We start from the raw sequence: 53,547 nt of genomic DNA, 5'->3' as shown, positions 1-53,547 counted from the left end.
CCCCAGTAGCCGGTGCCGCGGCTGATGTACACCCACATGTCGCGTACCCGGTGCAGGCCGGCGACGAAGGGCTGTTGCAGGGGCACGAACAGGTTCCACGGGAAGAACTGGCCGCCATGGGTATGGCCCGACAGCTGCAGGTGGAAGCCGGCCTCGGCAGCCTCGGGCGCGCTGCGCGGCTGGTGCGCCAGCAGGATGCGCACGTCGGCCGCATCGCGGGCGCCGCCGGCCGCGGCGCGCGGGTCGCTCTTGTGCGCCGGGTGGAAATGGTGGGCCGTGTAGTCGGCCACGCCGGCAATCATCAGGGTCGCATCGTCGTGGCGCCGCAGCACGTGCTGGTTCAGCAGCACGGTGACGCCCAGGCGGCGCAGCTCGGCGATCCACTCTTCCGCGCCAGAATAATATTCGTGGTTGCCGGTCACGAAGAACACGCCGTCCGGGGCCGCCAGGCGCGCCAGCGGCTGGGTGTGCAGGCTGAGCCGGTGCACGCTGCCGTCCACCAGGTCGCCGGTGATGGCGATCGCGTCCGCGCCCAAGCGGTTGACCCGGTTGACGATGGCGTTCAGGTATGGCCGCTTGATGGTGGGCCCCACATGGATGTCCGACAGCTGGGCGATCGCGTAGCCGTGCAGGCTGGGCGGCAGTCCGGCGATCGGCACCTCGACCCTGACCACGCGGGCCAGGCGGCGCGCGTTCACGAAACCGAGCGCGCTGACGCCCAGGGCCAGCAGCGGCACCGCCACCGCGCTGCCGCGCACGAATCCGGGATCCGCCGGGCCGGCCAGGCGCAGCGCCAGCAGCACCAGGTCGCGCGCCAGCGCGGTCACCAGCAGCGTGGAAAAGAAGCCCATCGAGAGCAGGCCCAGCCAGGCCACCAGCTCGGACCAGCGACGCCGCCGCAGCGACGCCGACATCAGCCCCACAGGCACCAGCACGGTCAAGGCGGCCAGCAGCAGCACGCCGGCGACCGTGAACAGCGTGCCCATCGCCATGTCGGGCAACAGGCGCAGGCCGATATAGGTTTGCAACAGGACCAGCAGGAACAGGATGGTGGCGAAAGAACGGTTCACGAAGGGCCCGGACCAGAAAAACGGTAACAATTGTTAGATGGGGCAGGCCCGCCCCTCTGCAAGGGCCGCTTCCGATGTTACCGGTGCATGTCCGTTTGTAATAATCTGTATTAACGAGTGGCAGCATCAGACACGCGGTCTATAGTGCATTCATGCCTGGCGTCGACCTGATCATCCTGATCCCCGCAGAGGCAAAAGGAAAAGCCATGTTGAAATCTAAAATTGTTGGTGCGGTGGTCCTGGCCGCGGTTGCCGTCTCCCCGGCGGCAATGGCGGACGACCGTGGCGTGAACACTGCAATCGGCGCCGTGGTCGGCGCGGCCATCGGCCACAGCGCCGGCGGCTCGGGCGGCGCCCTGGTGGGCGGCGTGCTGGGCGCGGCGGTGGGCAACTCGATCTCGACCCGCGACGACCGCCGCCATTACGACAACCGATATTACGACAACCGCGGCTATGGCTACGGCTATGTCCAGCCGCGCCCGGTGTACGTGCAGCCGCGTCCGGTCTACGTCGAACCACGTCCGGTGTACGTGCAGCCGCGTCCCGTGTACGTCCAGCCGCGTCCGGTCTATGTCGAGCGCCGCGACTGGGACCGCCACGACCGCCGCGACTGGGATCGCCGCGACTGGGATCGCCACGATCGCCGCGACTGGGACCGTGGTGACCGCTGGGGCCGCTAATCCCGCCGCCTGTACTACCGAGCCGCGCACTGCGCGGCTTTTTTTCGCCTTTCCCCCTCCCCCCGCTTGCGCTCTGCGAGGACGCACCGCGTCGGTCGTGAGAGGCAAGCATGGTCCAGCAAGGCACAATCGTTTCCCTGGCGCGCGGCCAGTACCGCCTGCGCGAGCAGCTGGGCGGCTCGGCCTACGGCACGGTATGGCGCGCCGATGCGAGCGGCGGCGGCGTCGCCATCAAGCTGGTGAATACCGCGCAGATGGCGCGCGCCCCCGCCGAACTGCGCCGCCACTGGATCGACGCCGCCCGCGCCGAACAGGGCTTCCTGGCCCGGCTGGCGCCGTGGGACGGCCGCCACATCGTGCGCCTGCTCGACAGCGGCGGCCATGACGGATTGCCGGCGATGGCGCTGGAACTGCTGGACGGCGACCTGGCCGGCCACCTGGAGGCCGAACGCGCCGCCGGACGGGCGCCCGGCGCCCTGCAGGCGCTCGACTGGATCGCCCAGGTCAACCAGGCGCTGGCCAAGGTGCACGCGGCCGGATTCCGCTACCTCGACCTCAAGCCCGCCAACCTGCTGCTCGAACGCCGCACGGCCAGCCTGAAGCTGGCCGACTTCGGCACCAGCCGCGCGCTGCAGGAGCCACCCACCCATTCCTACGCCGGCACCGCCGCCTGGCAGGCCCCCGAACAGTTCTTTCCCGACGCGCATGGCGGCTACCTGAGCGATCCGCGCAGCGACTATTTTTCGCTCGGCGCCCTGCTCTACTGGCTGGTGTGCGGCCGCAAGCTGCGCTATGGCGCCGCCTGCGGCCAGGCCTACGCCGCCCATGGCCGCGCCGGCGCCGGCGTGCTGCGCCACGCGCACGGGGGCGTCCCGCCGACCCTGCACCCGGACGAAGCGGCCGGCTTCGCACAAGCCTTCGGCAGCACGGGCGCGCAGGCAAGCGCCCTGCTGCAGGCCATGCTCGCCCCCACGGCGCAAGGACGGCCCGCGCACGCACTGGAGATCAGCCGCAGGCTGGCGTCGCTGCGCGCCGGCATCGAGCGGGACCGCTGGCGGAGGGACGCATGAGGCCACGTCTTGCCTTGGCCGCTGCGGGGCTGGCGCTGTTGTGCGCGCTGCAGCTGCTGGCGCTGCTGCTGGCGCCGGCGCGCTACCTGCCGGCGGCGATCAGCCTGCGCCTGGCGCCGGGCGCGGCACTCTCGCTCGGACGCGCCGAGCTGGCGGCGCCGCGCGCAGGGGACCAGCAGTTTTCCCTCAGGCGCGATGCGGCCGGACGCTGGTGGCTGCGCAACACCGACCCGGCCCAGGGCGCCGTGCTGATGCGCGACGACGCGCGCCTGGCGACCGGCAGCGTGGAGCTGGCCGCAGGCCAGCGCCTGCAGGCCGGGACCACGCTGTTCGAGGTCGCCGCCGCCGGCGCCGACCGGGTCGTCCTGCGCGACGGCCGCCACAGCTGGGACTACGACGGCGCCCTGCTGCTGCGCGACGGCAGGCCCCAGCCGCCCTGCCCGGAGCTTGGCGCGGCGGCGCGCCTGGGCGGCCTGTGGAACCGCTTCGCCCCCGGCCTGCTCGCCTTGCGCCGTCCGCTTGCCTTCGGCGGGCATCTCCATTGCGGCAACCGGCTGGCGGTGCCGCGCCTCGATACCGGCAAGCTGACACTGGCGCGCGCGGCCTCCGGCGCGCTGGCGCTGAGCGTGCGCGGGACCCAGCCGGTGCTGCTGGACGCGGGCGGAGGCTGGGCCGATGTCGCCCGCCGCGAACATCCGCTCGACGCCGTGGAGGCGATCGCCGTCGGCCGCACCCGCCTTGCGGTCTCCACCGAAGGCGGCGCGCTGCGCCTGCAGCCGGCCGGCCAGGTGGCACTGTACCCCGAGCCCAAGGCCGAGCTGCCGGCCGCCGTGCACTGGACCTGGACCCAACGCGCGCTGTGGCGCCTGCCCGCACCTTCGCTGCCGGCCTGGTGCGCGGCGCTGGGCTGCTTGCTGGTCGCCGGCGCCGCCGGCCTGCGCCTGGCCGGGCCGGTGCGCGATCTGCGCGCCATGGCGCGGCTGGCCGCATCCATCGTCCTGCCCGCGCTGGCGCTGATGCTGCTGGCGATGCAGCGCGGCGCTTCGGCGCCCGGCACCGGCTGGGCGCTGCTGCTGGCCTGGGCCGCGCTCTGGCATGCCCTGCTGTGGCCAAGGCGCCCGGCCTGGCTCGGCGTGGCCGCGGTGCTGCTGCTCGGCGCCGGCCTGCTGGTGCAGCTCGAACTGGGCCTGGGCGCGCCCGACAGCGCCTGGCTGCGCCACGTCGACACCAGTTGCGCCCTGCTGGCCGCCGGCCTGCCGCTTGGCCTGTTGCTGCTGGACGGCGTGGCGCGCGGCCTGCTGTCGCGGCCCGCCACCGAATGGCTGCTGGTGGCGCTGGCGCTGTGTGCGCTGGCTGGCCTGCTGCTGCAGGTGGTGTTCGGCAACGAGACCGGCGTGTTCGAGATCCAGCCGGTGGAATTCGCCAAGTTCGCCCTCGCCGCCCTGAGCGCCCACTGCCTGGCGCTGGCGACCGGTGCCGACGTGGGCGCCGGCGGCGCGCGCGGCTGGCGCCACTGGCTGCGCATGCTGGCGCCGGCGCTGCTGTTCGTGCTGCTGCTGGCGGTGGCGCTGGTGCAGGTCGACGATTACTCGCCCCTGATCCTGCTGCTGGCCTGGGCCGCGGTCACCCTGCTGGCCTGGTGCCTGGCCACCGGGCGGCGCCGGCAGGCGGCCGTGGGCGCCGCCCTGTGCTGCGCGCTGCTGGGAGGCGCCGCCGCGCTGCAGTCGGCCGGCCCGGCCCTGGCGGGCGGCTTCTACGCCGAGCGCTTCCAGGTCTGGTCCGATCCGGAGGCGCACCCGCACACCGGCCAGCAAATGCTGCTCGGGGCGCGCGCCGTCGCCGCCGGCGGCTGGTTCGGCGCCGACCGCCGGCTGGGCGCGGCCTCGCTCGGCGGCCCGGTTGGCGACGCCCTGCGCATCCCGGCGGTGCAGGACGACTTCGCGCCGTCGTTCCTGATCAACCGCCACGGCCTGCTCGCCGCCCTGCTGCTGTGGGCGCTGCAGGCGGCCCTGGTGGCGGCCCTGCTGCATGCGGCCGCCGGCGCCTGGCGCGCGGCCTGCGGCGCCGGCGACTTCCGGCGCGCCTGGCTCGGGCGCTTCCAGTGTTTTTTCCTGTGCGGCGGCGCCGCCTTTCTCGCCGGGCACTTCCTGCTGTCCTGGGGCACCAACCTGGCGCTGTTCCCGATCATGGGCCAGCCGATGAGCTTCCTGTCGGCGGGCGGCTCGCACCTGCTGTTTTTCATCTGCCCCCTGCTAGCGTTCGGCATGGCGAGCGTTCAATCTTTCGAGGAGAATCCATCATGCCGGTCTACGTCCAACACGAAATCCTGGCCAAGGTAGATGACGTGTTCAATGCCGAGGCGCTGTGGCAGGCGCCCGGCCTGGCCCTGTTCTCGCGCCGGCCGCTGCTGCGCGACCTGCTGGAGCGCTCGCCGCGCGAACAGCGCGGCCGCGCCGCCACCCGCTGCTTCTCCCACGTCACCCTGATGCTGCCCCAGGACGAGGTCGACGACGACCGCCACCTGACCCGCGGCGCGCGCGTGCGCGACCTGGCGCAGGCGCTGGCGGCGCTGCACCAGAAGGACTTCGGCGACCTGCTGGGCGGCGACGAGGTGCGCTACCACGTGGAGGGCGCGGAGACCGTGGCGCCGGGCGAAGTGAAGGTGAAGTTCGGCCACGCGGTCTACCTGCCGGCGCCGGGCGAGCAGGTGCTGTACACGGTCACGGCATCGCGCGACAGCGCGGTCTGGCAGCCGGTGTGCGCGATCTACCCGCACCAGCGCCTGACCCTGGTCGGACAGGACCAGGCCGGCGCCACCTTCGCGGTGCCGGGCTGGCCCTTCAGCGTCGACGGCGGCATCCTGCTGGTCAACGACGGCCCGGATGCGCCGCTGGAAGTGCAGGTGCGTCCCAAGGACGCGCTCGACTGCCGGTTCGACGACGCCGGCGGCTACTATGTGATCCGCGGCAAGCGCGCCAGCGGCGATGCCGGCGCCCAGCGCCTGCTGCTCAAGATCAGCCGTGCCGGCGCCCCGGCGCGGGCCCTTGCGCCCGGCGCGCCGGCGCCCGAACTGCCGTCGGCGCGCCCGCCGGCGGTATGGAAACCGCGCGCCGCGCAGGCCGATGGCGAGATGACCGCGATGCCGCTCGCGGCCGCGCCCACGCCGGCTGCGCTGGGGGCAGCACAGGAAATCGGCGACGCCACCTATGCGCCGGTCGCGCGCCACCGCATCACGCTGGCCGCGCTCGCGCTGCCGCGCCTGAGCCGCTACCGCGAGACCGGGGCCGCCGCGCTCGAGATCGCGCTCGGGGCCGGGCTTGACGCGGGCCTGGCGCCGGTGGCGCCGGGCAAGGACAGCGTGATCCGCTTCCTGGTGGACGACGCCGACGAACTGCACGCGATCACCGCGGCGGGCCGCCAGCGGGTGAGCGTGCCGGCGCGCTTCGCGCCGCTGGACGGCGCCGGCATCGCCCTGCACGCGGTGCCATTGCCGATGGCGGACCGCTACGCCGCGCTGCTCGCGCTGCCGCACGGGCCGGAACAGCCGGCGGCGGCCGGCACGCGCCTGGTGTTCGGACGCGGCATGCCGGCGCTGGCGGCCCTGCGCGTGCTGGACGCGCCGCACTGCCTGCGCCATGCCGACGGCAGCGCCGCGGCCAGCGCCGACCGCCTCGGCCTGTCGCGCAATGCCTTCAGCTGGGAAGCGAGCGCCGAGGGCCTGCGCGTGGTGCGCCTGTCCGAGACCCAGGCCCTGTTCCACCTCGACGCCGAATTGCGGCTGGTGGCGCAGGTGGACAGCGCCACCCAGGAGCAGCCCTACCTGGTCCCGCCCGGCCAGCACCTGGTCGCCGGCCACTACGTGCTGCGCTTCGACGCCTGAGGCCACGATGCCCGCCATGCCCGCCTTGACCACGATCGCGGCCTACGGCGCCGGGTTGCTGCTGACCCTGTGCCTGGCGGCCTGGCTGAGCCCGCGCACCTGGTGGCGCCGGGCCAACGCGCGCGCCGGCGCCGTGCTGGTGGGAGGTACCGTGCTGCTGGGAGGATCGCTGGCCGCGCTGTTCGCGCCGATCGCAACGGAAGCGCGTGTAACGAGGCCGGTGCAGGCATTCGCGCCGGCCCTGGCCGAGGCGCCGGTGGCGGGCGCGCAATACCGCGTGCGCGACCACCTGAACCTGCGCGCCGATACCGGCATCGGTGCGCGGCGCCTCGCGGTGGTCCCGGCCGGCACGCGGGTGACCGCCACCGGACAACGCCGCGGCGACTGGTGGCAGGTCAGCGCCGTGGTGGACGGCCGCCGCCTGGATGGCTGGGCCAGCAGCCTGTGGCTGCGCCGCGCCGACGAAGCGAGCGCAGCCCGCAGCTCAAGCGTCTTCTGAGGCGGACTCCGAAGCGTCGTCCGGACCGGCCAGGCGCATCGGGTTGAAGTACAGGCCCTTGGCGAACTGGGTCGGGCCGACCCGCACGAAGCCGAAGGCCTCGTACACCGGCACCGCGAAATTCGAGGAGTTCACCGTGAAGGCGCCGTCGCCGCCCGCGGCCAGGGTCGCGTCGCGCGCCGCCAGCCACAGCGCGCGCGCCACGCCGCGCCGGTGCCAGCGCTTGCCGACGAACAGGTGGAACAGGTGGCTGCGGTCGCGCACCGCGACGAAGCCGGCGACCGCGCCGTCGATCACGGCCACGTGGTAGACATGCCCGCGCGCGAGGAAACCGCGTACCCCCATCTCGTCGTTCTCGGCGAGGAAGGTCGACGCGCCCTCCGGCGGCGACTCGTGCACGATGTATTCGCGCGCCAGTTCGCGCAACAAGGCAGCCACGGCTGGAATGTCCGCAGGCACCAGCGGTCGGATCAGCATGTCGTTTTGGGCAAACGTGTTATGGGAACGCCACAATATCACAGAAAACACTTTCCACACGGCAATTTAATTGACCGTGGGAAGCGGAGCCCCCTACACTGTCCAGACCATGGCAGACTCCAGCACAAGCGCCGGCGCAGGCACGGTTTTGACCCACGGCGCGACCCTCGGCCAGCGCGCCGGCGCCGCGCCGTCGCGCCGCTGCAAGGTGTCCGTGGCCCGGCCGCTGCGGCACGCACGCTATCGCAACATCTGGCTGGCCAACATGGTCTCGAACATGGGCACCTGGATCCAGGCCTTCGCCTCGGCCTGGCTGGTGGCCTCGCTGTCGCAGTCGGCCGCGATCACCTCGCTGGTGCAGACCGCGACCTATGTGCCGATCTTCGTGTTCGCCCTGCTGGCCGGCGTCGTCGCCGACGCCGTGCACCGCCCCAAGTTCCTGTTCTTCTGCAACCTGTACATGGCGCTGTACGCAGCCGTCATGGCGCTGCTGGTGGGCACCGGACGGGTGGCGCCCACCCCGGTGCTGATCCTCACCTTCTGCATCGGCATCGGCACCGCCTTCATCTGGCCGGCCTGGCAGGCGGCGATGTCCAGCCTGGTCGAACCGGACGAAGTGGAAGCGGCGGCCACCCTCAACAACCTCTCGTACAACCTGTCCGCGATCGTCGGCCCGGCGCTGGGCGGCCTGCTGTTCGGCTGGATCGGACCGGGCGCGCTGTTCCTCGCCAATGCCCTGTCCTTCGCCGGCCTGCTCGGCGTCTACTGGGCCTGGTGGCGCGAAGGCAAGCCCCAGGCGCCGGTGGAACAAGGCTTCCGCCAGCGCTTCGCGCTCGGCATCCGGACCGCCTTCGGCTGCCCGCGCTACCGCCGCATCCTGCGCAACGTGTGCTCGGTGTTTTTCTCGACCATCGCTTTTGCCGGCCTGCTGCCGGTGTTCGTGCGCGACGTGCTGCAGCTGCGCTCCAGCACCTACGGCACCCTGATGGGCTGCCTGGGCGGCGGCTGCGTGCTGGCCGCCTTCTTGTTGCCCCAGTTGCGGGCGCGCTTCGACAAGACCGGGGTGCTGGCCGGCGCGCTGGCCGTGTACGGCGTCATGCTGGTGGCGATGTCGGCCAGCCGCTCGCTGTGGGTGCTGGCGCCCCTGATCGTGTGCGGCGGCATGGCCTGGTCGGCCACCGTCTCGACCCTGAACGCGGCGGCCCAGCTGTCCTTCCCGGCCGAGCTGCGGGCCCGGACCCTGTCGATCTACCTGTTCGTGATGTCCGGCGCTTACGTGGCCGGCAGTCTGGTCTGGGGCCAGGTGGCGCAGCGCTGGGGCGTGCCCTGCGCCTTCGCCGCGGCCGGTGCCTGCGTCCTGGCGAACGCGCTGGTGCTGGCGCTAGGAAACCGCAAGAACCCGCTGTAGTCGGCGCCTAATCGGACCTTCGGGCTGGCTTGTTCAGGTGTAAAGTAACAGGATCGTCACCACCATCCTGCCCATGCCTGCCGCCGTGTCCGCTTCCTTGACCGCTGCCTTGTCCGCTGCCATGCCCGAGATTCTGTCGGGCTTCCAGTTTGCCCCCTCCTACGACGTGGCGGTCGCGAGCCGCCGCGGCAGCGGCCTGCTGCAGCGCGCCGAGAACCAGGACAATTTCGTCGTCATCGACTTCGCCGGCCAGGCCTGCCGCCTGCTCGGCCAGGCGACGCACCGCGCCATCCTGGCCGGATGGCCGCCGGGCCACGGCCGACTGGCGGTGCTCGACGGGATGGGCGGGCATGGCCATGGGCGCGAGGCGGCCGAGGCGGTGGCCGCCGGCCTGCTCGCGATTCCCCCCTGCCGCACGGCGGCCGAACTGGAGCGCCACCTCGACCTGCTGCACGCCGAACTGCAGCGCCGCTTCGCCGGCGAGCCGGGTGCGCGTCCCGGCACCACGCTGACCATGCTGGAGCTGCCGGAAGGCGGCGCGCCGCTGCTCTACCACGTGGGCGATTCGCGCCTGTACGAGATCGGCCCCCAGGGTGCCGTGCCGCTCACCGTCGACCACGTGCCGGCCACCGCGGCGGCCCTCGCCGGCCGCCTCGACGAGCGCAGCTGGTGGCGCCAGGTGCACGGCGCGCATGCGCCGCAGATCAGCCAGGCCTTCATCCTCGGGAATGCCTTCGCCGACCCGGCCCGGCTGTCCGACCCGCTGTTCGCACTGACGCCGCTGAACCTGCCGTCCTGGCTGTCCGCCCTGCCCGACCGGCGCGTCCTGCAGTTGCGCGCGGATGCCGCCTACCTGCTGGCCACCGACGGCTTCTGGTCGTGCACGGCGCCGGACCGTGTCGTTGCCGGCTGGCCCAGTGTCGTGGCCGGCGCCCCCGACGCGCGCAGCATGGTGGAGCGCCTGTTCGGCGCGCTGGAAGACGCCCCGCCGGCCGGACTGCATGCCGACAACCTGACCGCGCTGGTGCTGCGCCCGCTGGGCGGACGGCCCGCCCACGCCGACGAGACCGCGCTGCCGGGCCAGCCCAGGTCTTGAAAAATTCCTAACAGAAAATAATGTTGCCAATCAATGAATGCAGCGCGCCGCTGGGCTGCGAAAAAGCGTAAGCTTGCAATGTTGTCGAATTCCATGAAACCCGCCACCGCGCCATGAACCGCTGCCGCAACCCCGAGCATCCGCATTGCACCGTCTGGGTCATGCCCGGCGAGGAGCGCTGCGCGCACGGACACGCCCAGCCGCCGCAGGTGGACGCGGCGCCTGCCGCCACGGGCGGGCTGCCGGCCAGCTTCGAGGTGATCGGCGCCCTGCGCGCGCAGCGCGCCCAGGGACCCGCGTCGGCGCACGCGCCCGCCGCCACTGGCGGCCTGGGCCGCCCGCAACTGCACATCAGCGGCTTCGATCCGCGCGCGGCCGGCGGACGCCAGGCCATCAAGCTCGAACTGCGCGGCATGCCCATCGAGTGCGCCGCCGAGCTGGACATGCTGGTGCGCTCCGGCCTGCGCCTGCGCGACGGCGAGCGCTATGCCTTCCGGCGCAGCGCGCGCGGCGACTGGCGCCCGGTGTTCCTGGAGTTTTCCTCGCGCGGCCTGGAGCACGGCCAGTACCGCGTCGACATCGAGCTGCACAGCCGGCTTCCAGGACAGCCGGCGGCGGCCCGCACCTGGACCTGCTCGCCGGTGATCCTGGTGCCGCGCCCCGACGCCAGCCTGGGCGAGATCCACCAGACCTTCCTGGCCACCCACAAGAACGTGCGCGTGAGCGCCGACGATGCCGGCATCGCACGGGTGCAGGCGCCGGGCGGCGGACGCCTCGACATCGACGTGGTGGCCCGCAATGCCTCGATCGCCCACCTGGACCTGCGCGACCCGGCCGGCTCCGCCGGCAAGCATGACCTCGGCATGGCGAGCATCGCCTGGGACGAAGACCTGATCGAGATCGACGTCCCGTTCGCCGCCGCCATCCACCCCTGTCCGGCCAGTACCGCCTGCCTGGTGCATGCCGAGCCCGATTCGGCGACGCAGCGCCACCTGCGCCTGTTCGCGCTGGACGAATGCGTGCTGGGGCGCTTCGAGGAGGTCGAGTCGGAAGCCGACCTGCTGCTGGCCCACCACGGCGAGCACGGCGAAGACCGCGGCGGCCTGACGCGCCGCCTGTCCGGCCGCCATGCCGTCATCCGCCCGGGCCGGCAGGGCTTCGAGATCGAGGACGTGTCGCGCTACGGATTGCTGCTCGACGGCGTGTGGCCGGGCAAGCATGCGCCGGCGCCGCTGCGGCCGGGCATGCGCATCGCCCTGACGGCCAGCATCCGCGGCGTGGTCGAACTCGAAGTGACGGCCCTGCTGCCGCACGGCCTGGTCCTGCACCGGGTCGACGCCGGCGCGCGCGCCGAGGCATTCTATGTGCTGGCGCCGGAAACCCATCCCGGGCGGCGCGCCATGGCGGCCCGGCCGCGCGGCGCCGGCGTGCCGCTGCTGTTCCATCGCGACGGCGGTTTCTGGCACCTGGATCCGGCCAGCGGCGTCGAGACGCCGCTGGCGCCGGGCGCCGCGCTGGACCGCCTGCCCGGCATGGGCCGGCAACTGCGCTTCACCGCCCATCCGTATCCCGAGACGTGTGCACAAGCGCGCACGCACGCCCTCCGCGCCGGCGAGCGCCGGCGCGTCCATCCCGCGGCCTGGCTCGACGCCTGAGCGTCAGGAACCCGGCGGACGCAGCATCAAGAAGATCAGCGAGGTGCCCGCCAACAGCGCCGCCTGCAGGGCGAAGACGATGACGGGAATCCTCAGGTGCTCAGGAATTTTCATGGCGCATCCTTTCGTGTGCGTGACATAGAAAACCCGTTCGGGACCACCAGTCTACGCCTGCCGCCGGCGCACGTGCGTCCTGTAGCAGCGATATGAAGCGGATCGTCCATCTGGCAGATAAATAAACATTTCCGTTTACTTATCTGCCGAGCTTGCCTACACTCCCCGCATCCACTCAATGCCACGCCAGGGGTCGTATGCAACATCGTCTGCTGATCGCCAGTACCTGCCTGCTCGCCCTGCTGTCGACCATCGGGGCCTCGCTGGCCTATCCGCTGTTGCCGCCGCTGTTCTCCGGCGCGCAGGCGAATGCGCTCAACAGCTTCCTCGGCCTGCCGCCCAAGCTGCTGTTCGGGATCGCGCTGATGGCCAACCCGATCGGCATGCTGCTCGGCAGCGCCGTGCTCGGCTCCCTGTCGGACACGCTTGGCCGGCGCCGCATGCTGCTGCTGACCACGCTCGGCGCGGCCGCCGGTCACCTGCTGACCGCCTATGCGCTGCTGGCCCAGTCATATGCGCTGCTGGTCGCGGCGCGCTTCGTCACCGGCATCCTGGAAGGCAACAGCGCCATCCTGCGCGCGCTGCTGGCCGACCGTCTGCAAGGCCCCTTGCGCAACCACGCCCTATCCTGGCTGAACGGCGCCTTCCACCTGGGCTGGCTGGCCGGACCGCTGCTGTCCGGCCTGAGCGCCGCCTACAGCCTCACCCTGCCCTTTTATGTCGCCGCCGGCGGCCTGCTGCTGGGCGCGATCCTGACGCTGGCGGTGCTCGAGCCGGGCGTACCCGATGCACCGGCCGGCGCGGGGCGCGGCTGGTGGTCGCTGGCCCGCGAACGCCATGCTTTCACCCTGCTGCGCCACGGCCCGCTGCGGACCCTGTTCCTGATCTACCTGGCCTATTCCTGCGGCGTGGCCGGCTTCTATGCATTTTTCCCGATGTGGCTGGTCGAGGTGGGCGGCTACGACGCCGCCGGGATCGCCCTGGTGAACATGGCCATGTGCGGCGTGATGACCCTGACCGCCGTGTTCGCGGGCCGCGCCCACGCCATGGACGCGCGCCTGCGCGCGAGCGGCCAGGCCGGCGCGGTGGCGCTGGCGATCCTGGGCGTCGGGATCGGGAACCTGTGGGTCGGCATGGCCGCCATCGTCGTGTTCGGCCTGCCGCATGCCTTCTATAATGCGACCTTGCAGGCCTGGGTGGCCGAGCATTTCGCCAGCCACGGCCAGGGGGCCGTGATGGGGCTGCTGTCCACCACCTTCTGCCTCGCCCATGTCGTGATGGCCTTCGGCGGCGGCTTGCTGGCGCTGGCCGACACCCGGCTGGTGCTGGTCGCGGGCGGCCTGCTGGCCGCCTGGGCGGCATTCTCGATGCGGCGCTGGAGCCGCCAGGCCGCACCGACACGACAGGAATTCGCATGAGTACCCACATGAGCACGGCGGAACAGACCCTGTTGCTGCTGAAGACGCGCGGACCGCAGACCGCCCAGGCCCTCGCCGAGGTCCTGCACCTGACCTCGATGGGCGTGCGCCGCCAGCTCGAAGCGGCCGAGGAAAAAGGCCTGGTCAGCTACGCCGACAGGCCGGGCAAGGTCGGCCGCCCGGTGCGCCTGTGGCAGCTGACCGACCTGGGGCATGCGCGCTTCCCCGACCGCCACGCCGCGCTCACCGTGGACCTGATCGGCCAGGTGCGCGCGCTGTTCGGCGACGCCGCCATCGACCGGCTGATCGACGCCCGCGAAAGCGCCAGCGAAGCCGCCTACCGGGCGGCGATCGATCCCGCCGCGCCGCTGCCCCAGCGCGCCGCCACGCTGGCGCTGTTGCGCGAGGCCGAGGGCTACATGGCCGAAACGGAGAGCGCCGCCGACGGCAGCGTGCTGCTGGTCGAGAACCACTGCCCGATCTGCGCCGCCGCGCGCAGCTGCCAGAATTTCTGCCGCTCGGAGCTCGACGTGTTCCGGCGCGTGCTGGGGCCAGGCGTGCAGGTCGAGCGGGTGGAACACCAGCTGGCCGGGGCGCGGCGCTGTGCCTACCGGATCGTGCCGGTAGACTGATCCAGCCCGAACCTCCGCGCGCCGCGCCTCAGGAAAGCGCCGGGGCGGCCGCCAGCAGCGGCAGCCGGATCGTGAAGCTGCTGCCCTGCCCGGCCCCGTCACTGTGCGCCTCGACGGCGCCGCCGTGCAGTTCCACCAGTTTCTTCACCAGCGCCAGGCCCAGCCCGAGTCCGCCCTGGGCGCGGTCGGGGGTGCGCTCGGCCTGGGTGAACAGGTCGAACACCACCGGCAACAGGTCAGGCCCGATGCCGATGCCGTTGTCCGCTACCCGCAGCACCGCCCAGTCCTTGTCTTCGTGCAGCGAGACGCGCAGTTCGCCGCCTTCCGGCGTGTACTTGGCCGCATTGTTGAGCAGGTTGGCGGCTACCTGGATCAGCCTGGTCCGGTCGCCGCTCACCGGCAGCGGGCGGGGCGCGGCGTCGAGCACCAGCCGGTGCCGGCGGGCTTCGATCACGGGAACCACCTGCTCGACGGCCTCGCGCAGCACGGCGCCGAGGTCGACGTCGGCCTTGTTGATCGTGACCAGGCCGCGCGTGACGCGCGAGACATCCAGCAGGTCGTCGACCAGGTGGGTCATGTGGGCCACCTGGCGCGCGATCACCTCGCTCGCCTGCCGCACCCGCGCTTCGTTCGCGAACAGCATGCGCAGCAGCTGCGCGGCGCTGCTGATCGGCGCCAGCGGATTGCGCAGTTCGTGCGCCAGCATGGCCAAGAACTCGTCCTTGCGCTGGTGCTCGCGCTGCAGGTGCTCCTGCTGCCGCTGCAGGCGGTCGAGCATCTGGTTGATCGATTTCGCCAGGGTGATGGTCTCGCTGCTGCCCACCAGCTCGGCGCGGTGCGCGGTGATGCCTTCTTCGCCGAGCCTGCCGGCGAACTGCTCGAGCTTGCGCAGGTCCTGGGTCAGGCCGAGCGAAAGCCGTGTGCCCAGCAGGAACACCCCCAGCGCCAGCAAGACCGCGATCCCGCCGATCAGCGCGTATTGCGACGCCGGCTCATGCAGGATGTCGCCAAGCGCGGAGGTGTCCATGCGCAGCGCCAGGCCCAGGTGCTGCAGCTGGGCCGGCACCTTGACCGGCATGTCCAGGTAGGCGCCGGCCGATGCGGGCCGGGCCTGGTCCTTCCAGCTGAGGGTGACCGCCGGTCCGGGGTGGAGGTCGCGGATCCTGAGCTTGTAGACCAGGGCGCCTTCCGGGGTGTTCGTGCGCGAGTAGTGCAGCAGGCTGACGCCGACCAGTTCCGCGCCCTCGGGCCGATCGAAGATGGCGGTTTTCTCCAGGCCCTGCTCGATGCGCGCGCGCAGCCAGGCCAGCTGTTCCTCGTCGAAGCGCTCCAGGCCGTTGCCTGCGACCGCCTTGCCTTCGAAATCGGTAAACAACACCTGGACCGGGATGCCGTTGATCTGGCGCAGGCCGCCGAGGAAGGGCGCCAGGTAGGTTTCCCTGCCCGCGCTGTCGACCAGGCCGGTGGCCAGGATCGGGCTGTTCCCCACTTCCTCCATGCGCGAGACCAGGGTGGCGAGGGTATTGCCGATGGTCCGCGCATGGAAAGCGGCCTCGCGCTGCTGCAGCAGGGCGACCGCGGCATCGTGCTGGCGATTGACCAGCCAGAGCGAGGTCGCCGCCACCAGCAGCACGGCGGCGGCGGTCAGGATCGCCGAGGCCAGCGCAAAGCGCCGCGTCAGGCTCGTGCTGCCAAGTAGCGACCACAGCCTCATCATCAGTCGTCGGCCGGCACGAGCACGCCGTCCGCGCGGTAGCGGGCAATCAGGAGTTCCCTGGCGCTCAGGGCCTCATGGCGCGACGGCGTGAACGGCGGCGCGTAGTGCTTGACCAGGCCGCGATACGGGCCCAGCTTTTCCAGCGCGTCGCGCACCGCCTTCCGGTCGGTGCTGCCGGCCCGGTCGATCGCCTTGGCCAGGATGTGCATCAGGTCATAGGCATGCGCCACGCCCACCGGCCCCCGGATGTCCTCGATCCTGCGCACCGGCGACACCGCCGCCACGCTGCGCATGAAGCGCGCCAGCTGCTGCTGGTCGGCGCGGAAGAAGGAAAAGGTCTGGATGACGGAGAAGTCGACCTTGTTCAGGGCCGGTCCGGCCTGCCTGGTGAACTCGCCGCCGGTCACGCCCCAGTGGCTCAGGATCGGCACCTGCTCGGAAGCCGGCAGGGCCGCCACCTCGCGCACCAGTACGGCCGCTTCGTCGTCGTTGGCCACCAGCACGATGGCCTGGGCGCCGGCGCTGCGCAATGCCTTGTACTTGGCGACCAGGGTCTGGTCGCGCCAGTTGTACCAGGCGGTCTGCACGATGGTGATGTGCTTGTTGGCGGCCGCATGCTTCTCGGCCGCGGCCAGGTTGCTGCGTCCCCACGAGGTATTCGTCAGCAGCAGGCCGACCCGGTCCAGGCCGCGCTTGTGCGCCGTCTGCAGCAGCTTGGGCATGGCCAGGCTGTCGCGCAGCGACAGGCGGTAGACGTAATTCGGCTGCATGTCGTTGTCGATGATGGCGTCGGCCGAGGACCAGGGCACCAGGAACAGGGTCCGGGTGGCTTTCAGGGTCGGCAGTTCTTCGATGACGACGGGGCTGAAGCGACCGCCGAACACGGCCACCAGGTCGCGCATGCGCGCGAACTCCTCGATGTTGCGGATGCCGCGCGCGGGGATCGAGCGATGATCCTTGGTCACCAGTTCGACTGGCCGGCCTTTCAACACGCCGCCGGCGCGGTTGATCTCGGCAATGGCGGTACGCAGGCCCAGCTCCACGGCCTGGGCCGAGGTGCTGTTGTCCAGGCCGAATTCGGCATCGAGGCCGACGCGCACCGGCATCGGCTCGGCCCTTGCGCCGGCGCTGCACAATGCGAGGAGGACGACACTGACCATCAGGCCGGTGACGAGCTTGCTCAAACGGGAGGCGATCGGTTTCTGCATGGTTGGCCCGGAAAATGCGGACTAGCATTGTAAACCGCAAATACGCCGGACGCGACCGATAGCTTTCCTGAGGCAAACTATTGCTTGCCCGATACAACAGCCTGCGCCGCCGCGTGCTGGCCGGCTAGCCCTCGTGCTTCCACGCCGCCGGCCAGGCCGGCAGCGGGATACGCTCGTCGTCGCCCGGCACCGGCACGAAGGCGTTCGCTTCCCAGTCGCGCGCCGACTGCTCGATGCGCTCGCGGCTCGACGAGACGAAGTTCCAGAAGATGTAGCGCCGTCCGTCCAGGGGTTCGCCGCCGATCAGCACGAAGCGCGCACCCGCGCTCGACGCCACCCGCAGCGCCGCGCCGGGCTCCACCATGGCCATGGTATTGGCCGGAATGGCTTCGCCATCCACCTCGATGGCGCCGATCGGCGCGTACACGGCGCTTTCTGGCGGCAAGCCGTCGAGCACGATCGCGCCGCCCGGCGCCAGCTGGACGTCCAGGTAGAGCGTGCTGCTGAAGGTCGGCACCGGCGAGCTGCGCCCGAAGGCGCTGCCGACCAGCACCCGCACGGTCGCGCCTTCGAAGGCGATTTCCGGAATGTCCCGGGCCGGCGTGTGCGAGAAGGCGGCCGGCGCTTCCTCGTGCTCGCGCGGCAGCGCCGCCCATAGCTGCAGGCCGTGGGTGCGGCGCACCCGTCCCAGCAGGTCGTCGGGGGTGCGCTCGGAGTGGACGATGCCGCTGCCGGCCGTCATCCAGTTGATCGCCCCGGGCTCGATACGCTGCTCGGTGCCCAGGCTGTCGCGATGCATGATCGCGCCTTCGAACAGGTAAGTGACGGTCGCCAGGCCGATGTGCGGATGCGGACGCACGTCGTGGCGCGCGCCGGGCTGGGCTTCCACCGGGCCCATGTGGTCGAAGAACAGGAAGGGCCCGACCGACTGGCGCGCCGCCGCCGGCAGGATGCGCCGGACCGTGAAGCCGCCGCCGAGGTCCTTGTCGTGCGATTTGAACAGGTGGGCAATGGCCATGGCGCGCTCTCCGTGCAGGGTTGATTGTCTTACTGTACACCATCCGCGCGACGGGCCGGCGGCTCGCCGCGCGCCTCAGCCCAGCTCGCGCACCACGCGAAAGCCGACGATGTCGTTCGACAGCATGCTGGAAAAGCCGTTGCGCAGCGCCGAGCGCAGGTAGCGCGGGTTGTACAGCCAGGAACCGCCGCGCAGGATGCGGCGGGCCTGGTCGCCGCCGCTCTCCCAGGCGCTGCCGTCCAGCGGGGCGCCGGCGTAGTTGTCGTGGACCACGTCCTGCACCCACTCCCACACGTTGCCGTGCATGTCGTACAGGCCCCAGGGATTGGGCGGGAACATGCCGCTCGGCGTGGTGCCGTGCCGGTTGGCGCCGCGCGGGCCGCCGTTGTAGCTGAAGCTGCCGTCGTAGTTGGCCTGCTCGGGGCTGATGGTGTCGCCGCAGCTGAAGGCGGTCCTGGTGCCGGCGCGGCAGGCGTATTCCCATTCGGCCTCGCTCGGCAGGCGGTAGCGCTTGCCGGTAGCGGCCGACAGCCACTGCAGGTAGCGCTGGGCGTCGTGCCAGGTCACGCCCACCACCGGGTGCGCATCGGTCTGGGGAAAGCCGGGTTCGCGCCAATCGACCTCGCCCATCGGCTCCCAGCCGGTGGCCCGCGCAAACACCCGCCATTCGCCCACCGTCACCGGATGGCGGCCCAGCGCGAACGTCCGCTCGATCCCGACCCAGCGCTGCGGCGTCTCGCGCTCCAGCCACTTCTTCTGGGCGCCGGCCGCCATCGCGATCTTGCGCTCGTGTTCGTGCGAGCCCATCTGGAAGCGCCCGGCCGGGATCACGACCAGCGACGGGCCGCTGCCTGCGCCGTCGAGGAAGGGATCGCACAGCACGCCGCCCGCGTCAGGGGTGTCCGCCACCGGGCTGGCCGCGATCGGCTGCGGCGGCTGCAGTTCCGACGCGCTGCGCACCGCCTCCAGCTCGCGTGCCCGCTTCTGCTTCGCCAGGTAGGCAGCCGCGGCCTTCAGCTGGGCGGCCTTGCGCTGCGCTTCTTCCTGGGCCTGGCGGGCCTTGGCGGCTTCTTCCTCGCGCCGGGCCAGCAACTGGGCGCGCAGCGCTTCCTTGCGCGCCGCGCGCGCCTGCTCCTGGGCCGCGCGCTCCAGGCGCTGCTGCTCGCGGCGCTGGCGCTCGACCTCGGCGCGCGCTGCAGTGCGTGCTGCAGCCCGCGCCTGCTCCTCGGCGGCGCGGCGCGCAGCCAGCCCCTGTTCGCGCTGCTGCGCCTCGCGCCGCGCGGCCTGTTCCTGCTCCGCGCGCGCTTGCGGCGACGGCCCGGCCGCGTGGCGCAAGGCGTCGAGCAGCGCGCGCACGCTGGGCGGACGCGCCGCGGCAGCGTGCGCCAGGCCGGCGCGCAAGGCGTCCCACTGGTGCGGCTCCAGGGCGCCGGGCGCCACCGAAGGATCGGGCGGCAGCGCGCCGTCCAGCATCTGGTAGATCATCATCGACACCGCGTACACGTCGAGCGCCGGCGCCGGCTGGCCCTGCGCGCTGCCGGCTTCGGGCGCGCGGTAGCCGGCGGTGCCGGACGTGGCCGGCGCATCGAGCGGCGCGCCCTGGCCGCCGCCCGCTGCCGAACGGGCGCGCGCCGCGATGCCGAAGTCGAGCAGCTTGACCTCGCCGCGCCGGGTGAGGAACAGGTTGCCGGGCTTGATGTCGCGGTGCACCAGGCCGTGCTTGTCCCAGGCGTAGTCGAGGGCGGCGGCCACCGGGTCGAGCAGCGCCAGTACCCGCGCGAGCGGCAGGCGTCCTTCGCGCGCCAGCAGGCTGTCGAGATCCTCGCCCTCGAGGCATTCCATGATGATGAAGTAGCTCGCCGTGGCCGGGTCCTGGGCCCATTCGTAGACCCGCACGATGTTCTCGTGGGCCAGGCGGCGCGCCCGGGTGGCCTCCTGGATCAGCAGCTTGGCCTGCAGCGCCGACTGGGTCAGCTGCGGCGGCAGGATCTTCAGGGCCACCTGGGCGCTGTGGCCCAGTTCGGCATGGGTGGCGAGGTCGGTCGCCTGCCACACCTGGCCCATGCCGCCCTGCGCGATCAGGCGCTCGAGCCGGTAGCGCCGGTTCTGCGGGCCGAGTTCCTGCCCGGCCATCAGGCCGATCTCGGTGCCGGGGCGCACGCGCTGCGCCGCGGCCTGCTGCGGAGCGGCCTCGGCGGGCTGGTAGGCCGCATCGAGGATCGCGTTCTTGCGCAGGTCGAACTCGGTGCGGCTCAGCAGTCCGTCCTCGTGCAGGGCACGCAGTTCGCGGATCTTGTCGATGGCGGTCTGCATCGCCTGCGTCAATGCGGCAAGGCCGCGCCGCAGGCGGCGCAGAAACGCTCTTCGGCGAGAGCCGGATGGCCGTTGGCGCAGCGCCGCGGCGCCGCCGCGAGGGCGCCGGCCTGGGTCGCCAGCAGCGCCACCTGGTGGCGGCGGTCCTTGTCCACCTCCAGTTCGCGCCGGGCCTGCTCCTCGCGTACCAGCTGCAGCGCCTCGGCGGTGGTCAGCCGGCCCGCGCCGCCGATGCCGGCCAGGGCCGTCAGCTGGTCGGCGTCCATGCCGGCGTGCACGCGGGTTTTCATGAAGTCGTTCAGGGCCGCCGCGTTCGGAGCCGCCGCCAGCGCCAGCTTGGCGGTGTCGTCCATCGCCGCGAAGGCTTCCAGGCGGCGCAGCTCGAGCGCGTGGCGGCGTTCCTCGCCGTCGAGCTGCACGTCCTGCAGCGCCCTGGCCTGGCGCGCCTCGAGCTCGATGGTGCGCGCCAGCTTGTCCTGCTGGGCCACGCTGCGGGTGGACTCGATGCGCTGGCGCGCCTGTTCGTCTTCCCACTCCTGCAGGCGCGCGGCCTCGCGCCGGCGCGCCGCGTTGGCCAGCGCCAGCGACTGGTGGCGCGCCAGGTGTTCTTCCTCGTCGATGGCGCGCGCGCGGCGCGCGCCATCGGCTTCGTCAAGGCGCAGGCGCACCAGTTCCTCCTGCCGGCGGGCGGCGTCCTCGATCAGCGCGGCCTGTTCGATCTTGTGGCGGATCTGCTGCTGCAGCAGCTGTTGCGAGAAGCGCTGGCGCGCGATGGCCTGGGCCTGGCGCGCATCCTGCTGCGCCACCTCGAGCTCGCTGCGCATGCGCAGCTGGGCCAGCGCGCGCAGATGCTGCCATTCCTGGGCTTCGTCGAGGCGGCGGGCGCCCTTCTTCGCCAGTTCGTGCTCCAGCTCGGCCAGCGCATCGCCGGCGCCGCGCTCGAGCGCCTGCTTGCGCGAACCGGCGTCGAGGATGCGCGCGTACAGCTCGATCTGGCGCGCCCGCACGGCGTGGGCGCGGTCGGCGCCCTGCAGCGACAGCTCGGCGCGCGCCACCGCGTCGTCCTGGCGCAGTTCCAGTTCGCGCTGGCGCACCCGCGCGGCCTGCTCGGCGCGGCGCAGGCGCTGCCATTCCTCGGCATCGTACAGGTCGTCGAGGTGCTTGGCATGCTCGATCTGCACGTGGCGCTCGTCGGCGGCCAGCCACAGGCTGCCGACCCGGGCGCGGTTGGCGTCGTACTTGTCGTGACGCAGTTCGACGGTGTCGACCTTCGCCACCGCCAGCCCGTATTCGGCCAGCAGCAGCTTCAGGCCGCCCTGCAGGCGCTGGTCGAGCTGCTCGCGCAGGTCGCGGCTGCCGGCCATTTCGCGGATCGAGCGCGCGCCCACGAATTCCTCGGCGAGCTGGCGCACCGGGGCCGCCAGCAGTTCGCGCAGCTCCTGGGTGCCGATGGTGCCCGGCACCGTCATGAAGTGGCGCGCAAAGGCCGGCACGTTCTCGATGCGAACGCTCACCGTCAGGCGCGCGCTCACCGCCAGCTGTTCGGCGGTGAGCACCTCGTCGAAGCGGAACGCCACCGGCAGCGCGGCCGTGCGGGTGACCAGGATCTCGGCGTGCTGGTCGCGCAGCAGGTGGTTCAGGCGCGTGAAGAAGCCTTCGATCTCGTACTCGCCCTGCGGCACCTCGGTGGCCTGCTCGCCCTGCAGGATGTAGGCGCGCGCGGTGGCCGGCACGCGCAGGGTCTTGACGAACACGCCGGACAGCGCGCGCACGCCGAAGAACACCGCCAGCTCGTCCGGCCCGGCGACCCAGCGGTTCTCGCGCAACACCGGCACGTTGCGCGGGGCGCCCAGGATCAGGCCGCAGCCGCCGCAATAGCGCGCATCGCCGCCGAGCTTGCGCTCGCAGCGCGGGCAACTGGCGCCGCCCAATCCGAACATCTGGAACATATCCGACTCCGTTTCAACGATTGCTACATCTGCAACAAGGCGCCCACCGATTCTAGCGCAGCCGGGCGCGATTCAAATGATCCCGATCCTGTCCACGCACGCCACGCTGGCGCCGCGCGCCCGGAGCGCGTCGCGCCAGCCGGCCGGCAGTTGCGCGTCCCAGGCGCGCGGCAGCAGGATGCGGTCGCCCGGCGCCGCCAGCCGCGCCAGCAGCCCGCATTTCGCCTCGACCCCTTCCACCGTCTCGACCCGCCCGGCGTGCCAGGCCGACGACTGGCCGCTGGCCAGCACCCGCCCGCGCGGCAGGAACTCGCGCCCGCGCGCGATGCGGTCGGCCACCACCAGCGCCAGCTCGAAGGAGGCGCCCTGGAAGCGTTCCGCGCCGAAGCGCACCGTGCTGCGCCACTGGCCGGGGCCGCGCCCGTCGAAGTGGCGCGCCGCGGCCAGCACCGCGCGCACGCGCGCCTGCAGGGCGGCATCGACGCCGGGCGCCGCGATGCTGGCTTCTTCCTCGCCGTCCCTGCCGTCGTGCGGCGCCGGGCGCACGCTGACCTCGACCCAGCACAGGCTGTCGTCCGCGCCGCCGCTGAGCAGCGGGAACCAGGCGCGCGCCGAGGACACGGCCGCCGCCGGATCGGGATGCCCGCTCAGCGCGCCGAGGTGCGGCAGGCCGTCCGGGCCGCCGGCCAGCACGCCCACCGGCACCCGGCGCAACTGGTGGCCGTCGATGCGTCCCAGCTCCCAGGCGTCGGACCAGCCGTTGGCCACCAGCGGCGCCGGTTCTCGCGGATCCGGCTGCAAGACCCCGCGCACCAGGCGGTCGGCCAGCACGCAGGCCAGTTCCCAGTCGCGGCTGCCGGGGGGCGGCGCACGGTCGAGGCTCAGCACCACCTGCTCGCGGCTGTCGAAACGGGGCTCGGTGTGGCGCGCCAGGCGCGCCACTTCCTGCATGCGCCGGGCCAGCTCCGGCGCGTCCGGCACGCTGCACTTGAGCTCGGCGCGGCCGTCGCGCGGGCGCACGGTGGCGCTCACGGTCAGCATCGACCCGTCCGGCGCGATGCTGCGGCAGCTGATGCCGGCGGCGCTCATGCCGGCTCTCCCACCGCTTCGCGGCGCGCGGCGCAGTCGCATTCGAGGTTGGCGACGATGCGGTCGAGTTCCTCCAGCAGCATCGGCAGCATGGCCGCATCGCCCAGCTTCATGCGCGCCAGCAGCGCCCAGGCTTCGTCCAGGGCGCCCGCTGCGCGACGGCTGTGGCGGGCGCGGCGCAGCTGCCCGTCTGCGGCCAGCGGCCGGCCGGGCGCCGCCAGGGCCAGCGCCGGCATGGTGCCCACCGACAGGCTCACCAGGTCGAGGCGGCGCAGCAGCGCTTGGTGGCGGCGGAAACCCACGCAGTCGTCCGGCAGCACCGCCAGGCGGATCCCGCACATCAGGCCGGGCAGCTCCAGGAACAGGCGGCGCAGCGCCTGCGCGTCTTCACGCCCGGGATCGAACACCGCCTGTCGCGGCGTCGTCGCCGGCGCGCCGGCCGGCTGCGGCGCCGCCTGCGCCGCCAGGCGCGCGCTCAGCAGTGCGGCCAGGTCGCGCGCGGCGCCCAGGTCGACCGGCAGGCAATCGTCCACCATCACCCCGAAACGGGTGTACAGCAGCTGGTTGAAGCCGCTGCGAAAGACGTTCCACTCCTCGAAGCTGGTGCAGGGCGGCAGGTCCAGGTTGCCCTGGGCCAGCTCGCGCTGCAGGGCCGCCTGCAGCGCCGCGACGAAGCCGTCCAGCGCCACCCGTTCGCCGCCCTCGCTGGCCAGGAACAGGTCGAAGCGCTGCTGCGCCTCGCGCGGGTCGGGCGTGTCGATGGCGAAGCGCACCCGCAGGCCGATCTCCGGTGCAGCTTCAAACGGCGTCAGGTCGCAGGCATAGGGGCCGGGATGCACGCACCACGCCGTCTCGCCGTCCAGCGGCGCCACCCGCGCGCCTTCGCTCAGGCGGCGCGTGCGCCCTTCCCGGCTGGCCAGCACGGCGAAGCGTCCGGCCGGCACCGTGCAGCCCCCGGCCAGCGGCAGCGCAATGAAGTCCGCGCCCAGGCCCGCAAGCTCCGGGGGCGGTTGGCGGAACGGCCGTGTGAACAGGTTCAGCATGCTAGGTCCCGGACGGCGCCACGGGTTCGACCGCGAAGCGCGCCCCGTGGTGCTGGAAGTGCGGCGCCGGCGCGTCCGGGAAGGGCCAGGGGCCTTCCAGTTCGCCATCGCTGTCGAGCGCTCCTTCGAGCACCGTGTTGCCGGCGCCGTCGCGCACCCGCAGCCTTTGTCCGCCCTGCAGCAGCATGGCCGCCGGCGGCGCTTGCGGGTCGAGCTGCAGGATCACCCGTCCCCCGACAACATGCAGGCGCCAGTGGCCGTCGTCGGTCGCCAGGGCCTCGAAGGCGGCGCCGCTGTCGGCGGCGCGCAGCATGCCGCCGCTGCCGGTCCAACGGGGCGTGGCCTGGGCGCGGCGCGCCTGCGCCAGCGTGCGCAGGCGGCGCGCCGTCAACGGCGAGGCCTGCAGCGCCGCCCGTTCGCCGGCCGTCAGGGGCCGGCTGCCGTCGAGCGCGCCCAACAGCACCGCATCGTCCAGCATCAAGCGGTCGCCTTCGACCCGGCGCCGCCCCAGCAACTGCGCCTGCAGCTTGCGGTCCAGTTCCGTCATGCCCATCGTGATTCCTCCTTCTTGCCGGCCGCCCCGGCCGCCGCGCATTCGAGCCTGGCGATGGCGGCGTCGCGCCGCTTGCGCAAGGTCGGCAGCGAGACCTGGTCCAGCAGCGCGAGCTGCTGCATGGTCGGCAGTTCGCCGCTGGCCGGGTCGAGCCAGGCGAGCGGGTAGCTGTCGTCGAAGGGCCCCAGCAGTTTCAGGTAGACCGCCAGCCGTACCGGCAGCGAATCGTCCGCCATCATGTGCAGTGCCCAGCTGCCGCGGACCTCGGCCGCCGCCGCCACCTGGAGATAGCTGGGGGCCAGGGAAACGCGCGCGGCAAGCACCTCGTCCAGCATGGGCAGCGGTGCAAGGGCCGGCGCTTCGTCCTCCGGCTCGCCCACCCCGTCCAGCGCATCCTGGCGCGCTTCCAGGATGCGGTCGGGTCCGGGCGTGGCGGCCGCTTCGGACTCGCCCAGCACGCGCCAGTAGTCGTCCAGCCAGGCGCCGGCGTCGTCCGCGTCCTGCAGCCAGTCGCGCTCGCCGTTCGCGGACAGGGCCTGGTATTCGCCGATCTCGCGCAGCATCGCGCCGATCTTGCCGGGATTGTCCTTCAGGGCCGCGAAGCGCTTCGAGCGGGTATGCAGGGGCCCGGGACTGCCGCCGAAGCGCGCCAGGGACTCGCTCCAGCGCAGGATCCATTCGGGGCGGCAATCAAGCACGCCGCGCAGCTGGCGCGCCTCGATCGGCTCGGCGTCCAGCGGACGGCCGAGGATGGCGCCGACCTGCTCGCGGTGCTCGCGCCAGGACCCGAACAGGCGCGCCACTTCGCCGTAGGCTGTGTCGAGCATCCGGTAGGCGTACATGCGGTTGGGGCTGCAGGGTCGGCCGCAGGCGGCCTGGTAGTTGTCGCTGTCGACCTTGTCGCGCAGGACCGCGTACAGGTCGTTGAATTTCTTGCGCAGCAGGGCGTCGCCGCCGGGCGCCGCCCAGAAGGCCTGGGAGCGCGCATGTTCCCCGGCCACCGCCGTGCACAGCGCGCTCCAGTCGGCCGGCCGCGCCTGCAGTTCGTAGACCAGGCTCAGGGCCAGCTCGCGCACCGTGTCGCCATAGCTGTTGCCGGGCATGGCGGCGCGCCCGCCGCCGGCCTGCAGCGCCTGCGCAACCGCGTCCACGTAGTCCGCCAGCAGTTCCGCGTCCGGCGCCAGCAGGCGCAGGGGGTCGATGCGGGCGAATGCCTGCAGCGAGCATTGTCCCAGCAACTTGCGGACCTGCTCCCAACCATGCTCCTGGTACCGGGTTCCCGGCAAACGCATACCTTCCTCATACGATGGCCATCCGCAACAGAGCGGATTGTCAACAGATGATGCCATACAAACACACAAGCAAGGCGCGCAGATGAGCGTCAATCCCCCTTCTGTTCGCCGGACCGGCCCGGCGCCGGGCCGTGCATCGCGCGCAGCAGCGCGGCGACCACCGGTGCGGCATGCGCCCCGCCCGTCAGGCTCGACTGGCTGACGAAGGCGGCAAAGGCCAGCCGGCGGGTCTGGCCCGGCAGGCTGCCCGGCTCCAGCCAGCCCATGAACCAGACCGTGGCCATGCCGTCCGCGCCGGTGGGCGCGGTGCCGGTCTTGCCGAACAGGCCGGAGCGCAGGCCGTCGAATTCCCTGGCGCGGAAGGCGCCGGCCGCGGTGCCCTTGTCCACCACGCCCTTCATGCCGGTGCGGATGCGGTCCAGGCGCACGCCCAGTTCGGGACCCGGCCGCGTGTCCGCCGCGCGCCCGTCGAGTTCGAGCAGCAGGCGCGGCGTCACGGTCCGGCCCTGCCCGACCGCGGCCGCCACCAGCGCCATCTGCAGCGGGGTGGCCTGCATGCGCAGGCCGATCGCCATCTGGCGCACCTCGTGGCGGCTTGCGATCGGGTCCAGCATCGAGGGACTGGACTGCAGCGCGTCCCAGGCCGACCAGCGGTAATCGCCCGGCAGCAGGCCGCCGTCCAGGCGCAGCGGCGCGCCGAAGCCGAGCCGGCGCGCCATCCCGGCGATCGGACGCACGCCATCCAGCGCGCCCGGTTCGATCTCGCGCAGGCCGGGCAGGCCGCCCTGCGCCGCGCCGCCCAGGCTGCGGTCGCCCAGCTCGGCGGTCCAGGCGAACCAGGTGTTGATGCTGTGGGTCATGGCCTGCGCCAGGCCGAGGCGGCCTTCGACGGCGCGGGCGCCGGCCAGCTGCTCGCGGAAGTTGGTGATGCGCGCGCCCCGATGGAATGGATCGACGAAAGCGGGATAGGCCGGTGCGCCGGTGCGAAAACCGTAGCCGCCGGCGCGCGCCACGGCGTCGATCTCGGGCAAGGGCATGCCGGCCAGCAGGCGCTCGAGGCGGGGGTCGCTACGCGCCGCCGCTTCCAGGCCGAGCGCGGCGATCACCTTGAAGGTCGAGCCGGGGGCGCGCCCGGCGCCGCCGTCGTGCTGGAAGGCCGGCAGGCGCAAGGGGCTGCGCGCCGGGTCGGCGCGGTCGAAGTCGCGCACTTCGGGCCAGCGCGCCGCCTCGAGGCTGCCGGCGCCGGCGCCGGCCGCGGCCAGCACGTCGCCGCTGCCGGCATCGAGCAGCACCAGGCCGGCCTGGCGCCCCTGCGGCGCGGCGCGCGCGCCGGCGCAGGTCTTGCCGTCCCATGTTCCTTGGCGCAGGCCGACGCAGTCGAGCGCCGCCTGGGCCCCCGCCTGCAGGCCCAGGTCCAGGCTGAGCCGGGCCGTGTGCGCGTTGCCGGGCAACCGGGCCAGCATGCCCGCCACGCTCGACCCGTGCTCGCGGTGCACGCCCAGCAGCGCCGCCAGGCCGGCGGCCTGCGCCGCGGCGCTGGGCCGGCCGTCCGACCACAGGGCTTCGCCGCCGCGCGCACCAAGCCGGACTTCGGCCAGGGCGGGGCGCAACGGCGATTGCGCCGCCGGCAGTGCATGCCAGGCCAGCCGCCCCTGCTCGGCGCGTACATGGCGGTAGGCCGCATCCGCCGTGCCGCTGATGGCGGCCAGGTCGAGCGGCGCGACCTCGAGCACGATGCGGCGCGCGCCCGGCAGCGGCGCCAGCAGCACGCGCTGCACGGCGTCGGCTTCCCGGCAGGCGCGGCCGTCGCAGATCGGGTCGACGCTGGCGCGGGCGCCCTCCACGCGGCGCAGGCGCCCGGCCAGCAGCAGCTCGGCCGGCGCCGCATCCTCCAGCGTCAGCATGGCAGTATCAGCCTGGCCCCCGCCATCCCAGGCGCCCACCCGGCGCCACGGGGCCCAGCCTTCCGGCAGGCGCGCGAACAGGCGCATCGCGGCCACCGGCAAGCCCTCGTCCTGGGCCACCGGCGCGCCGCCGACGCTGGCCAGCCAGTGCGCCGCGCTGCCTGAGCGCACGCGCCAGGCCAGCAGGCGGCGCTCGCTGTTGAAGACGCGCAGCTGTTCGCGCACGAAGGCGCCGTCGGCGCGGTAATACAGGCGTTCGAGCAGCCTGCGGCCCTGCTCGTCCAGGCGCAGCCGCTCCCAGCCCGGCAGCGGCACGCGCTGCTCGGGCCCTGCCGCATCCCAGGCGGCCAGGTCGCGCGGCGCCAGCTCGGCCAGGCCGCCGGCCCCCAGGCGGACCAGGCCGCGCGCCTGCAGTTGTTCGAACAACAAGGCGTCTTCCAGGCTGCGCGGCGCCGCGGCCGGCACCTGGTAGTCGCCCGGCGCCAGTTGCAGCGCCGGCAGCACGACCCCGGGACCGAAGGCCTGCACCAGCGCGCTATCGCGAACGCCCGGCACGGCGCGCTCGAGCAGCAGTTCGCCCGCCTGCGGGCAGGCGCTGCTCGGACGCCGCGTGATGCGCAGCGCGCCATCCGGCCACACCAGCCAGCCGGCCTTGCCCAGCAAGCCTTCGCCCTTGCGGGCGCGGCCCGCGCTCGCCATGCCGGCGTCGCCGACCCAGGCCGCCCCGGCCGGGCCGGCATGCCAGCGCAGGCGCAGGTCGGCGCGCGGGTGGGGGCGCACATCGCCGCGCAGTTCGATGCGCGGCATGGCCGAGCCCGGGGCGGCCAGCAGCACGCCGCGCGCCGGGGCCAGCGCCAGCGCTTCGCCGAATGGATAGCCGATGCGCAGCGGCGCCAGGAACGGGCGCTGCGGGTCGCTCAACTGCGTGCACAGGTCGATCCGCACCGGCGCCTCCAGGCGCATGCGCGAGGCCACCACCAGCGCGGCCGCGCCATGCCGGACCAGCGCGACGCCGGGCTCGCGCGGCACCCGCACGGTGACGCCGCCGAGCAGCGGCTGCAGCGTCGCCAGCGCGTCCCCGTCACCGGCGCTTGCGCCGGCGCCCGCCGGCAGCGAGCGCGCCGCCAGCGCCAGCACCACGGCGGCCAGCGCCGCCGCAACGCAGGCCAGCAGCAGCCACGGATCGATGCGCAGGCCTTGTGCCGGCGCCGGGCGCGCCCCCAGGCGCAGGTTGCGCGCGCGCCGCCGCGCCGTGCGGCCGGCGGCCAGGTTACCCATCAGTGACGCAAGCGTGGCTGTCATCGGCGGTGATCGAATTCACAGGGCGCGGCCACGGACGGGCCGCCTCGCCGGGAGCTAGCGGAGGGCCGGTGAAACCCGGCCATGCGGCGGGCGGCGCGCGCAGCTTCGCACGCGCTTTTCGACAGGTCATTCCGCGTTTTTCGCGTCTCGTCGCATCCCGCTCGCAGCCATGCGGGCCTTGGCCTACAGTGCACACATCGACAACCCACCTGCAAGGAGAAACACCATGAACATCATGAAACACATGGAAGCCGTTTTCATCGTCGCGATGAGCCTGGCCGTCTCGGGCAGCTACCTGATCGACGCCGTTCCGGAAGCGCAGGCGCGCAGCTACAGCGCCGATGCCGCCATGGTCGCCAGCGGCGCCAAGATGGCGGTGGTGACGGTCAGCGCTAAACGCCTCTCGGGCGAGGAAAAGCAGGCCGCCGGGGCGCGCGGATGAGTGCCGCTGGCCTGCCCGTTGTCGCGTCGATGCGACAGCGGGCGGCCCCCCGGCGCCGCGATTTGTATCAGCCTACTGCGCAGTTCGCCACGCCATCTGTTTCAGATGTAAGCATCCGGATCGCAAAGCGCGCCCGTACCTAAAGGCGATTCGTGAGAATTACAGAAATTCGTTTAATAAGTTCCGAAATCACTTTGCTTTGACTGTTTTCCATCCGCCGCGCAAATCGTCGTACTTAGCGGTCATCTGTGCGCTCTTGTGCCCCAGAATTGCCTGCGCAAAATCAGCCCCGAATTCCTCCCTGTAGAGCCGCTCGGACAAGCTTCTGATCTCGTGGAACGATGGCGGCGTCCTGTCGCTCGACGATCCGATCTCGGCTCGATCGCGCGCCTTCGCGAATGCTTCAGACAAGCCGGCCGCGCGCACCTTGTCACCGGGCTTCGTCGTCGATACGCGCTCGGTGTGGTGCACCAAGTAGCGGCTGACGATCAGGTCTCGGCACCCGGCGACCACCTCCCCGATCGACAAGCCAACCTTCGACAGCTTGATAGCCCCGTCGATTTGCAGCTTCGTCTCCCCGCCCGATTTACCTTGGGCCACATGCAGATAGCCATCCTTGAAGTCTGCGAACCTCATGCTGGCGATATCGTCGCGCCGCTGGCCTGTTACCAGGGCGAGCATCATGGCGTTCTTCGCCCAGGTGTTAGCCAGCGCGTGGATCGCCCAGAACTGCTCCAGGCTTAGCCGCTCACGTGCGACCCTGTAGTTCGGATTGAAGGTCGCCGACACCGGGTTTTTACCAACCTCGATCACGCCCTGCGTTTCCGCCCAGCGGAAGATGTCTGTAAGCTTCGAACGCATGTTGCGGGCCGTCCCGGCGCCACTCGATTTCGCGAACGCTTCCAAAAACGTGGCGACGTGTGCGGTCTCGATTTGCCGCATACGCATCTTCGCGAAGTCCGCGGCCGCGACCCGCTTCAAGAGGCTCTTCGCCCCCTGCAGGGTATTCGCAGCTGGCTGGGTCTTTTCCTCCCATAGCTCGCGATAGATCGGCAGCCACTCAGCCAGGGTGTAGTCGCTCTTGCCCAGCACCCAGTCGACAAGCGAGGAAGGTTCGCGCACCGCCACGGCGGCGTTGGCCTGCCGCGCCGCCTGGATTGCCTTTGCTCGGTCCTTGCCGAGGCCCTTCTGCGTCTTCTTCCCTGCATCCCGGTAATAGTAATATCCCGCCGAGTTGACGTAGAGGTTGGGCGGCAGCGCCCGGTTCTTCGCTAGTCTTTGCCGGCCCATATCATTCCACGTACTTTGCGTCGCGCTTCACTTGCCATGCCTTCCCCACCTTCTCTGGCTGCGGGTAGATGTGTCCGTCGCGCACCCAGCGCAGCAGAGTATTGTGGTGCGGGATCTTCGAAAACATCATCGCGGCCCATTCCTGCAGTGTCACATACCGCGACTGGATAGTCTGTTTTTGCATTGTCATTTCCCTTCCTTCTCTCCTTCTCCTGGGTGAGCAGGAGCGGCAATCCTGCACTCGTACACCTTGCCGCCGCTGCGATGCTTGCCGAGTGCGGCGCAATCCTTGTGCCAGGATTCCTGTTCTGCCGTGTAGCCGAACAGGATCAGTACAACGGCAGCGGCTATGATTGCGCCGCAGATGAGGAAATTCGTAATCCAGTCGTTCATGCTTCACTCCCAGCTTTCGCCTCGGTCAATTCCAAGTAGCGCGTGAGCGTGTCGCGCGCCTCCTTGATGTCGTCGCGCAGGCTCTTGCCGCCCGTCCGCGTTCCTGGAACAAGAAGCTTCTTGCGGGCGTGCAGGATGCAGCCTGTCGGGTCGTCAACCGGGAACATCATGTTCACGGCGTAGGTGTCGAGCACGGTGGTGTCGCCAGGCGTGCGCTTGTAATACTTCGGGTACTTGTCGGCCATGCTCATTGCTGCGCCTCCCCGGCTTTCGCCTCTAATGGATGAGCGGGGCAAGGCCAGCGCAGCGAGCCGTCACCGCTCGGGCAGGTGCAGGTCTGCGCCTCTGATGGATAGGAGGGAGCGGCGGCGAGCATGCGCGCCCATTCGGCATCAATGTCGTCGCAGTAGTTGAGCACGCGGCAGGCTTCGCGCATCTCGTCCGTAGGCTCTACCGGCACCCACTTCCACCCTGCTTTCTCCACCTCTCCTGATGTAGGAGTGCTGGAGACTGGTGCGCGGAAATTGTCGTTGCTCTCTGGTTTTGTATTTCCGCCCTGGCGCGCGGAACCGGCAGCAAACAACTTGGCAGACAATTCGTTGTGGCGGACTTCCATGGCGTCGATCACGTCCTTATCTGACCGGAATTCCGGCTCACCGTTGCCGCAGCAAACCATTTCCACCTGCCCCATGTACTCCGCGCCGACGCAAGGCTGCCCGCAGCATGTCATACCAACAGGCTCCGCTGCAAAGCTCAGCCAATACTTCAGAAACTCAAGCTCTTGCTCATCCTCTCCCGCAGTCGGAATGCCGGTATCGGGTACTGGTGTAGCGCCCGGCAAGAGCTTGGCGATGCCATCCGCGTGGCCGACGAGCACGTAAAGCGGCGGCTCGCCGGCGATTTCCAGCTTCGCGCTCGCGTCGCCTTTTAACTCCAGCAGGTCGAGCGCGGCATTGCGCAGGGCATCAACAAGCGATTCCATGGTCGGCGCATCAGCAGGCGATGCTGCCTTGGTGGCGGCGCGGAATTCGATGTCGCGTGGCCATGCGTGCGGTATGCCCTTGATGTACTGCTCGCGGGTGCATTCCTTCCATTCCGACCATTCGCCGTTTACGCGGCCCACAACGTCGAGCGGGCGCGTGCGGTACGAGTAGCTTTGCTCCATCGCCACCGGCTCGCCTTGTTGTGCTCGATCCGCCGAAACATCACCAGCAGAAGGCGCACCATCGCCGCCCGGCGCGCGGCACCGGCTGGCTAACACAATGCTGACTTCGCGGGCAATTGCGTGTTTCAACTTGTCACCCATCGGGCTGATTCCTGGCGCAACCGCCTGCCATGCGCGACCGATAGCCGAGATGATTGCTTTGCGTTGGCTGGCGGGTGCCGCGAAGGGCGGCATGTGCCCCGACTGATGCTGTTGCGCTCGATCCGCCCGATTCTCTGCCCCAGCGCGGAACATTTCCCCCGCAAGCGTTCCAGGCGCCCACTCGGCGTCAAGCTCTGCTTTCGTATGGAAGCCGTTCCACGACAGAAACGCCGCGTCAAACTGTTCGCGCAACTCGGCAATGACGCGATCTTTTTCGGCCAACGCCTGCCCGATGGACGGCCCAAGACTCATCGCTATAGCCGTTCCAGTAGTGGGCAGCAGCCGCGCTCGATCCGCTTCTACAGCAGCACGGGCGTAGTCGGTGGCATACTGCTTCACGCCCTTGATCAGCATTTCCCAGATGTGCAGGCGGTCAACCTCGCCCACGCCTTCGGTGCGCGCCAAGCCGTAGTCACTGATCCACTCCAGTAGCGTATCGGGAAGAATCGGCAGCGGTGGCAGCGCACCTTCTGGTACAGCAGCGGCAGGAGATGCGCGGCGGGAGAGGCTGGAAATAATGCCGTCAACCGAATCAGCCAGCCGTGCGTCGCCTTCGTGTCCGCGTGCGCGGATCGCTGCTGATGCCTTGCGCAGTACGGCCTCGTGTTTCTGGTTCAGTTCGGTGCTCATGCCTGTCCTTTCGTGGTATCCGTGGTGTCTTTCGGCTGGGCCTGGGCGGCAGACATGGCTGCGTCGAGGTACGTGCGAATGTCGCTCAGGTCGCCATCGCCACCGCGCATCAGAACGTGGCGGCAATAGGCCGTTGCGTGCTCGCTGTCCCATTCGCGGCTGAACCACAGCAGGCGCGCCGCATCCTTCGCATCTTGTTCGCTTGCCCCTTCCTTCTGTGCCGCAGTAGGTGCTGCGAGGATGGCGCGGTGAGCGGCCAGAACTGCGCGACCAATGGACACGGTGCTCGCGGAGTTCGGCAGCACGCCATAGACGTTATTGCGCGTCACTGCCTCAGTGATCAGGTCATCGTCACCTTGTTGTGCGGTAGATGCTTCGCTACCAGCGCGAACAAGGGCGATCAGTTCCAGAATGGCGGCAGGGTTGGCGGCGCGGTAGAACGCTTCGGCGGCGCGGTGTTCTGGCCCGATGCCATAGAACTGTACGCCGATGGCTCGGCCATCGTAGTTGCAGTAATCAGCGGTCAGTTCGACTTCGCCGCTGCCATCGCACGACGGGCATTCGATGCAGCCTTGATTCGTGATTTGCGCGCTGTCGAAATTCTGCGGCGTTGCGGCTTTCGCCAGTGCTTTTAGCTTGTTCAGGTCCAGGGCTTCCCCGGCGGTGTTGGTGTTGTTGTTCATGGCGCAACCTTAAAATTTTCGTCGTTGAATTCGTGCACCCAGCGCGAAGCGGTTTCTACTCGCGCGGATCGCACATCGTTTGCCGGGGCGCGTTCCTCGGTCAGCGGCTGCACCAGCAGCCAAGGGCCACGCTCAGGAGCGAACAGCACATACGGCTGGCGCCGCACCACTTCCCAGCGTTCGCCGTGCTGCTTGACGATCTGCTTGGCGCGCTTGGTCAGGGGAAGGAGGCTAACTACTCGCATTGCTTCCGCCTTCGTTGTTCGTGCGCTGCGCGCGGCCCGATGCGCTGTCGGCCTGTTCTTCGCGCCACTTCTCAAAAGCCGCCTGCGGGTTCAGCCAGAAGGCACGCAGGCGATCCGCTGATGCGCCCACGCTATCGCGGCCGCTGAACTTTATGCCCGCCTCTTCCAGTGCCTTGCGGATCACGCCGGGGCCGTTTGTGGTGTATGTCGGCATCACTCCCCACCTTTCGTATCGAGGGTTTCCGCCGCGTCAGCGGCACGTTCCATGCTCTTGAGGGCGCGAACGGTATCAACGGCCTGCCAGTTGCGGGTTTGCTTGTGGGCTACAATCGCCTCTTCCAGAGCTTCGGCGCGGATCGCATCGCGGTCTGCTGGTGCAGGGGTAGCGGCAATGCGTGCAAAGTGGCGCAGTTGCTGGATCGCCATGCGCAGCTCGCTTTCATCGCCCTCGTATCGTTCGCCCAGGCTCTTGTCGTTGCAGAGGCGGTCGGCAAAAGATTGCAGCCGGTTGGCCGTATGGCGAAGCGACTCAGCGAGCGGCGTATCGGTCGCCACTGGTTCTGCCGTTACTGGTGCGCCAGAAGTGGACAGGTGGGCGAGACGAATTGCGTTGCCGACGCGCTCAACCACTTCGCGCTCGATGGCGCGGGCGCAAGCCAAGTCGTACCCCTCGAAATCAGGCCCGCAGCCCGGCATTCCATACGCATCGGGGCGGATATGGACAAGCAACCCAAAGATTTCTGAATTCGTCAGCACCTCTCCGCTTGCCGCTTGTTGGCTGGCGGGTGCCGCGAAGGGCGGCGCTACATAATCCTCTCGCCTCAAATCCCACTTCCGGTAGCTGTGCGGAAACTCGACGTGCTCGTCGGGCTGTTGTCCTGCCCCTGCATCTGCTGGAGTGGCGAGAGGGGCGGCAGGCGCAGCTTTGAGCATCCGTCCTGCGATCTCGTCGAGCAATGCGACCGATGTTTGCGCGGCCCAATGATTCACCTCTCGGAGCTGCGCGGCGATAGCGATCAAGTCTTTAGCGTCACAGCTCGCCTGCTCGGTTGCACCTTCGGCTCGGGTGTCTGCTGCTACTGGAGCAGCGAGAGTGGGGATGGCTGCGATGCGGTCCACGAGCTGGGACAGTGCGTTTCCTTCCTGCTTCGGGTTGGCCATCACCATCACGCGCTCGTCGTCGATCACATGGCCGCAGTTCACCACTGCGCTGCAAATCGCGCGCCGCAGGTCTTCGGGCTTCGCCAGCCCTGCCTGTCCTGCTGCTGGTGCAGCCCCCTTGGTGGTAATCCATCCGCGCTTGAAGTAATCGAACGCGATCAGGCGCTTTTCCCCGCCAGCGCGGAGTTCAGCGTCGTCGTCCGAATCCGCGTGCATTCTGAACTCCTCGGCGATGCGCTCGAGCTCAGCATTGGGCATAGGGGCATCTGCTGCTGGTGCAGCGGAAGGAGTGGCGCCCTCTTCCCACTGCAGCGGCCGGCCTGGGAGTTTGTCGGTGATACGGCGATCTTGGATCATGCTGCCTCCTTGTGTTCTTGGTTTGCTGGGCCGAACAGAGCGGCTACCAGGGGATCTCGTTGCATGCCGATCTGTACCGCCGGCCGGGTGCCGCGTCGTACGGCGAAAAGCTGATCGAGCGCTTCGTCGGGCGTCGGCAGGCTTGGATCAATGCCCAACTCCCACACGACAGCCCGGTTGCGTGTCTGGCTCGTCGGGCGGATCTTGCGCAGCGCCCTCTGCAGGTGACGGAGGTAGCCGTTGAGCGTGTTCTTTCCCACCTTCGTCAGCTGGGACAGTTCCGGCGCGGTCCTCGGCTCTTCTTTCATCAGCCTCTCTATCAGCTCGATGGCTTCGGCGCGCATCGCCATCTGGGTGTCGCGGCTCAGTTGGCGTACCGATGTCCGTACCGGGAATTTGCTTTTCCTGCTCATAGAAACCCCGTCAGTTGATCCATCACCGCATCCAGCTGCTCGCGGTCGTAGTTCTTGAGGATCTTCGCCAGCACGACGTTGCAGACTGCGCTGTAGAGCTTGTCGAAGTCGCCCTGACTCATGCTGCCGAAGCTGATCGACTTGGCGACGACGCGCACCTCGCCTTTGAGCGTGATCGTGGTTTCAAAGAAGCCGGCCAGGACCGTGACATCGTTGCGGAACTGGTCGAAATTCTTCTCTACCATCTGCCCCTTGTAGGTCGCGTCGGTCGGCTCCCAGGTATCAAAGGCGAACTGCAGTAGCGCGAACAGCTTCTTATGGAACTTGTAGTTCCGCATGCGCTTGACCTCCGCCTTCACCGCGGCGCCTAACTTCAAGCCCGCGATGTATTCGGTTGCCTGTGGGTCGGCAGGCACCAGGGCGCCGTTCGGGGCCTTCATCAGGACGATGGCGGTCATGCTGCCTCCAGAACGTTGTGCTGCCGCTTGATCTCGCCGGTGATGCGGTCGAAGTACTGGCGGGCGGCGCGCACCTTCGAAACGATCTTGGCCTCCAGTTCCATGTCGCGCTCATAGCGCACCACGGTGACGCGCAGGGCCGGGTCGATGTGGTCGACGTAGTGCAGCTCCTCCTGCTCGTACTTGATCAGCTCGTCGGGCGTGTTGACCATGCAGTACGCCACCTCCCAGGCCGGGACGTTCCATAGGCGCATGTAGCCGCGGCACTGCCATTCGTACAGCTTGTCGTGGCCAGCAGCAGCCGTCGCCGGGAAGGTGGCCAGAGACCATGCCGACTTGATGTCGATGCCAGCCACGCCGGGAACGATGATGTCGCACTCGCCGGTGATGTAGTCGTCGGTGCGGCGCTCGGTGTTCTTGACGTAATCGGTGAAGAACACGCGGTTGTACAGCTCGATCGATTCATCCTCGACGATCAGACCCTTGTCCATGTACTTGCCGGTCACGACCTCGCGGAAGCCGTACAGCTCCTCCTTGGCCAGGCTTTCGATGTAAGTCTTGGCGCCGGCAGACAGGCTCTTATCCTTCAGCGCCTGCAGCAGCGCCTTCTCGTCGTCGGTGCGCTTCGTCCGGCGCTGGATTGCGGCCACTTCCTCGGTAACGAACTGCTCATCGATCGACTGCGCGTCGGTCATGATCAGGCCGAGCGACGAGCACCGGAATTTGAAGTTTCTGCTCATGCCAGTTCCTTTTGAAGGTCATTGACCAGGATCTGCTGGTCGGCGGTCAGGTCGAAGCTGGCGCGCAGCTTGGCGACCGTGTAAGTGCCGGCGCGGATTTGCTCAAGCGCCGCTGTCAGGCGCTGGCCGGTGATCTTCTGCTTCACCTTGGCCGGGATGCTTGGGCGGATCCGCAGGCATTCGACCATTTCGCCACCGAGCTTGGCGGTGCTGCCGTACAGGGTGATCTGCTTGCCGGCCCAATCCTCGATGTACGGGCCGTACAGCTTGTGGATGGACTTGGAGTTAGTCGCGTTGAGGATCATCGGCTTCTGACCCTTGAGGTACATGATGCTGTGGACTTCCTTCTTCCCGCCCATCATGGTGATCTCTTCGCTGCGCACCATCTCGATCGTGACGACCAGGTCGTTACCGTTCGGGAGTGCGTAGGCGCCGATGTAGCGCGGGTCCACGAGCTTTTTCCAGTGGGTGCGGACTTCTTCGGATGCTGCTGCTTGCGGTTCCATTTTTAGCCTTTCGCTCGGAGCTAAAGTTTGGGTTTGGCCGGGACTCTGCCGGCGTGGGTTACTGCGAAAATTCGGTTGCTGGCCTAGTCGCCACGTCATCCAGGCTCGCGCCGAGGATCAGGAAGGCGATGGCGATTACGAATGCTGCTGCGAGGCGGCGGATCATCCCGGCAGTCCTCCTACGATCGCGCTCACAGTGGCCACGACCCAGAACAGCACAGCCGCGACCTTGACCTTGATGTTGCGGATCTCGTGTTCGCTCATTTCAACGTCTCCAACACGACGCCAATCGGGCCGGCTGCATACAGGCGCTCCAGCAGGTTGTCGAGAGCGATGGCGCCAATGGCGTAATACAGAATCGGGCCGGTGGAGTTGTTCACTTTGACGCGGTAGGTCATCCCTTTTCTCCTCGTTATCGCCGGCCCTGCCGGCTGGTTGTTAGCGGGGTGGCCGAAGCCCCTACTTCGTCGCGGTGCAGGCGCTAGGCCCCGACCACCACACAGCGCCGCCCGTTCCCTTGAAATACCGGTTGATAGGAATTTCACAGGCGGCGCTGTGTGGCCCCTGTCTTTCCAAGGTGTCAGGGCATGCTCAGTTCCCACTGTCCCTACTGTCTCGGCCGGGCCTGCCAACCGACGCTTTACCGGGCGCCGGGCACGTATTCATTGCTCAAGCTCGAACACTTCTTCTTCCCACGGCAGCTCGACGTTCTCGCAGCCGCACCGGGAGCAGCACGTCACCAGGTCAACGTGATTGCTGACGCTGCCCCAAAACTCGGTCTCGCCGCAGCCCATATCGATCAGGCCAGCGGTTGTGATCTGTTCGCAGTCCGGGCAAAACACGTCGTCGCCGGGTTCGATTTGGTCGCAAGGGAGGGCCATCGTGTTCTCCATCTGCGCTCAGGGGTTGAGCTCGGTTGCGATGGAGTTAGTATAGCGTATCGCTAAATTCACGCAAGCTTTTTTTGTAGCGATGCGCTAAATATTTCGCTAAACTGTCTGATAGCTCGACTGATGGGCAGCGCGGCGCCGGCGACCAGACGCAAAAAAGCCCGCGCGTGGCGGGCTGGGAGGATGGGCAAGAAAAAGCCCGCACATGGCGGGCTCAGGCGTTGACCTTGATTAGTGCTTTACTTCGCCGTCGGCTGGGCCGGGGCTGGCGCCTGGGGCGCGGGCGCTTGGACCGCAGATGGTTGAGATGCCGGCCTAGGCGTCGTGGTTGAGTAATATGCGGCACCGGAGGACAGCGTGCGCGGCGGCTCAACGTTTCGAGCGATCCAGAATACTGTAGCGCAGATCAGACCCATCGCGCCAATGAGCTTCCACGTGGTTGTGTGCAGCTCGCGATGCAATTCCGCGCTGAGCGCTTTCACATCTTCTTTCGTCGCGAGTTGATCGAGCTTAGTCTCGATCTTCGTTAGCCGGACGTCAATGGCGCGCAGTTCACCGCGCGCCTGGTCGGCGAAGTTTTCCAGAGCTTTGACGCGTTCATCCATGCGTGGATCATCCGGCGGCCCGCCACTATTGTCAAGCGATCTCCCGAGTCGCTCAAGTAGGCGCAAGTCAGGCCTGGTCATCGAACTTCCACTCCTCTTTAACTAATTTGATGAACCCGTCAAGCTCAGCCTCGATCTTGTCCTGATGCGGCTGGATCTGGTCAGCCTTATCATCAGGGAGTAATTCGATAAGTCTCATATTTATATCAAGTTGATGTACCAGGGCTTTCGCAAGCGATAGCACCAACTTTTTCTCGTTCTTATTCATATTGTTTTCATGGTGCGCTAAAAATCAATCATCATCCTGCGGCAGATCGAGGCGCGGGCTCATCGGTTGTAAACCACCCTGAATCGCGCTAGACTCACGGCAACATTTCACAAGCAAAGGAAGCCATGAAAGAGCTGCTCGACTACATCGAAGCCGAGGCGCGAGCCAATGCGGCCTTCCACATCGCCAACGCCGACAACCTCACCAGAGAAAGCAACACACTGCTCAACTTGCTCCTGGCGGGCGCTGGCGGCTCCCTGGCTTTCGTAGCCGCCCTCCTTCAGAAGACCAGCCCGGTGCCCGCGTGGCAACCTTGGGCAGTCGGCGCAGCCTCGGCTTACTTATTCGTGCTCGCTGGCCTAGTCGTCTGGAAATGCCTATGGGTTCAAGATATCTGGCCGCCCGCGAACGAGCCAGGGAGCTTCCCCTTAGCCGGCTACACCGTAGAGCAGATCAGGCAATTCGACTTGCAGAACAAACAGCAGTGCTGCGACAGGAATCGAGCTCGCAACGAACGGATCGGAGCTTGGCTAAATCGCTGCCGCGCACTTGCTGCCGCGACGCCGCTTGTCACCGCCGCTGCGGCGTGGGCTGCGGTTGCGGCTGCGGCTGCCTAGGCGGCTCGTTGCGCGGCTCCTCGCTTCTGCGGCCCGGCTGCGGCATTGGAATTGGATTGTTCATTTCGGTCAGCATGTTGCTCGTCTCCGTGCGGCATCCAGGCGTGCCGCGTCGCCTTTAATCGTCGTCTTGAGGCAGATCGAGGCGCACGCCGAAGTCGCCTCGGTCGCCCGGCCCGCGATCCCAGCCGCCACGAATGATCGCAGCGCATTCGAACGTCTCGTACATGCTCAGCTTCCCGTATCGGACAGCTCGGCGGAACTCGCGCGCGTCATCGCGTGACAGGTGACCGACCTGGAGGCCATTCACCATCACCTTGACCGCCTTCTTGTCGTGCGGGTTGTCGTCCTGCAGGACCAGGTGCGCGCGCACCTCCATGTTGTAACCGTCGTGGCAGTGCGGGCCGCAAATCTTTGCGAAGCTGGCACGGTAGAAGCTTTCGCCGACCACCTCGAAATCGTAGTGGCCGGGGCCGGTGATAATGGGAATGGTCATCGTGGCTCCTCCCCATATCGAGCGCGATAATCACTCTCCATAAAATCGCACGCTTGCTTTATCGAAGCATCCGCAATTACCGCCCGTTCGATTTGCTCTCGACAGTCAGTAATTGCCTCGCCCATCTTGTATTGATGGCTTGTTCTGTGACCCGGAGCGCCCACGGCAATCCACGTGACAAAAATTACGGGGGCACCCAATACGGCATATAACAGGGCGCGCGATTTACGAGGTCTCGTCGGCTTAGCTCCGCAACCCGGGCACGCTTTTGCTTCGGAGCTAACCGGTCCGCTGCATTCATGACAACTGATGAGTGCCACACTTTCTCCAATCGGCATCTAAGCGTGCCGTAGCGCCTTTATACAAGTCTCTGCTTCACTTCCGTAACGACGCCGAGCACGATCAACTTTTCTTGGTCACTTCGGAGCGTTGGGAAATCGTCGTTCAGTGGGACCAGCTCAAAAATTTCATTCCCATTCGTATCCATGCCGCGCGGCCGATACTTCTTGAACGTGGCTTGGTTGCTTCCGTTGCGCGCCACGACAAAGTTACCTGGGCTAGGTGATCTCTCAGGATCGACAAAAAGACGATCGCCAGGTTGGAAGCGCGGCGCCATCGAAAGACCCTCAACATCAAGGCAAAAGGCCCAGCGCGACAAAGTCATGTCATCCGTGTATTCGACCGCGTACCCATCGCCAGGCTCGTACGGATTTTCGATGTCCCTCAACGCACCAGCCTGAATCGAAGAGATCACCGGAATCGGGCGCGTCCCCATGGGGGCTGGCTTCACGTTTTCGTCGAACACCTGCGGAAAAGGGGTCGGGCCATGTTGCTGATCCATCCACCCTGACTGAACCCCTAGCGCAACCTCAATTCGTCGCGCCATATCATCGCCCATTGCTTTTGGGCGTCCCGTCTTGCTGTCCGGGGTCCGGTTTTTAATCTGGCTGATGTAAGCCGGCGACGTTCCCGACGCGTCGGCAAGCCTCGCGGCCGATCCCATCCGCTTGATCGCCACCTCAAGGTTTTGTCGGCGAACTTCGTCAATTGTTTGCATATGAGCATTAGATAGCAAACCGCTAAAGTTTGAAATGTGCGAAACGCTATTGCTTTTATTTAGCGATTCGCTATACTCAAGCCCTATGGACATCAAAACCTACCTTTCTCAAGAGCGCGGGCGCCAGGCGGCTCTCGCAAAGGCTATCGGTGCGCACGCTCCCGACATTAGCCGCTGGGCTGCGGGAACCCGGCCGATTCCCGTCGAGTACGGCGCGGCCATCGAAAGGGCGACTGGCGGCTTAGTGACGCGCAAGGAGATGTTCCCGGATGACTGGCAGCGCATTTGGCCTGAGCTGGTGTCTGCTCCATCCAAGCGCAAGCGCACCGACCAAGGATTGGCCGACTCGTCCGCTTGACCGCCACTCAATAACGCAGCTGACCGGAGGACCATAGGGGTGCCGGTCTTTTCGGTAGCGGTGGGTGCATTGAGGTTTTCCATTCTTGCATTGTCTTACTGCTGAGCTGCCAACGCTTCATCTGATTTCAGGATTTCCACATGAACTACAAAGACGCCTTCTACAAGACCGTGCACAACTCCCCTGGCGGCTGCGAGGCGCTGGCTGTGCGCATGGGTTACACCGCTGGCCTGCTGCGTAACAAGGCCAACCCGAACTCGACCACGAACGTGCTGACGATGGACGACGCGTCGCGCGTGATGGAGCTGACCGAGAACTACGAAGTGCTGCACGCACTGGCGCGCGAGCACGGCTTCATCTGCACCCGCATTGATGAGCAGCCGGCCGGCGACATGGCTGTGCTGGAGTCGGTCACTGGCCTGTGGGAGAAGCTCGGCGCATTCGGCGGCGAGATTCACCAGGCGCTGGCCGATGGCAAAGTCGACGCGCACGAGGTCGAGAAGATTGACAAGGCCCTGTTCGTCGTCTTCCAACTCGGCATGCAGCTGCGCGCACGCCTCAACGGCATGGCTGAGAAGGTGTGAGCATGGACCAGATCTTTTCCCGCGAAGCCATGCAGCAGCGTGGCGCCGACGCATTCAATGCCGGCCGCCCGCGTGACTCGCATGGCATGAACCCTTTTGCCGCTGCCCTGCCTGATTGGCTGGCTGGGTATGACCGCGCTGCCCAGGAAGAATGCGTGTTCTTCCGGCGTCAAGCTGAGATCGTTACCAAGGAAGCCGCATGAAGACCGTCGCCAAGCGAATCATCATAGCCCTGTACTGCCGCGAAATGATCAGCGTCAGTACCGCACAGCGCCTGTTCTCGCGCCTCAAGCTGTGGGGGGCATGATGGAACTGCACCCACTCTGCACCCTCTTCCCGCGCATTTCTGGCGCCGAGTTTGAGGCCCTTAAGGCCGACATTTTGGCTCACGGCCTGCGCGAGCCTATCGTCGTGCACGCCGGCTTCATCCTCGACGGCGGCAACCGCTACCGCGCATGTGTCGAAGCTGGCGTCGAGCCGACTTTCAAGGACTTCACCGGCGACAACCCGGTCTCGTTCGTCCTGTCGGCCAACCTGCACCGCCGCCACCTGTCTGCCGGCCAGCAGGCGGCAATCGTCGCTAGCGCCCAGGACTGGACCCGCGCGCAGACGGTCGGGAACCCTACTTTCAAGACCGACGCCCAAAAGTGCAACGTTGCACCATTGGAGACCGTCGCCGACCGCGCCGCCCAATCCGGCGCCAGTGTGCGCACCCAGAAGATGGCCGACGCCGTCGCCAAGGCCTCGCCCGACCTGGCTAAGCAAGTGGCGCACGGCGAAATCAGCCTACCGAAAGCCGTTGCCCAGATCGAGGGCAAGCCCGCCAAGGCGAAACGGACGCCGTCGGCCAACGATGATGCCGACGACGACCAGCCCGACTTGGCGTCCGAGTTGGAAGCCGCCGACAAGGAGATCCGTCGCCTGTCCCAGCTCGTGGAGACCCTGAGCTCCGGTAACGACCTGGCGCAGCAGGTGGCCGACTGGTCCCTCAAGTTCGACCAGTTGTCGGGTCGTAATGCGCAGCTGATGCGTACTTCGAACGAGGCGCAGTCCCAAGCGCGCTACCAGGGTGACTTGCTGGCGAAGATCCGCAAGCAGCTTGGCGTGACCACCAACGCCGAAATCCTGCCGGCCATCGCACGGAGGGCTGCATGAAAGCACAGCTCGCCCTACGCCCTTATCAGGTCGACAGCGTCGAAGGCCTGCGCAACTTGATCCGCCAGGGCGTGCGCAACATGATCTTGTCCGTCCCAACCGGTGGCGGCAAGACCGTCATCGCGTCTCACCTGATGGCGGAGTGCCACGGCAAAGCCGGTCGTCGGGCTGTGTTCGTCGCGGACCGCATCGCATTGATCGAGCAGACCAGCGAGACCTTTGACCGCTACGGAATCCCGCACGGCGTGATGCAGGGCGGCCACTGGCGTTGCAAGCCATGGGAGCGGATCCAGATCGCCAGCGCGCAGACCATCGCGAAGCGCGGCTGGCCCGATGCAGACCTGATCATCGTGGACGAGTGCCACGCCGTGCACACCACCGTCGCCGAGCGCATCGCTGGGCGCGACACCATTGTGATTGGCCTCACCGCCACTCCGATGACCAAGGGCCTGGGCAAGCACTACGATGGCATTGTGACCGTCATCACATCGAATCAGTTAATTGACGCTGGCTTCCTGACCCCATTCCGCATCTACGCCGCCAGCGAGCCGGACATGACCGGCGCCAAGGTCACCGCCGGCGAATGGACCGACAACGAAGCCGCCGAGCGCTCGATGCCGATCATTGGCGACTGCGTGGAGGAATACCTCCGTCATGGCCGGGGCAAGAAGTTCATCGCGTTCGGCTGCAACGTCGCCCACTGCGAAGAGATGCAGCGTCAGTTCGCTGCCGCCGGCGTGAACTGCGACATGTACACCTACCGCACCGGCGACGAAGCACGCACCGCCCTGGTCGAAGAGTTCCGCAAGCCCGACAGTGCCATCCGTGGCCTGATCAGCGTAAGCGCCCTTAGCAAAGGTTTTGACGTCTCCGACGTCGAAGTGATCATCATGGCCCGCCCGCTCAAGTCCAGCCTGGCCGAGCACATCCAGATCCTCGGGCGCGGCCTGCGGATCCACCCGGGTAAGACTGAGTGCATCGTGCTCGACCACAGTGGCAACTGCATCCGCTTCTGGGACGAAATGCACGAGTTCCTCGAGTGCGGCGTGTCCGAGCTGGACATGGGCGCCAAGAAGCCGCCGAAGAAGGCTCCAACGATCGAGCGTGAGCCGACCAAGTGCCCGAACTGCGCGCACGTGCACAAGCCAATGCCCATGTGCCCATCCTGCGGCAACGTGTACAAGACGCCTGGAACGGCGGTCCAGCATGTCGAGGGCTCGCTCCACGAACTGAACGGCAAGCCCGTCAAGCAGGGCCCGACCGCCGAACAGAAACGCGAGTTCTACGCGCAGCTGCGCCACATCGCCCGCGACCGCGGCTATAAGGACGGCTGGGCGGCGAACAAGTTCAAGGAGAAGTTCAAGGAATGGCCGGACGCAAACGACGTCCCGCCGGTCGAGCCTTCCGCCGCCGTCCTCAATTGGGTCCGTTCACGCGCCATCGCGTTTGCGAAAGGTAAGCGCGCATGAGCAGCTTCCTGCAGTTCGTCGAGGCCAACGGCATCATCGTGCCGGACGGCTTCATGGCGGGCCGCTGGATCCGCTGCAAGACCATCAACCACCCGCGTAAGAAGAACGGAAGCATAAAACTCGCCGATGATGGCCAGGTGGGCTGGCTGCAGGACTACGCCGTGCACATGGAGCCGATCATGTGGCGCGCCAATGACGGCGCCGCCATGGCAGCGCCGATCGACCGCGCCCTGATCGCTCGCCGCCAGGCTGAACGTCGCCAGGCCCTGATCGAGGCCACGCTCGGCGCCCGCACCTACTACGCCAAGTGCACGCCGCTGCGGGACAGCCATCCATACCTGGTGGGCAAAGGCCTGGGCGTCGCTGGCTGCGTAGGTCTGCGCGTCGATGCGGACGGCTGGCTCGTCATCCCCATGCTCTACAACGGCAAGATCCTGAGCCTGCAGCGCATTTCGCCAGAAGGCGAGAAGAAATTCCACTTCGGGGCCACGACCAAGTGCGCCTACTACGCCATCGAGCGCGCCGGCGCCGTCGTCACCGTGCTGGTCGAGGGTTTCGCCACCGGCCTGACCATCTTCCAAGCAGTGCCGAACAGCCGCGTCATCGTCGCATTTAACGCCGGGAACCTGCCTGTCGTCGCTGAGCGCATGGAGCGCTTCGGCATGGGCGTCGTGTGCGCCGACAACGACCATGAAACCGCCGCGCGCATCGGCCGCAATCCAGGCCTTGACGCCGCCAAGCAAGCCGCCGAGCTGCTGGGCGTGGGTGTTGCCTACCCGACCTGCTCAGGGACCGACTGGAACGACTACGCCATGGAGCAAGTCGAACTTGCCGTCGCCGGCCAGCAGTTCAGCTTCAGCCGCAAGCGCACGGTGCTGCAGATTCAAGCCGCCGTATTCGCTGACATCAAGCTCAAGGTCATGAGGAAGGCGAAGCTACTGCGCGCCAAGTGAAAGACCAGGTGGAGCGGACGACACCTTAAAAAAACGTGCAAGGCCTTGAATCGGGCCACACCGCGAAAAGACCGAGGCCGCTGACGAACACCAGGGCACAGCAAGAACAAGGCGCAGAGGGGGCCTTGGCGAGGCCTGAGAGCACAGGCCAGACCGAACAGAGGGAAAGAGTTGGAAAGTTTGATCCGCATGGCGGGCACATTCACAGCGAGTGTTCCAGTCAGGCGGATCGGAGGGGCGGTCTGGGCGAGCCGCAGCAGGGTTGACCACCTGTGAAATCGTCACTTGCGATGCAAGTTTTTGCTGATTTTGCTCGGGGCCGCAGTACACCCCTTAGAACCACCACCAAAGCTTGAGGGGTCCAACCAACCCCTCTAAATGACAACTATGGCCGAGAGAAATATGAATCAGAAACCATTGCCGCCGAAGATTGAAGGACGTCTTGCCGAGCTCCGGAATATGGGCGAGTTCGACCAGGGCGACGTCTCGCACTGCCGGCGCACGTACTGGAGCGCCCGCGAAGACTGGCACAAGATCCTGATCGACTGCTACGACATGGCGAAACAACGCATCGCGGCGCCTGCTGAATTGGAGGCCGCATGACCCTCACCCGCTCTGCCCCCATCGCCCGCGCCAGCACCCTCAAGCCCGCGCGCACCCGCAAGTGCGCCGTCAAGGGCTGCCCTGCCCGCTTCCAGCCGCGCAGCATGACGCACAAAGCGTGCTCGCCGGCCTGCGCCGAAGTGGTCGCAGTCGCCGAGCGTAAGCGCCTGGCGGCAAAGCTCGCCGCTGCCGACCGCGCAGAGACCAGGGCCAAGCTGGCGAAGTTCAAGCGCCGCCCCGCATACGTCGCCGAGGCGCAAGAGGCCTTTAACGCCTACATCAGAGAGCGGGACCGCAACCTGCCCTGCATCTGCTGCGGCTCTTTCATCGCCGCCGGCGAGATGGCACTGCACGGCGGCGGCTGGGATGCCGGCCACTACATCAGCCGCGGTCACGCTTCGCACCTGCGCTTCGACGAGCGCAACGTGCACAAACAGCGCAAGGGCTGCAACAAGCCGGGCGGCACGACCCGAGCCAAGTACCGGGCCGGGCTGGTCGGGCGCTACGGTGAGCAGTACGTCGCCGATCTGGAGGCGCTCGAGTACGCGCCGCCGACCCGGGATCTCACGATCGAAGAGCTGGTGCGGATCAAGGAGACCTACCGCGTGAAGCTGCGCGAACTTAAAAGGGAGGCAGCGTGAAGGGCCATATCGTCATGCTGCTGCCGATCCCTGACGGGCCGAACGCCGTAGCCCTTGGCGCGTGGCTCGACACCAACATGCCGGAGCTCGCCGCCGAGCTGGATGGCACGCCCTACGCGAACAAGCGCGCCCGCCTGAACGCCCTCACCGGCGCCCAGGTGCGCAGCTGCGACACGATAGAAGACGGAAGCGCCCGGTTTCTCGCGGCGCTCCAAGATTTGACCGGCGAGGTATGACCGAACATCGTTCATCGGAGCATCACGCCGCGCCGCAGTTAACTCGCTCTATGGTGTTGCTCGGGTCAATAATATTTCCAGATTACAGTTTATTCTCGGCAAAAATTAGGCCATATATGGTACGCTGGGAGGGTCGTCTAACGGAGAAAGTCATGGGGTTCGCAGATCGCTACATCCACGCATTGAGCGCGTCGAACCTTCTGGACGACGCCCAGCATCAACAAGCCGAACCACTGATTGCCGCCGCCCTGGCCGACCTGACAGGCGGATCCGGCAGTGTGTTCGGTTCGATGCTCGCCCGCGCTAAGCTGGCCGGCGTGCCGCGCCAAGCATTCGAGAGCGGCACCCATGGCCTACCCGCCCTGCTCCGCGTCTGGACCGAGGAAGTTACCAAGAAGGGGCTTTCGCGTGGCTGGCTCAAGATCAAGCACGAATGGGATATCAAGGCGGCGCATGCGATGTACGCCAAGATCGCCCGCGTCAGCCTGGCTCATTGGCTGGGCGGCAGCTGTGAGGTCTGCAACGGGACGAAGATCAACGAGTCGCGCGCCTGCACTCACTGCCACGGCACTGGCCGCGAGCCGATTCAGGGCGGCGCCATCGAACGTGAGAAGGTGGCGGACATGGTGAGCGAGCTGGAGGGGATGTTCCAGTCGCATTCGGCGCGGGCCGGCGCGAAGATGAGGAAGGCAGCATGAGCGATATCGAGAAGATGCGGTCGTAAAGGCCGCTTCTGATTTCAAGGCAGCGACCGGCGCAAGCCCGAGCAGCATCAGCATCGACATGGTGCGACTCGACTGCGTCGGGCAGGCAATCGAGGAATATGTTGTCGGTGACGTGCGCGCCAATGTAAATTTGTAGAAACCCCGTTGCGCGCCCGGCCGAACGCCCGTAAACTGTAGTCTTCATCCCCTCGATCCACGTAATGCGCGCTCCGGCGCCACCGTCACCCGAGGCAGGCGAACACCCAGCACCCTTGCTGATTGTGCTCGCCCATACCAAGCCCGCGCCGAAAAGTTAGCGGGCTTTTTGTTTTGGTTTGCCCGAAGCGCAGCGCCCTGGCCCCGCTGCATAGTCCTTTCCTCGTCTGAGTGCGCCCTGTACACCCTGCCTTATGGGGAGCTTCTGACAGCCGGGAATAGCACCGGCACCAATTCTCGTGTCTCCTAAGTTCGGCCAGCGCCGAGCTTTCGCCGCCCCTGCCAATGCTCGGGCGGCTTTTCTATTTGAGGTGCCGCATGAGCGTCGAAGACGAACTCGCCTACCTGCGCTACACCGTCCAGCGCCTGCGCGATCAGGCCGCCTACGAGCAAGCGAGGAAAGCATGAGCACCGCCGCACTCGACTGCTACCGGCATCGCATCATCCACATCGTCACCGGCAACCGTCCTGCGATGGTCTTCAGCGTGACCGACAACACCGCCCTGCTGCGCATCTGCGAGCGCTTAGTTGAAGCCGAGCGCGCCGCCGAGATCCTGCTGCACAAGGGATACGGAAGGCCGGGCGCCGGGATGACGCTCGACGAGGTGGCGGCGCTGGTGCCGGAGAAGGCATGACGAAGCTCACCACCCTCAAGTCCCGCCTGTCGACCATCGGTGGCCGCCTGTCCGCCCTGCCCGTCGCCCGCCCTGGTGTCGTAGAGAGGAAGCGAGGCTCGGCCGGCGTGAAGGACCGCAACCGCATCCGCGCCCGGGACCATGGCCTGTGCCAGGAATGCAAGAGGCAGGGCAAGACCAGCCTCGGCGCCGCGGTCGACCACATCAAGCCGCTATGGGATGGTGGCGACGACAGTGACACGAACAAGGAGCTGCTGTGCCAGCCATGCCACGACGCTAAGAGCGCAAGGGAAGCCAAAGAAAGAGGCAGATGACATACTGTACACGCATACAGTAAACTAGAATGAGCGAAGCCGACGAGTGCGCTAACACTGGCCGGCTTCTAATCACATCAACCTGGTCGGAGGTCTCAATGACTGCTGCGAATTCTATCGCATGCGCTGCCCTTGCGTATGCAAATCAATCATCGGCGAGCCAACCATGGCGGGCGTAAGCGGCCGTAGCGGCGGTGCCCGCATCGGCTCCGGTGGCGCTCGCCCAGGCGCGGGTCGACCGAAGAAGCTGCGGGTCGAGCCTGCGCCGAAAGCGCCCTGCCTGTCGACCTGTAAGTGCGGCGCAGTCTTCGAGCAGACTGGCCGCGGACTTAAGAAGCAGTACTGCAGTGCGACTTGCCGAGCGTCAGCTAAGTACGACCGCCGAAGCCGTGTCGTCACGGGGAAGCGGAAGAGGCTACCTGTCTCGCCTACTGAGAAGATCTGCGCCCATACATCGTGCGGGAAGCAATTCGCAGCGCGCCACAAGTCAACGAAGTACTGTTCGCCCGACTGCTATCGGAAGGCTCAGCAAACACTTACCCGAGTCGCTGGCGAGCGTCGAAGCGGCAGAGATAGGAGCAACCGCGAATGCAAGCAATGTGGCAGCCGGTTCGAGCCGAGCTATGGCGACCCACGTCGCACCTACTGTTCTGCGAAGTGTCGAAAGCAAGCCTGCAGCCGCGGCGGTGGTGACACCCACAGAGAGCGAGCTAAGAAGTTCGGCGTGCGGTACGAGCCGGTCCACAAGGTATCGGTCTTCGTTGACTGTAGGTGGATATGCCAGCTCTGCGGTAAAGACACGCCGCGTGCGCTAATGGGCACGCATGACAAAGCAGCTCCGGAGTTGGATCACATCGTCCCGCTCGCCAAGGGTGGCGATCATGTCCGTGCGAACGTGCAACTGGCGTGCCGGGGCTGCAACCTGTCGAAGGGCGCGAAGACCGGCTGGAAACCACGCCAAGGGGCGGGGGCGGTCCAAAGTCCACACCCTTGAACGCTGGACACCCACTAGTCCCGCATGCACGAACAATTTTGTCCCTGAGAAAGAATTCAAATGGCAGGCCAGCCCGGAAGGAGCGGCGGCGCTCGTGCGGGCGCCGGCCGAAAGCCGAAGGAACCAGCGATGTTGCCGCTTTCGGTCCAGTATGACGACCCGCTAGTGTTCCTCAAGGCTGTCATGAACGACACCGGCACTGAAGCGAAGATGCGCGTCGACGCAGCCAAAGCGCTGCTTCCGTTCGTTCATCAAAAACTTGGCGAGGGCGGCAAGAAAGAGCAGAAGCAGGCCGACGCTAAAAAGGTCGCGAGCCGCTTCACCTCTGCCCCGCCGCCTAAACTCGTTGCCGCTGGAGGCAAGAAGGTGTAATCAAATATGGAATGGACCACAGCCTGTCTTGATTGGGAGCGCAGGCTGGTGGAGCGCGAGTCCATTATCCCGCCTCCGATCTATGCCGACCAGGCCGAGCACGCGGTTTCGATCTTCAAGGAGCTGCGCGTCGTCGACATTCCCGGCAAGCCGACATTTGGCGAGTGCTGCGAAGAGTGGGTATTCGACTTCGTCCGCGCGATCTTCGGTGGTTACGATGCCGAGACCGGCAAGCAGATGATCCGTGAATACGGCCTGTTGATCAGCAAGAAGAATACGAAGTCCACCCTGGCGGCCGGCATCATGGTCACCGCAGTCATCATCTGCTGGCGCGAAGAGGAGGAACACCTCATCTTGGCGCCGACTAAAGAGGTGGCTGACAATAGCTTTAAGCCTGCGGCGAGCATGATCCGCGCGGATGACGAGCTGCTTGCACTGTTCCACATTCAGGACCACCAGCGCACGATTACACACCGTGTTTCGCGCAACAGCCTCAAGGTTGTCGCAGCTGACACAGACACGGTTTCAGGAAAAAAGGCTGGCCGTGTGCTGGTCGACGAACTCTGGCTGTTCGGTAAGCGCGCCAACGCGCAAGCAATGTTCATGGAAGCGCTTGGCGGGCAGGTGTCGCGCGATGAGGGTTGGGTAATTTACCTGACGACCCAGAGTGACGACCCGCCCGCCGGAGTGTTCAAGGAAAAGCTGGACTACTGGCGAGACGTTCGCGACGGGAAGATTGAGGATCGCAAGACACTCGGCATTCTGTACGAGTTCCCCGAGGCGATGCTGAAGTCGAAAGCATACCTGCGACCCGAAAATTTCTACGTTACCAACCCGAATATGGGGCGTTCGGTCAGCGCCGAGTGGCTTGAAGACCAGCTACGCAAGAACCAGACGAAGACTGACGGCACCTTCCAGCAATTCCTCGCCAAGCACCTGAACGTCGAAATTGGCCTGAATCTGCGCTCCGACCGCTGGGCCGGCGCCGACTACTGGGAGCAGGCGCAGACCGTGCTGACGCTCGACGAGTTGCTGAACCGGTGCGAAGTGGCCGTTGTCGGCGCTGACGGCGGCGGTTTGGACGACTTGCTGGGCCAGGCGGTGGTCGGCCGCGAGCGCGAGACTGGACGCTGGCTGGCTTGGTTCCACGCCTGGGCTCACAAGATCGCCCTGGAGCGCCGAAAAGAGATCGCCCCTCGCCTGCTGGACTTCCAGAAAGAAGGCACGCTTACGATCGTTGACCGGCCCGGCCAGGACGTCCAGGAGTTCGCCGACGTCGTCTGCCGCGTGCGCGATGCCGGATTGCTGCCGGAGAAGCAAGGCATCGGCGTCGACGCCGCCGGTATCGGTGACATCGTCGACGAACTCTCGGCGCGCGGCTTCGATGTGCAGAACGACATCGTAGCGATCAGCCAAGGCTGGCGCCTGAACGGCGCGATCAAGACCACTGAGCGGAAGTTAGCCGGCGGTGAGCTGCTGGTGGCCAAGTCTGGCCTGATGCCCTGGAGCGTCGGTAACGCCCGGATCGTCCCGGCTGGTAACGCAATCTCGATCACGAAACAGGCTAGCGGGACGGCGAAGATCGACCCGCTCATGGCCTTGTTCGATGCTGTCTCGCTCATGGCGCTCAACCCTCTTGCCACTGCCGGCAGATCATTCTGGGATACCCCTTGAAACTACTCGACCGCATTCTTGGGCGCAAATCGGCCCAGCTTACCTACGACCAGGTAGCAAAACTGATCGATGGCGGCAGCGGCAGTACCGTGGCCCGGGTGCATGTCACCGCGAAAACCGCCCTGCAGGTCTCCACCGTGCTTGCCTGCGTTCGCGAGATCGCCAACGGCTGCGCGACGCCGGACCTGCATGTGCTGCGTGAGAAGCCAGATGGCACGCGCGAGAAGGCGACGAACATTCCTGAGTACCGGCTCCTAAGCCGACGTCCGAACGAGTGGCAAACATCATTCGAGTGGCGCCGGCAGATGACACTCCACGCGGCATTAACCGGTAAGGCGCTCTCGATTAAGGTCCGCGGCGACAACCGGCGTGTTCGAGAGTTGATCCCTGTCGAGCCTGGCCGCTGGGACGTCCGGAAGGTATCGCGCTACGAATTGCGTTACCGATGCTGGGACGAGTTCGGCATGATCGGAGAGTTCGCCCCGGAGGATGTTTTTGTGCTCAACGGCCTCCAGTGGGACTGGTCGGGCAGCATGGATGTGCTCAAGCTGGCCGCGGCTTCGATTGGCCTATCGATCGCTACTGAGCGCAGCCAGGCCGCGATGCATGAAAACAGCCTGCGTCCGAGCGGCCTG

59 protein-coding genes (2 of these 59 cut by a window edge) are annotated in these 53,547 nt (G+C 67.7%); 28 read left to right on the top strand and 31 right to left on the bottom strand.

Going from position 1 to position 53,547, the window contains the following annotated elements:
• A protein-coding gene (locus tag AB3347_RS03440) for a metallophosphoesterase (protein ID WP_369090521.1) crosses the window boundary here: on the bottom strand, positions 1-992 show its 5' portion. 61 nt of this gene lie to the left of the window's left edge; only the first 992 of its 1,053 coding nucleotides appear in the window; its start codon is at positions 990-992; its stop codon lies off the left edge, out of view.
• Between the two features lie 284 nt (positions 993-1,276).
• On the opposite strand from AB3347_RS03440, the gene AB3347_RS03435 reads away from it, so the two are divergent.
• The 5 genes from AB3347_RS03435 to AB3347_RS03415 all read left to right on the top strand — a co-directional run bounded on the left by AB3347_RS03435 (position 1,277) and on the right by AB3347_RS03415 (position 7,199).
• The gene (locus tag AB3347_RS03435) at positions 1,277-1,750 is read left to right on the top strand and encodes a glycine zipper domain-containing protein (protein WP_369090359.1); all 474 of its coding nucleotides are present in this window, start codon (positions 1,277-1,279) and stop codon (positions 1,748-1,750) included.
• 110 nt (positions 1,751-1,860) lie between these two features.
• Complete coding sequence (locus tag AB3347_RS03430; protein ID WP_369090358.1) at positions 1,861-2,820, top strand: serine/threonine-protein kinase; 960 nt, start codon at positions 1,861-1,863, stop codon at positions 2,818-2,820.
• Entirely contained in the window at positions 2,817-5,159 is a 2,343-nt protein-coding gene (locus AB3347_RS03425) for an FtsW/RodA/SpoVE family cell cycle protein (protein WP_369090357.1), read from the top strand. The genes AB3347_RS03430 and AB3347_RS03425 overlap by 4 nt, the downstream gene beginning before the upstream one ends.
• Positions 5,120-6,700, top strand: a complete 1,581-nt coding sequence (locus AB3347_RS03420; protein WP_369090356.1) for a hypothetical protein — start codon at positions 5,120-5,122, stop codon at positions 6,698-6,700. The genes AB3347_RS03425 and AB3347_RS03420 overlap by 40 nt, the downstream gene beginning before the upstream one ends.
• Before the next feature lie 16 nt (positions 6,701-6,716).
• Positions 6,717-7,199 (top strand): SH3 domain-containing protein, encoded by a 483-nt coding sequence (locus AB3347_RS03415; RefSeq protein WP_369090355.1) that lies wholly within the window; start codon positions 6,717-6,719, stop codon positions 7,197-7,199.
• Here the strand turns inward: AB3347_RS03415 and AB3347_RS03410 are convergent.
• Positions 7,185-7,676, bottom strand: a complete 492-nt coding sequence (locus tag AB3347_RS03410; protein WP_369090354.1) for a GNAT family N-acetyltransferase — start codon at positions 7,674-7,676, stop codon at positions 7,185-7,187. The genes AB3347_RS03415 and AB3347_RS03410 overlap by 15 nt on opposite strands.
• 109 nt (positions 7,677-7,785) lie before the next feature.
• Here AB3347_RS03410 and AB3347_RS03405 point away from each other — a divergent pair, with 109 nt between their 5' ends.
• The 5 genes from AB3347_RS03405 to AB3347_RS03385 all read left to right on the top strand — a co-directional run bounded on the left by AB3347_RS03405 (position 7,786) and on the right by AB3347_RS03385 (position 13,999).
• A complete protein-coding gene (locus AB3347_RS03405; RefSeq protein ID WP_369090353.1) occupies positions 7,786-9,084 on the top strand; it encodes an MFS transporter in 1,299 nt (432 codons plus the stop codon).
• Between the two features lie 121 nt (positions 9,085-9,205).
• Complete coding sequence (locus tag AB3347_RS03400; RefSeq protein WP_369090352.1) at positions 9,206-10,180, top strand: PP2C family serine/threonine-protein phosphatase; 975 nt, start codon at positions 9,206-9,208, stop codon at positions 10,178-10,180.
• Between the two features lie 113 nt (positions 10,181-10,293).
• Positions 10,294-11,835: an FHA domain-containing protein gene (locus tag AB3347_RS03395; RefSeq protein WP_369090351.1), complete on the top strand. Its 1,542-nt coding sequence runs from the start codon at positions 10,294-10,296 to the stop codon at positions 11,833-11,835.
• A gap of 311 nt (positions 11,836-12,146) precedes the next feature.
• Positions 12,147-13,367: an MFS transporter gene (locus AB3347_RS03390; RefSeq protein ID WP_369090350.1), complete on the top strand. Its 1,221-nt coding sequence runs from the start codon at positions 12,147-12,149 to the stop codon at positions 13,365-13,367.
• 8 nt (positions 13,368-13,375) lie between these two features.
• Complete coding sequence (locus AB3347_RS03385; protein WP_369090520.1) at positions 13,376-13,999, top strand: helix-turn-helix transcriptional regulator; 624 nt, start codon at positions 13,376-13,378, stop codon at positions 13,997-13,999.
• Positions 14,000-14,027: 28 nt separating this feature from the next.
• Here the strand turns inward: AB3347_RS03385 and AB3347_RS03380 are convergent, their stop codons facing one another.
• The 10 genes from AB3347_RS03380 to AB3347_RS03335 form a co-directional block, all read right to left on the bottom strand.
• Positions 14,028-15,716: a sensor histidine kinase gene (locus AB3347_RS03380; protein ID WP_369090349.1), complete on the bottom strand. Its 1,689-nt coding sequence runs from the start codon at positions 15,714-15,716 to the stop codon at positions 14,028-14,030.
• Positions 15,716-16,924 (bottom strand): ABC transporter substrate-binding protein, encoded by a 1,209-nt coding sequence (locus AB3347_RS03375; protein WP_369090348.1) that lies wholly within the window; start codon positions 16,922-16,924, stop codon positions 15,716-15,718. The genes AB3347_RS03380 and AB3347_RS03375 overlap by 1 nt, the downstream gene beginning before the upstream one ends.
• 124 nt (positions 16,925-17,048) lie before the next feature.
• Positions 17,049-17,942, bottom strand: a complete 894-nt coding sequence (locus tag AB3347_RS03370) for a pirin family protein (protein WP_369090347.1) — start codon at positions 17,940-17,942, stop codon at positions 17,049-17,051.
• Positions 17,943-18,017: 75 nt separating this feature from the next.
• Entirely contained in the window at positions 18,018-20,255 is a 2,238-nt protein-coding gene (locus AB3347_RS03365; RefSeq protein WP_369090346.1) for a bifunctional serine/threonine-protein kinase/formylglycine-generating enzyme family protein, read from the bottom strand.
• Positions 20,256-20,263: 8 nt separating this feature from the next.
• The gene (locus AB3347_RS03360; protein WP_369090345.1) at positions 20,264-22,204 is read right to left on the bottom strand and encodes a hypothetical protein; all 1,941 of its coding nucleotides are present in this window, start codon (positions 22,202-22,204) and stop codon (positions 20,264-20,266) included.
• Between the two features lie 72 nt (positions 22,205-22,276).
• Positions 22,277-23,293, bottom strand: a complete 1,017-nt coding sequence (locus tag AB3347_RS03355) for a hypothetical protein (protein ID WP_369090344.1) — start codon at positions 23,291-23,293, stop codon at positions 22,277-22,279.
• A complete protein-coding gene (locus AB3347_RS03350; RefSeq protein WP_369090343.1) occupies positions 23,290-24,336 on the bottom strand; it encodes a hypothetical protein in 1,047 nt (348 codons plus the stop codon). Before AB3347_RS03350 ends, AB3347_RS03355 begins: the two co-directional genes overlap by 4 nt.
• Before the next feature lies 1 nt (position 24,337).
• On the bottom strand, positions 24,338-24,883 hold the full coding sequence (locus AB3347_RS03345) for a hypothetical protein (RefSeq protein WP_369090342.1): 546 nt from the start codon (positions 24,881-24,883) through the stop codon (positions 24,338-24,340).
• Complete coding sequence (locus AB3347_RS03340) at positions 24,880-26,181, bottom strand: hypothetical protein (protein WP_369090341.1); 1,302 nt, start codon at positions 26,179-26,181, stop codon at positions 24,880-24,882. The genes AB3347_RS03345 and AB3347_RS03340 overlap by 4 nt, the downstream gene beginning before the upstream one ends.
• Before the next feature lie 89 nt (positions 26,182-26,270).
• Positions 26,271-29,387 (bottom strand): penicillin-binding transpeptidase domain-containing protein, encoded by a 3,117-nt coding sequence (locus tag AB3347_RS03335; protein WP_369090340.1) that lies wholly within the window; start codon positions 29,385-29,387, stop codon positions 26,271-26,273.
• A gap of 226 nt (positions 29,388-29,613) precedes the next feature.
• Between AB3347_RS03335 and AB3347_RS03330 the strand changes: the two genes are divergently transcribed.
• The gene (locus tag AB3347_RS03330) at positions 29,614-29,829 is read left to right on the top strand and encodes a hypothetical protein (RefSeq protein ID WP_369090339.1); all 216 of its coding nucleotides are present in this window, start codon (positions 29,614-29,616) and stop codon (positions 29,827-29,829) included.
• Between the two features lie 189 nt (positions 29,830-30,018).
• Here AB3347_RS03330 and AB3347_RS03325 read toward each other — a convergent pair whose 3' ends face one another.
• The 17 genes from AB3347_RS03325 to AB3347_RS03245 form a co-directional block, all read right to left on the bottom strand.
• Positions 30,019-31,119, bottom strand: a complete 1,101-nt coding sequence (locus tag AB3347_RS03325) for a tyrosine-type recombinase/integrase (protein ID WP_369090338.1) — start codon at positions 31,117-31,119, stop codon at positions 30,019-30,021.
• Between the two features lies 1 nt (position 31,120).
• Positions 31,121-31,303: an excisionase gene (locus tag AB3347_RS03320; RefSeq protein WP_369090337.1), complete on the bottom strand. Its 183-nt coding sequence runs from the start codon at positions 31,301-31,303 to the stop codon at positions 31,121-31,123.
• Between the two features lie 2 nt (positions 31,304-31,305).
• Positions 31,306-31,512: a hypothetical protein gene (locus AB3347_RS03315; RefSeq protein WP_369090336.1), complete on the bottom strand. Its 207-nt coding sequence runs from the start codon at positions 31,510-31,512 to the stop codon at positions 31,306-31,308.
• Positions 31,509-31,763: a hypothetical protein gene (locus tag AB3347_RS03310; RefSeq protein ID WP_369090335.1), complete on the bottom strand. Its 255-nt coding sequence runs from the start codon at positions 31,761-31,763 to the stop codon at positions 31,509-31,511. The genes AB3347_RS03315 and AB3347_RS03310 overlap by 4 nt, the downstream gene beginning before the upstream one ends.
• Entirely contained in the window at positions 31,760-33,508 is a 1,749-nt protein-coding gene (locus AB3347_RS03305; protein ID WP_369090334.1) for a hypothetical protein, read from the bottom strand. Before AB3347_RS03305 ends, AB3347_RS03310 begins: the two co-directional genes overlap by 4 nt.
• On the bottom strand, positions 33,505-34,191 hold the full coding sequence (locus AB3347_RS03300; RefSeq protein ID WP_369090333.1) for a hypothetical protein: 687 nt from the start codon (positions 34,189-34,191) through the stop codon (positions 33,505-33,507). The genes AB3347_RS03305 and AB3347_RS03300 overlap by 4 nt, the downstream gene beginning before the upstream one ends.
• Positions 34,188-34,436 (bottom strand): hypothetical protein, encoded by a 249-nt coding sequence (locus tag AB3347_RS03295; protein ID WP_369090332.1) that lies wholly within the window; start codon positions 34,434-34,436, stop codon positions 34,188-34,190. Before AB3347_RS03295 ends, AB3347_RS03300 begins: the two co-directional genes overlap by 4 nt.
• A complete protein-coding gene (locus AB3347_RS03290) occupies positions 34,423-34,650 on the bottom strand; it encodes a hypothetical protein (protein WP_369090331.1) in 228 nt (75 codons plus the stop codon). The genes AB3347_RS03295 and AB3347_RS03290 overlap by 14 nt, the downstream gene beginning before the upstream one ends.
• Complete coding sequence (locus tag AB3347_RS03285; RefSeq protein WP_369090330.1) at positions 34,650-35,954, bottom strand: hypothetical protein; 1,305 nt, start codon at positions 35,952-35,954, stop codon at positions 34,650-34,652. Before AB3347_RS03285 ends, AB3347_RS03290 begins: the two co-directional genes overlap by 1 nt.
• Positions 35,951-36,367, bottom strand: a complete 417-nt coding sequence (locus AB3347_RS03280; RefSeq protein ID WP_369090329.1) for a hypothetical protein — start codon at positions 36,365-36,367, stop codon at positions 35,951-35,953. Before AB3347_RS03280 ends, AB3347_RS03285 begins: the two co-directional genes overlap by 4 nt.
• Positions 36,364-36,825 (bottom strand): DUF1367 family protein, encoded by a 462-nt coding sequence (locus AB3347_RS03275; RefSeq protein WP_369090328.1) that lies wholly within the window; start codon positions 36,823-36,825, stop codon positions 36,364-36,366. The genes AB3347_RS03280 and AB3347_RS03275 overlap by 4 nt, the downstream gene beginning before the upstream one ends.
• Positions 36,822-37,565 carry a hypothetical protein gene (locus AB3347_RS03270; protein ID WP_369090327.1) on the bottom strand — a complete coding sequence of 248 codons (744 nt, stop codon included), beginning with the start codon at positions 37,563-37,565 and terminating at the stop codon, positions 36,822-36,824. The genes AB3347_RS03275 and AB3347_RS03270 overlap by 4 nt, the downstream gene beginning before the upstream one ends.
• Complete coding sequence (locus AB3347_RS03265; RefSeq protein ID WP_369090326.1) at positions 37,562-38,071, bottom strand: hypothetical protein; 510 nt, start codon at positions 38,069-38,071, stop codon at positions 37,562-37,564. The genes AB3347_RS03270 and AB3347_RS03265 overlap by 4 nt, the downstream gene beginning before the upstream one ends.
• A gap of 260 nt (positions 38,072-38,331) precedes the next feature.
• The gene (locus AB3347_RS03260) at positions 38,332-38,469 is read right to left on the bottom strand and encodes a hypothetical protein (protein ID WP_369090325.1); all 138 of its coding nucleotides are present in this window, start codon (positions 38,467-38,469) and stop codon (positions 38,332-38,334) included.
• A gap of 264 nt (positions 38,470-38,733) precedes the next feature.
• Positions 38,734-38,964, bottom strand: coding sequence for a hypothetical protein (locus AB3347_RS03255; protein ID WP_369090324.1), 231 nt, complete (start codon positions 38,962-38,964; stop codon positions 38,734-38,736).
• A gap of 236 nt (positions 38,965-39,200) precedes the next feature.
• Positions 39,201-39,566: a hypothetical protein gene (locus tag AB3347_RS03250; protein WP_369090323.1), complete on the bottom strand. Its 366-nt coding sequence runs from the start codon at positions 39,564-39,566 to the stop codon at positions 39,201-39,203.
• Positions 39,567-39,633: 67 nt separating this feature from the next.
• Positions 39,634-39,834, bottom strand: coding sequence for a hypothetical protein (locus AB3347_RS03245; protein WP_369090322.1), 201 nt, complete (start codon positions 39,832-39,834; stop codon positions 39,634-39,636).
• Between the two features lie 125 nt (positions 39,835-39,959).
• Here AB3347_RS03245 and AB3347_RS03240 point away from each other — a divergent pair, with 125 nt between their 5' ends.
• Positions 39,960-40,451 carry a hypothetical protein gene (locus tag AB3347_RS03240; protein ID WP_369090321.1) on the top strand — a complete coding sequence of 164 codons (492 nt, stop codon included), beginning with the start codon at positions 39,960-39,962 and terminating at the stop codon, positions 40,449-40,451.
• A gap of 118 nt (positions 40,452-40,569) precedes the next feature.
• Here the strand turns inward: AB3347_RS03240 and AB3347_RS03235 are convergent, their stop codons facing one another.
• Positions 40,570-40,947 carry an HIRAN domain-containing protein gene (locus AB3347_RS03235; RefSeq protein WP_369090320.1) on the bottom strand — a complete coding sequence of 126 codons (378 nt, stop codon included), beginning with the start codon at positions 40,945-40,947 and terminating at the stop codon, positions 40,570-40,572.
• Positions 40,948-41,305: 358 nt separating this feature from the next.
• Positions 41,306-42,004: a S24 family peptidase gene (locus AB3347_RS03230; RefSeq protein WP_369090319.1), complete on the bottom strand. Its 699-nt coding sequence runs from the start codon at positions 42,002-42,004 to the stop codon at positions 41,306-41,308.
• A gap of 85 nt (positions 42,005-42,089) precedes the next feature.
• Here AB3347_RS03230 and AB3347_RS03225 point away from each other — a divergent pair, with 85 nt between their 5' ends.
• The 16 genes from AB3347_RS03225 to AB3347_RS03150 form a co-directional block, all read left to right on the top strand.
• A complete protein-coding gene (locus tag AB3347_RS03225) occupies positions 42,090-42,362 on the top strand; it encodes a transcriptional regulator (RefSeq protein WP_369090318.1) in 273 nt (90 codons plus the stop codon).
• A 140-nt stretch (positions 42,363-42,502) separates the two neighbouring features.
• Positions 42,503-42,946, top strand: a complete 444-nt coding sequence (locus AB3347_RS03220; RefSeq protein ID WP_369090317.1) for a phage regulatory CII family protein — start codon at positions 42,503-42,505, stop codon at positions 42,944-42,946.
• Between the two features lie 2 nt (positions 42,947-42,948).
• On the top strand, positions 42,949-43,149 hold the full coding sequence (locus tag AB3347_RS03215; protein WP_369090316.1) for a hypothetical protein: 201 nt from the start codon (positions 42,949-42,951) through the stop codon (positions 43,147-43,149).
• A 100-nt stretch (positions 43,150-43,249) separates the two neighbouring features.
• Positions 43,250-44,101 (top strand): ParB N-terminal domain-containing protein, encoded by an 852-nt coding sequence (locus AB3347_RS03210; protein WP_369090315.1) that lies wholly within the window; start codon positions 43,250-43,252, stop codon positions 44,099-44,101.
• Positions 44,098-45,570 carry a DEAD/DEAH box helicase gene (locus AB3347_RS03205; protein WP_369090314.1) on the top strand — a complete coding sequence of 491 codons (1,473 nt, stop codon included), beginning with the start codon at positions 44,098-44,100 and terminating at the stop codon, positions 45,568-45,570. The genes AB3347_RS03210 and AB3347_RS03205 overlap by 4 nt, the downstream gene beginning before the upstream one ends.
• Positions 45,567-46,523, top strand: a complete 957-nt coding sequence (locus AB3347_RS03200; protein WP_369090313.1) for a toprim domain-containing protein — start codon at positions 45,567-45,569, stop codon at positions 46,521-46,523. Before AB3347_RS03205 ends, AB3347_RS03200 begins: the two co-directional genes overlap by 4 nt.
• Before the next feature lie 402 nt (positions 46,524-46,925).
• Positions 46,926-47,126, top strand: coding sequence for a hypothetical protein (locus tag AB3347_RS03195; protein WP_369090312.1), 201 nt, complete (start codon positions 46,926-46,928; stop codon positions 47,124-47,126).
• Entirely contained in the window at positions 47,123-47,767 is a 645-nt protein-coding gene (locus AB3347_RS03190) for a recombination protein NinG (protein ID WP_369090311.1), read from the top strand. Before AB3347_RS03195 ends, AB3347_RS03190 begins: the two co-directional genes overlap by 4 nt.
• Entirely contained in the window at positions 47,764-48,003 is a 240-nt protein-coding gene (locus tag AB3347_RS03185; RefSeq protein WP_369090310.1) for a hypothetical protein, read from the top strand. Before AB3347_RS03190 ends, AB3347_RS03185 begins: the two co-directional genes overlap by 4 nt.
• A gap of 152 nt (positions 48,004-48,155) precedes the next feature.
• Positions 48,156-48,701, top strand: a complete 546-nt coding sequence (locus AB3347_RS03180; RefSeq protein WP_369090309.1) for a hypothetical protein — start codon at positions 48,156-48,158, stop codon at positions 48,699-48,701.
• A gap of 626 nt (positions 48,702-49,327) precedes the next feature.
• On the top strand, positions 49,328-49,558 hold the full coding sequence (locus tag AB3347_RS03175; RefSeq protein ID WP_369090308.1) for a hypothetical protein: 231 nt from the start codon (positions 49,328-49,330) through the stop codon (positions 49,556-49,558).
• Positions 49,555-49,872 (top strand): HNH endonuclease, encoded by a 318-nt coding sequence (locus tag AB3347_RS03170; protein WP_369090307.1) that lies wholly within the window; start codon positions 49,555-49,557, stop codon positions 49,870-49,872. The genes AB3347_RS03175 and AB3347_RS03170 overlap by 4 nt, the downstream gene beginning before the upstream one ends.
• Before the next feature lie 121 nt (positions 49,873-49,993).
• Positions 49,994-50,866, top strand: coding sequence for an HNH endonuclease (locus AB3347_RS03165; RefSeq protein ID WP_369090306.1), 873 nt, complete (start codon positions 49,994-49,996; stop codon positions 50,864-50,866).
• A 129-nt stretch (positions 50,867-50,995) separates the two neighbouring features.
• Positions 50,996-51,238 (top strand): hypothetical protein, encoded by a 243-nt coding sequence (locus AB3347_RS03160; RefSeq protein WP_369090305.1) that lies wholly within the window; start codon positions 50,996-50,998, stop codon positions 51,236-51,238.
• A gap of 6 nt (positions 51,239-51,244) precedes the next feature.
• Complete coding sequence (locus tag AB3347_RS03155) at positions 51,245-52,912, top strand: terminase large subunit (protein WP_369090304.1); 1,668 nt, start codon at positions 51,245-51,247, stop codon at positions 52,910-52,912.
• Positions 52,909-53,547: the 5' portion of a phage portal protein gene (locus AB3347_RS03150; protein ID WP_369090303.1), read on the top strand. Its footprint extends 582 nt past the window's final position; the window shows 639 of its 1,221 coding nt (coding positions 1-639); it begins with the start codon at positions 52,909-52,911; the stop codon falls past the right edge of the window. The genes AB3347_RS03155 and AB3347_RS03150 overlap by 4 nt, the downstream gene beginning before the upstream one ends.

This window comes from Massilia sp. X63 (genome assembly GCF_041023745.1).
In the GTDB taxonomy this organism is placed as follows: Bacteria; Pseudomonadota; Gammaproteobacteria; order Burkholderiales; family Burkholderiaceae_D; genus Telluria.
Note: the sequence above shows the minus strand (reverse complement) of the source record. Positions and strands in the feature narration are given on the sequence as shown.

Bases quoted from the DNA above. Each gene is read 5' to 3' on its own strand.
- AB3347_RS03245 (WP_369090322.1), bottom strand. From the start codon at position 39,834: ATGAATAAGAACGAGAAAAAGTTGGTGCTATCGCTTGCGAAAGCCCTG.
- AB3347_RS03430 (WP_369090358.1), top strand. From the start codon at position 1,861: ATGGTCCAGCAAGGCACAATCGTTTCCCTGGCGCGCGGCCAGTACCGC.
- AB3347_RS03275 (WP_369090328.1), bottom strand. From the start codon at position 36,825: ATGACCGCCATCGTCCTGATGAAGGCCCCGAACGGCGCCCTGGTGCCT.
- AB3347_RS03325 (WP_369090338.1), bottom strand. From the start codon at position 31,119: ATGGGCCGGCAAAGACTAGCGAAGAACCGGGCGCTGCCGCCCAACCTC.
- AB3347_RS03250 (WP_369090323.1), bottom strand. From the start codon at position 39,566: ATGGATGAACGCGTCAAAGCTCTGGAAAACTTCGCCGACCAGGCGCGC.
- AB3347_RS03310 (WP_369090335.1), bottom strand. From the start codon at position 31,763: ATGAGCATGGCCGACAAGTACCCGAAGTATTACAAGCGCACGCCTGGC.
- AB3347_RS03180 (WP_369090309.1), top strand. From the start codon at position 48,156: ATGGGGTTCGCAGATCGCTACATCCACGCATTGAGCGCGTCGAACCTT.
- AB3347_RS03380 (WP_369090349.1), bottom strand. From the start codon at position 15,716: ATGATGAGGCTGTGGTCGCTACTTGGCAGCACGAGCCTGACGCGGCGC.
- AB3347_RS03295 (WP_369090332.1), bottom strand. From the start codon at position 34,436: ATGCGAGTAGTTAGCCTCCTTCCCCTGACCAAGCGCGCCAAGCAGATC.
- AB3347_RS03385 (WP_369090520.1), top strand. From the start codon at position 13,376: ATGAGCACGGCGGAACAGACCCTGTTGCTGCTGAAGACGCGCGGACCG.
- AB3347_RS03300 (WP_369090333.1), bottom strand. From the start codon at position 34,191: ATGAACAACAACACCAACACCGCCGGGGAAGCCCTGGACCTGAACAAG.
- AB3347_RS03285 (WP_369090330.1), bottom strand. From the start codon at position 35,954: ATGATCCAAGATCGCCGTATCACCGACAAACTCCCAGGCCGGCCGCTG.
- AB3347_RS03200 (WP_369090313.1), top strand. From the start codon at position 45,567: ATGAGCAGCTTCCTGCAGTTCGTCGAGGCCAACGGCATCATCGTGCCG.
- AB3347_RS03355 (WP_369090344.1), bottom strand. From the start codon at position 23,293: ATGAGCGCCGCCGGCATCAGCTGCCGCAGCATCGCGCCGGACGGGTCG.
- AB3347_RS03255 (WP_369090324.1), bottom strand. From the start codon at position 38,964: ATGGAGAACACGATGGCCCTCCCTTGCGACCAAATCGAACCCGGCGAC.
- AB3347_RS03315 (WP_369090336.1), bottom strand. From the start codon at position 31,512: ATGAACGACTGGATTACGAATTTCCTCATCTGCGGCGCAATCATAGCC.
- AB3347_RS03210 (WP_369090315.1), top strand. From the start codon at position 43,250: ATGATGGAACTGCACCCACTCTGCACCCTCTTCCCGCGCATTTCTGGC.
- AB3347_RS03350 (WP_369090343.1), bottom strand. From the start codon at position 24,336: ATGCTGAACCTGTTCACACGGCCGTTCCGCCAACCGCCCCCGGAGCTT.
- AB3347_RS03395 (WP_369090351.1), top strand. From the start codon at position 10,294: ATGAACCGCTGCCGCAACCCCGAGCATCCGCATTGCACCGTCTGGGTC.
- AB3347_RS03260 (WP_369090325.1), bottom strand. From the start codon at position 38,469: ATGACCTACCGCGTCAAAGTGAACAACTCCACCGGCCCGATTCTGTAT.
- AB3347_RS03390 (WP_369090350.1), top strand. From the start codon at position 12,147: ATGCAACATCGTCTGCTGATCGCCAGTACCTGCCTGCTCGCCCTGCTG.
- AB3347_RS03330 (WP_369090339.1), top strand. From the start codon at position 29,614: ATGAACATCATGAAACACATGGAAGCCGTTTTCATCGTCGCGATGAGC.
- AB3347_RS03320 (WP_369090337.1), bottom strand. From the start codon at position 31,303: ATGCAAAAACAGACTATCCAGTCGCGGTATGTGACACTGCAGGAATGG.
- AB3347_RS03205 (WP_369090314.1), top strand. From the start codon at position 44,098: ATGAAAGCACAGCTCGCCCTACGCCCTTATCAGGTCGACAGCGTCGAA.
- AB3347_RS03175 (WP_369090308.1), top strand. From the start codon at position 49,328: ATGAGCACCGCCGCACTCGACTGCTACCGGCATCGCATCATCCACATC.
- AB3347_RS03160 (WP_369090305.1), top strand. From the start codon at position 50,996: ATGTTGCCGCTTTCGGTCCAGTATGACGACCCGCTAGTGTTCCTCAAG.
- AB3347_RS03375 (WP_369090348.1), bottom strand. From the start codon at position 16,924: ATGCAGAAACCGATCGCCTCCCGTTTGAGCAAGCTCGTCACCGGCCTG.
- AB3347_RS03420 (WP_369090356.1), top strand. From the start codon at position 5,120: ATGCCGGTCTACGTCCAACACGAAATCCTGGCCAAGGTAGATGACGTG.
- AB3347_RS03270 (WP_369090327.1), bottom strand. From the start codon at position 37,565: ATGAGCAGAAACTTCAAATTCCGGTGCTCGTCGCTCGGCCTGATCATG.
- AB3347_RS03365 (WP_369090346.1), bottom strand. From the start codon at position 20,255: ATGCAGACCGCCATCGACAAGATCCGCGAACTGCGTGCCCTGCACGAG.
- AB3347_RS03220 (WP_369090317.1), top strand. From the start codon at position 42,503: ATGAACTACAAAGACGCCTTCTACAAGACCGTGCACAACTCCCCTGGC.
- AB3347_RS03335 (WP_369090340.1), bottom strand. From the start codon at position 29,387: ATGACAGCCACGCTTGCGTCACTGATGGGTAACCTGGCCGCCGGCCGC.
- AB3347_RS03360 (WP_369090345.1), bottom strand. From the start codon at position 22,204: ATGTTCCAGATGTTCGGATTGGGCGGCGCCAGTTGCCCGCGCTGCGAG.
- AB3347_RS03230 (WP_369090319.1), bottom strand. From the start codon at position 42,004: ATGCAAACAATTGACGAAGTTCGCCGACAAAACCTTGAGGTGGCGATC.
- AB3347_RS03415 (WP_369090355.1), top strand. From the start codon at position 6,717: ATGCCCGCCTTGACCACGATCGCGGCCTACGGCGCCGGGTTGCTGCTG.
- AB3347_RS03225 (WP_369090318.1), top strand. From the start codon at position 42,090: ATGGACATCAAAACCTACCTTTCTCAAGAGCGCGGGCGCCAGGCGGCT.
- AB3347_RS03265 (WP_369090326.1), bottom strand. From the start codon at position 38,071: ATGGAACCGCAAGCAGCAGCATCCGAAGAAGTCCGCACCCACTGGAAA.
- AB3347_RS03410 (WP_369090354.1), bottom strand. From the start codon at position 7,676: ATGCTGATCCGACCGCTGGTGCCTGCGGACATTCCAGCCGTGGCTGCC.
- AB3347_RS03400 (WP_369090352.1), top strand. From the start codon at position 9,206: ATGCCCGAGATTCTGTCGGGCTTCCAGTTTGCCCCCTCCTACGACGTG.
- AB3347_RS03345 (WP_369090342.1), bottom strand. From the start codon at position 24,883: ATGACGGAACTGGACCGCAAGCTGCAGGCGCAGTTGCTGGGGCGGCGC.
- AB3347_RS03235 (WP_369090320.1), bottom strand. From the start codon at position 40,947: ATGACCATTCCCATTATCACCGGCCCCGGCCACTACGATTTCGAGGTG.
- AB3347_RS03435 (WP_369090359.1), top strand. From the start codon at position 1,277: ATGTTGAAATCTAAAATTGTTGGTGCGGTGGTCCTGGCCGCGGTTGCC.
- AB3347_RS03165 (WP_369090306.1), top strand. From the start codon at position 49,994: ATGCGCTGCCCTTGCGTATGCAAATCAATCATCGGCGAGCCAACCATG.
- AB3347_RS03195 (WP_369090312.1), top strand. From the start codon at position 46,926: ATGAATCAGAAACCATTGCCGCCGAAGATTGAAGGACGTCTTGCCGAG.
- AB3347_RS03405 (WP_369090353.1), top strand. From the start codon at position 7,786: ATGGCAGACTCCAGCACAAGCGCCGGCGCAGGCACGGTTTTGACCCAC.
- AB3347_RS03240 (WP_369090321.1), top strand. From the start codon at position 39,960: ATGAAAGAGCTGCTCGACTACATCGAAGCCGAGGCGCGAGCCAATGCG.
- AB3347_RS03215 (WP_369090316.1), top strand. From the start codon at position 42,949: ATGGACCAGATCTTTTCCCGCGAAGCCATGCAGCAGCGTGGCGCCGAC.
- AB3347_RS03155 (WP_369090304.1), top strand. From the start codon at position 51,245: ATGGAATGGACCACAGCCTGTCTTGATTGGGAGCGCAGGCTGGTGGAG.
- AB3347_RS03340 (WP_369090341.1), bottom strand. From the start codon at position 26,181: ATGCGTTTGCCGGGAACCCGGTACCAGGAGCATGGTTGGGAGCAGGTC.
- AB3347_RS03170 (WP_369090307.1), top strand. From the start codon at position 49,555: ATGACGAAGCTCACCACCCTCAAGTCCCGCCTGTCGACCATCGGTGGC.
- AB3347_RS03280 (WP_369090329.1), bottom strand. From the start codon at position 36,367: ATGAGCAGGAAAAGCAAATTCCCGGTACGGACATCGGTACGCCAACTG.
- AB3347_RS03305 (WP_369090334.1), bottom strand. From the start codon at position 33,508: ATGAGCACCGAACTGAACCAGAAACACGAGGCCGTACTGCGCAAGGCA.
- AB3347_RS03425 (WP_369090357.1), top strand. From the start codon at position 2,817: ATGAGGCCACGTCTTGCCTTGGCCGCTGCGGGGCTGGCGCTGTTGTGC.
- AB3347_RS03190 (WP_369090311.1), top strand. From the start codon at position 47,123: ATGACCCTCACCCGCTCTGCCCCCATCGCCCGCGCCAGCACCCTCAAG.
- AB3347_RS03290 (WP_369090331.1), bottom strand. From the start codon at position 34,650: ATGCCGACATACACCACAAACGGCCCCGGCGTGATCCGCAAGGCACTG.
- AB3347_RS03370 (WP_369090347.1), bottom strand. From the start codon at position 17,942: ATGGCCATTGCCCACCTGTTCAAATCGCACGACAAGGACCTCGGCGGC.